The organism is Halopseudomonas sp. T1L2 (assembly GCF_055397385.1).
On the sequence record NZ_AP040865.1, the window covers coordinates 111,459 to 165,933 of the forward strand.

The following is a 54,475-nucleotide window of genomic DNA, read 5'->3' on the forward strand; positions in this document are numbered from 1 at the left end:
CTTCGTAGAGTGCCATGGTCGCCTGCTGTACGGCTTCAGAGCTTTCCATTTTCATCGGGATCAGGGCAACCTGGAACGGCGCCAGGGCGTCCGGCCAGAGGATGCCGCGGTCGTCGTAGTTCTGTTCGATGGCGGCGGCCACCACGCGGGAAACGCCAATGCCGTAGCAACCCATGATCAGGGTCTGGCTCTTGCCCTGCTCGTTGAGCACGGTGCAGTTCATTGCCTGGCTGTACTTCTGGCCCAGCTGGAAGATGTGGCCCACTTCGATGCCGCGCTTGATCACCAGTGTGCCGTTGCCGTCCGGGCTGATATCGCCTTCGACGACATTGCGCAGGTCGGCAACCCGGGTGTACTGGGCGTCACGTTCCCAGTTCACGCCGGTGTAGTGCTTGCCGTCGACGTTGGCGCCGCAGACAAAGTCCGCCAGATGCGCGGCGCTGTGGTCGGCAATGACGGTGATCGGCAGCTTGACCGGACCAATGGAGCCGGGCTTGCAGCCAATGGTAGACACAATTTGCGCTTCGCTGGCGAAGGTCAGCGGCGCGTGGACTTCCGGCAGATGCTCGGCCTTGATCTCGTTCAGCTCGTGATCGCCGCGCAGTACCAGTGCCACCAGTGGCTGGGGTTTGCCTTCCTCTTCGGCGCCCAGCACGATCAGGGTCTTGACCGACTGCTCGGCCGGCACCTTGAGGAATTCGCTGACCGCAGCGATGGTCAGCTGGTCCGGCGTGTCGACCAGTTGCATCGGCTGGCTGGCGGCCGGGCGCTCGCCCTGCGGCAGTTGAGCGGTGGCCTTTTCCATGTTGGCGGCGTAGCTGCCGGTGTCGGAGAAGATGATCGCGTCTTCGCCGGAATCCGCCAGCACGTGGAATTCGTGCGAGCCTTCACCGCCGATAGAGCCGTTGTCGGCAACCACCGGGCGGAACTCCAGGCCCAGGCGGCTGAAGATGTTGCAGTAGGCCTGGTACATGCCGTCGTAGGTCTGCTGCAGCGACTCCTGGGTGAGGTGGAAGGAGTAGGCATCCTTCATCAGGAACTCACGGCCGCGCATCAGGCCAAAGCGCGGACGGATTTCGTCACGGAATTTGGTCTGAATCTGGTACATGTTGATCGGCAGCTGCTTGTAGCTGGTGATCTCGTTGCGCGCCAGGTCGGTGATCACTTCCTCGTGGGTCGGGCCTACGCAGAACTCGCGATCGTGGCGGTCCTTCAGGCGCAGCAGCTCGGGGCCGTATTGCTCCCAGCGTCCGGACTCCTGCCACAGCTCGGCTGGCTGAATCGCCGGCATCAGTACTTCCAGTGCGCCGGCTTTGTCCATTTCATCACGCACCACGGCTTCTACCTTGCGCAGCACGCGCAGCCCCATTGGCAGCCAGGTGTACAGGCCGGAGGCGATTTTGCGGATCATGCCGGCACGCAGCATCAACTGGTGGCTGATGACGGTGGCGTCGGAGGGTGTCTCCTTGAGGGTAGAAATCAGATATTGACTGGTACGCATGGGAAACGGGTGTCCTGATGTGACGGGCAATTTGGGCGGTATTGTACGATTGTGCCGGTAAGCCGTACAGCCCGCGCGGCAGTGCAGTGGATGAGGGGCGCAGAAACAGAAAACCCGGCCGGAGCCGGGTTTTCCTCAGTACCTGGAGGCTTACAGCAGAGTCCAGGTGTAACCAACGATCAGGCGGTTCTCGTCGACGTCGCCGCCGTCGAGGTTGGTATCCTGACGGATGGTGGCGTTGCGCCAGCGCACGTTCAGGCCTTCCAGGAAGCCGTTCTGTACGGTGTAGCGCAGCTCGGTGTTACGTTCCCAGCGGGAGTCGTTGCGTACAGTTGCATCAGCGGTGCTGACGAAATCGGTATCGATGCCGCTGCTGGTGATGTAACGGGTCATGAAGCTCAGGCCCGGGATGCCCATGCCGGCGAAGTCGTAGTCATAGCGAACCTGATACGACTTCTCGTCCTTGGCGTTGAAGTCAAGGTACTGGATGGAGTTGGCCAGATAGATGTCGTAATCGGTGTAGTAGTAGCCAGCATCACCGCGCATCTGCTGGTAGGCAACGCCGAACGCATGGTAGCCGGTGTTCAGGGTAACCGACAGGGACGCTGCCTGGTTGTCTACTTCATCGCCGTCGGTACTGTCTTCGTCGCTGGTGTCATAGTACGCCAGGCTGGTGCTCAGGCTGGTGCCTTCGCTCAGCGGCAGGGTCCAGTCGGCGCCCACGAAGTAGCGATCATAGAAGTCTTCGGCTTCTGCACCGTACAGCGAGACGCTGAGGTTGTCGTTGAAGCTGTAGGTACCGCCAGCGTAGGTCAGGTTCTCGTCTTCACGCAGCGCGCCATCGGTTTCGCTGGAGTCGTTCCTCTCGCTGCGATCAGTCAGGCGACCGGCTTCGACGAACAGACCGTCGATGGAGCTGTTGGTGATGCTGTAGCCCTGGTAGTGGTTCGGCAGCAGACGGGCGTCGTCGTAGTAGGCAACCGGGTTTTCCGGCAGATGGACGCCATAGCGCACAACGGTGTCATCCAGAATGGCGACTTTCACAGCGCCACGGATTTCCGAATATTCATCCTTGGCTGAGCCGTCATCGTCCAGCTCAAGCAGGCCGGTGCCGGAGCGACCGCGACCGCTGTCCAGCTTGATGCCCTGCATGGCAAGAACATCGGCACCGAAGCCGATCGGGCCCTGGGTGAAGCCGGACTGAAAGTTCAGCAGGAAGCCGGTGGCAGTTTCATCGCGCTTGCCGAGGATGTTGCCATCGTCGTCGGTAGCGTTAGTGCGAAAATCGCGGTTGAAGTAAACAGTGCGGTTGCTCAGGGTGGCGGAAGCGCCTTCCACGAAGCCTTCGCCCTCTGCCATTGCCTGGCTTGCAATCAGGCCGTTGCCAGCGGCAACCGCCAGTGCGAGCGTACTCCATTTAACTGCGTTCTTCATTGGTGTGCTCCTTTGATATAAAGAAAACCTTTAGGCTCTAGCGGCCTGGTCTCTTGTTTTCGCTCTATATTTAAGCACCGATGTGCCAAAGGCGAAAGCAAGTGCCTTAAAAAACAGCGTTTTGTCGGGGAATGTTTATAAAATATTGCGCCACAAATGGCGATACCTTGTGTGCATTTTTTTATACGCAGTGTGCGTAAATGCCGGAAAAGCGTTTGATTTATCCCTGTTTGAGACGTTTTTAAAGTTTATTGATTCTGAGGCGGATTCGGATGTTTGAATTGCATGCACAGCTGCAGAAGGACTGTGTGGTTGTCGGAGACTTTACGCTCTGTCGTGTGTTGCTGTTGAACGACAGTCAATATCCCTGGTTTATTCTGGTGCCGCGGCGGGCGCAAATGCGTGAGGTATTTGAACTTGCCGACGATGACCGGGCTCAGTTTCATCGGGAATCCGATCGGTTTGCCGCATTGCTGGCGGATAACTTTGCAGCAGACAAACTGAATATTGCTGCCTTGGGTAATATGGTGCCGCAGCTGCATGTTCATCACATTGTGCGATATCAAACGGATCCGGCATGGCCGGCCCCGGTGTGGGGCAAGTTGCCTGCCAAGCCTTATGAAGCCGCGGCGCTGCAAGCAGTTCTGGATAAGGTGAGGATTGCTCTGCGCGGCGAATGCGGGTTCGTTGAGGAGGAAAAATGACGCAGGATCAATTGGTGGCAAGGGTGGATGAGCTGGAAACGCGACTGGCGTTTCAGGATGACACCATTCAGGCGTTGAACGATGCGCTGGCGGCGCAGCAGTTTGAGCTGGATCGCCTGCGCCGCTCGCTGGAGCTGGTGGCCAAGCGGCAGGCTGATCTGGCGGCGCAGATCCCCGGCGACGCCGGGGAGGAAGCACCGCCGCCCCATTACTGAGGCCAAGTGTTCAGCGCTTGCGCTCGTTGAGGATGGTGACATCCTCGGCCTGCAGGCCCTTGTCGCGATTGGCAACCACGTAGGACACGCGCTGGCCTTCCTGCAGGGCTCGATGACCTTCGCCCTGAATCGAGCGGAAGTGGACAAAGACATCGCCACCGTCATCGCGGGTGATGAAGCCGAAGCCCTTGCTGGTGTTGAACCATTTGACAGTGCCGTTTTCTCGTCCGCTGCCACCGTTGCTGGATGCTTTGGGCTTGGCTGTCTTTTTGGCCGGTCGCGGGGCGCGTTGAATGGCAGCCAGTTCCTGCACCAGTACGATCAGGGTATGCAGGCAGACGCCGGTAATGGCGGCGCTGAGTGCCCAGATGCTCCAGTCGGCAAACAGCGGGTGGATCAGCAACGCGCCGAACGGGATGCACGCGGAGACGATCAGCAGGGCCGAGCCGACAAGGGCAACGCCGCCGGCCATGCCGCGGTCTGCTGTTCGCTGCTGGGCGAATTGCTGCAGGTTGATCAGGCCGGTCAGAATGGCCAGCAGGCCAGGGTAGCTGATCGGTGCTGACGGGGTCAGGAACGGGACGCTGGCGAACAGGCCGGCCAGCAGGGCGGCAGCACCGATGAAAAGGTGCAAATAACGAAGGGTCTTCAAGAGGCTCACCGTAAATAGAGTGCTGTTGGTATTGTGATCATGCTGCTTGGTGCGGCTCATAGCTTGAGCCGCCGGGGCACTCTAACCTGAAAACGCCCGGCCTCCAAACGGAGTCGGGCGTCCGGTTGCCGGGGCTGTCGACCTGATCAGCTTTCCAGCAGGCTGCGCAGCATCCAGGCAGTTTTTTCGTGGGTTTGCATGCGCTGGGTCAGCAGATCGGCCGTGGGTTCGTCATGGGCCTCGTCACATTGCGGAAAAATACTGCGCGCGGTGCGTACGCAGGCTTCGTGACCTTCGACCAGCAGGCGAATCATTTCCTTCGCTTCCGGTACTCCTTCTTCTTCCTTGATGCTGCTCAATTCGACGAACTGGCGATAGGTACCCGGCGCCGGGAAGCCCAGTGTGCGAATGCGCTCGGCAATTTCGTCGACTGCCAGTGCCAGTTCGGTGTAGTGGGTTTCGAACATCAGGTGCAGGGTCTGGAACATCGGGCCTTTGACGTTCCAGTGAAAATTGTGGGTTTTCAGGTACAGGGTGTAGGTGTCTGCCAGCAGGCGTGACAGGCCTTCAGCGATTTGCGCGCGATCATTTTCGGTAATGCCGATATCGATTTTCATTTTGGCTCCTTGCTTGTATTGCTGTTTGTACCGCTGCGGCGCTGCTGGATGTGTCGTCGCTGCGGTATATCTCTTTACTCCGATGTCCACCATCGCCAGAGGTTCCCGGGTGCTGTGAGCATGCCGGGGCGGACTCCCTAGCGGGGCAAGTTTCCGGTATAGTATGGCGTTTTGTTTGGGTGCCTTGCGCGTGTACCGTCGCAACGCATCCTATCGCAACGAATTTGCCGACCACAGGAAGCACCATACCATGATGCGTAGCCACTATTGCGGCCAGCTGAACGAATCGCTGGCGGATCAGGAAGTAACTCTTTGCGGCTGGGTTCACCGTCGCCGTGACCATGGTGGGGTCATCTTCCTTGATATCCGTGATCGCGAAGGCCTGGCCCAGGTGGTGTTTGATCCGGACCGCGCTGAAACCTTTGCCAAGGCTGACCGTGTGCGCAGCGAATATGTGGTCAAGGTAACCGGCAAGGTGCGCCTGCGTCCGGAAGGTGCACGCAACGCCAACATGGCGTCGGGCGCCATCGAGGTACTGGGCTACGAGCTTGAGGTGCTGAACGAGGCCGAGACGCCGCCGTTCCCGCTCAACGAATATACCGACGTGGGCGAGGAAACCCGCCTGCGCTACCGCTTTATCGACCTGCGTCGCCCTGAAATGGCCGAGAAGTTGAAGCTGCGTTCGCGCATCACCTCCAGCATTCGCCGTTACCTGGATGACAATGGTTTCCTCGATGTGGAAACCCCGATTCTGACTCGTGCCACCCCGGAAGGTGCGCGTGACTACCTGGTGCCGAGCCGCACCCATGCGGGCAGCTTCTTCGCCCTGCCGCAGTCGCCGCAGCTGTTCAAGCAGTTGCTGATGGTTGCCGGGTTCGACCGTTACTACCAGATCGCCAAGTGCTTCCGCGACGAAGATCTGCGCGCAGACCGTCAGCCGGAATTTACCCAGATCGACATCGAGACCAGCTTCCTCGACGAAAAAGACATCATGGATATCACCGAGACCATGGTGCGCAACCTGTTCAAGGAAGTGCTGGACGTCGAGTTTGGCGAGCTGCCGCACATGTCACTGGCCGAAGCCATGCGCCGTTTCGGCTCCGACAAGCCCGACCTGCGTATCCCGCTGGAGCTGGTGGATGTTGAAGATCAGCTCAAGGACGTCGAGTTCAAGGTGTTTGCAGGCCCGGCCAATGATCCCAAGTGCCGCGTGACCGCGCTGCGCGTTCCGGGCGGTGCGAGCATGCCGCGCAAGCAGATCGACGACTACACCAAGTTCGTCGGCATCTATGGTGCCAAGGGCCTGGCGTACATCAAGGTCAACGAGCGCGCAGCAGGTGTAGAAGGCTTGCAGTCGCCGATCGTCAAGAATATCCCGCTGGACAACATCAATGTGATTCTGGATCGCGTTGGCGCGGTTGATGGCGACATCGTGTTCTTCGGTGCAGACAAGGCGCGCATCGTATCCGAGGCACTGGGCGCGCTGCGTATCAAGCTCGGTCACGATCTGAATCTGTTCACCTGCGAATGGGCGCCGCTGTGGGTGGTCGACTTCCCGATGTTCGAAGAAAACGACGACGGCAGCCTGACCGCGATGCACCACCCGTTCACCGCGCCCAAGTGCACGCCTGCCGAGCTGGAAGCCAATCCGGCTGCCGCGCTGTCGCGTGCCTACGACATGGTGCTGAACGGTACCGAGCTGGGCGGTGGTTCCATTCGTATCCACGACAAGACCATGCAGCAGACCGTATTCCGTGTGCTGGGCATCAGCGAAGACGAGCAGCAGGAGAAGTTCGGCTTCCTGCTGGATGCGCTGAAGTACGGCGCGCCGCCGCACGGTGGCCTGGCCTTTGGTCTGGATCGTCTGGTCATGCTGATGACCGGCGCGCAGTCGATTCGTGAAGTGATTGCCTTCCCGAAAACCCAGAGTGCTGCCTGTGTCATGACCCAGGCGCCGGGTGAGGTGGATAACAAGTCGCTGCGTGAGCTGCACATTCGTCTGCGTGAACAGCCCAAGGCTGAGTAAGTTCCTTGTCCCCGCAGTGCCGTTGGCTCGGCGGGGATTCTGCTATCTGGAGTTGGTTTTATGGCCGGTCATTCAAAATGGGCCAATATCAAGCACCGCAAGGCGGCTCAGGATGCCAAGCGGGGCAAGATCTTTACCAAGCTGATTCGTGAGCTGACCGTTTCCGCCAAGGTCGGCGGCGGTAACCCGGCTGACAACCCGCGTTTGCGCGCGGCGGTCGACAAGGCGCTGGGCGCCAACATGACCCGTGACACCATCGATCGCGCCATTGCTCGTGGTGCCGGCAGCAACGATGCCGACAACATGGAAGAGCTGACTTACGAGGGTTACGGTGCCGGTGGCGTGGCAGTGCTGGTCGAGGCGATGACGGACAATCGCAACCGCACGGTCAGCGAAGTGCGTCATGCGTTCAGCAAGTGCGGCGGCAATCTGGGTACCGATGGCTCTGTTGCGTATCTGTTTACCCGGCGCGGTCAGTTGACGTTTTCTGCCGAGGCGGATGAAGAGTCGCTGATGGAAGCGGCGCTGGAGTCGGGCGCGGAAGATTTCGTCACCAACGATGACGGCTCCTTTGACGTGTTCACCAGCTTCGAGGAGTTCGGTGCGGTGCGCGATGCCCTTGAGGCGGCGGGCTTTGCCCCGGAGTCGGCGGAGGTCACCATGGTGCCGTCGACCCAGGCCGAGCTGGATCTGGATACGGCGCAGAAGGTGGTCAGGCTGATCGATATGCTGGAAGATCTGGACGATGTGCAGAATGTCTATTCCAATGCATCGATCTCCGATGACATCATGGAACAGCTGGGTTGAGCCGGCGCATACTGATGCAGGTAAGGGAGGCGCGGGCCTCCCTTTTTTCTATGGCCCGCATGCTGACGGATAACACATGGCGCTGATACTGGGGATTGACCCCGGCTCCCGGATAACCGGTTTCGGTATTGTCCGCCACGCGGCTGGCCGTCAGGAGTATGTGACGTCCGGTTGTATCCGGGTGGGCGATGGTGCCTTCCCGGAGCGCCTGCAGAGAATTTTTCACTATCTGTCGGAGCTGATTGGTCAATACCAGCCTGATGTGGTCAGCATCGAGCAGGTGTTCATGGCGCGTAATCCGGATTCTGCCCTCAAGCTGGGTCAGGCGCGGGGGGCGGCTATCGTCGCTGCGGTCAATGCCGGGTTGGCGGTGCACGAGTACAGTGCGCGCCAGGTCAAGCAGGCGGTAGTCGGCACCGGGGCGGCTGACAAGAAGCAGGTGCAGCACATGGTTACCCAATTGCTGGGTCTGGGCGGTACACCGCAGGCCGATGCTGCCGATGCGCTTGCGATTGCCCTCTGTCATGCCCACATGAGCGGTGTGCAGCAGCAGCTGGGCAATGCCGCGCTGGCGATGCGCGCCGGCCGTGTGCGCCGTCGTTGATCTGACTTTCAGGGAGAAACACTGGTGATAGGGCGTTTGAGCGGTATTTTGCTGGAAAAACAGCCGCCACATATTTTGCTGGATGTGCAAGGGGTTGGTTACGAGCTGGATGCGCCGATGAGCACGTTTTATCAATTGCCGGCGCTTGGCGAGAAGGTAACCCTGCATACCCATATGGTTGTGCGTGAGGATGCGCAGTTGCTCTATGCCTTCGCTGACAAGCGCGGGCGAGAGCTGTTCCGCGAGCTGATCCGGCTCAATGGCGTGGGTCCGAAGCTGGCGCTGGCGCTGATGTCGGGCATGGAAGTCGACGAGCTGGTCATGGCTGTGCAGCATCAGGATGTCAGCGCGCTGGTGAGGGTCCCGGGTGTTGGCAAGAAGACCGCTGAACGTCTGCTGATCGAACTGCGTGATCGTTTCAAGGCCTGGGATGCGCTGCCGGGTGCCGTGTCGCTGGCGGCCCCGTCGGGTATGACCGGTGCGCCGGTCAAGCCGAGTGCCGACGCCGTCAGTGCGCTGATTGCCCTGGGCTACAAACCGCAGGAGGCCAGCAAGGCGGTTGCGGCGGTAGACGAAGATGGGCTCAGCAGCGAAGAGTTGATTCGCCGTGCGCTCAGGGGCATGGTGTAGCGCAGATCCGGTGCAGAACTGGTTGCGTTCCCTTTGAATGGATAAGACATGCTGGAAGAAGATCGCCTGATCGCGGCAACGCCCAGGCAGCAGGAAGAAGTCATTGACCGCGCGATTCGGCCGCTCAAGCTGGCGGAATATATCGGCCAGCCGACCGTGCGCGAGCAGATGGAATTGTTCATCAAGGCGGCCAAGGGGCGTGGCGAGGCGCTGGATCATGTGCTGATCTTCGGGCCGCCCGGTCTCGGCAAGACCACGCTGGCCAATATCATCGCCCAGGAGATGGGTGCCAAGATCAAGAGCACCTCCGGACCGGTGCTGGAGCGCGCCGGTGACCTGGCTGCACTGCTGACCAATCTCGAGGCGGGCGATGTGCTCTTCGTTGACGAGATTCATCGCCTGTCTCCGGTCGTCGAAGAGATTCTGTATCCGGCGATGGAAGATTATCAGCTCGACATCATGATCGGCGAAGGCCCGGCTGCCCGTTCGATCAAGCTGGATCTGCCGCCCTTTACCCTGGTCGGGGCCACCACTCGAGCCGGGATGCTGACCAACCCGCTGCGCGACCGCTTCGGCATTGTGCAGCGGCTGGAATTCTATTCGGTTGCCGACCTGGCAACCATCGTGGCGCGTTCTGCCGCCATTCTTGGTTTGCAGATGGATGACGGCGGCGCGCGCGAGATCGCCCGCCGCTCCCGCGGCACCCCCCGAATCGCCAATCGTCTGCTGCGCCGGGTGCGGGACTTTGCCGAAGTGCGCGGTGCCGGTGTCATCAGCCAGGACGTGGCGGATCAGGCTCTGAACCTGCTGGATGTGGACGAGCAGGGTTTTGATCACATGGATCGCCGCCTGCTGCTTACCATGATCGACAAGTTCGATGGCGGGCCGGTTGGGCTGGACAATCTGTCGGCGTCTATCGGCGAGGAGCGACACACCATTGAGGATGTGCTGGAGCCCTACCTGATCCAGCAGGGGTTCATCATGCGCACGCCCCGTGGTCGAGTCGTCACGCGGCACGCCTATCAGCACTTTGGTCTGAGGCTGCCGCCCCGGATGGCCGGGGCGGCAGCCGATCTGTTTGACGATCCGGCGGCGCCGGACGCGTCCTGAAAAAATATTTTGCATTTTGCCAGGAGACCCACTATGCAAAACCCTTGCTTGGCTCTACATTATGCGCGTTGAACGTTCTGGGCCGCCGTTCGAGCTGAAAGCCCGCGTCTACTTTGAAGATACCGATGCCGGTGGCATCGTCTACTACGTCAATTACCTGAAGTTTATGGAGCGTGCGCGGACGGAGCTGGTCCGTACTCTGGGCTTTGATCAAAGCGCTCTGCAGAGAGAAAACGTCATTTTTGTTGTGCACTCGGTCACGGCACGTTATCTCGCGCCCGCACGATTGGATGATGAACTTGTCGTAACTGCGACTGTCTTGGAAACCAAGCGAGCAAGTATTCGCTTCCGCCAGAGCGTGACTCGGGCGGGAGAGTTGTTGTGTGAAGGTGAGGTGCTGGTCGCCTGCGTCAGCGCCGACCGCTATCGCCCGAGAGCGATTCCCGAAGCCATGCGTACGGCATTCGAGAACACCGCCCGGGCCGAGATCAACGGGTAATGAGTCAGAAATTTGATGGACAAGCGAGGAGTAGCTGAGCGTGCAGGCTGACCAAATGTCGATATGGCACCTGGTGTCCGGCGCCAGTGTGCTGGTGCAACTGGTAATGTTGTCGTTGCTGGCGGCATCGGTGATGTCGTGGGTGCTCATTTTCCAGCGCGGCAGCGTCATGCGCGGGGCCAAGAGTGCACTGGATGACTTTGAAGACCGCTTCTGGTCCGGTGTCGATTTGTCCCAGCTGTACCGTCAGGTCACCGGCTCCCCGGATGAGAACTCGGGTCTGGAGCAGATCTTTCGTGCCGGCTTCAAGGAATTTTCACGCATGCGTCAGCAGTCGGGAGTGGATCCCGATGCGGTGATGGACGCAGTGCAGCGCGCCATGCGTGTTGCCATTTCGCGCGAAGAGGAAAAGCTTGAGCAGCATCTGCCGTTCCTCGCGACCGTCGGCTCAACCAGTCCGTATGTGGGCCTGTTTGGTACCGTTTGGGGGATCATGAACTCCTTCCGCGGGCTGGCGACCGTGCAGCAGGCGACACTGGCGACCGTTGCTCCGGGTATCGCCGAAGCGCTGGTGGCGACTGCCATCGGCCTGTTTGCGGCGATCCCCGCGGTGGTTGCGTACAACCGCTTCTCCGCCCGTTCGGAAATGCTGATCGGCCGCTACTACACCTTCGCAGAAGAGTTTTCCAGCATTCTGCACCGTCGCGTTCACGCACGCGAGGAGTAAGCGGAGTCGTTATGGGCATGCACATGCAGGGGCGGCGACAGAAGCGCAAACCCGTCGCGGAAATGAACGTGGTGCCGTACATCGACGTGATGCTGGTGCTGCTGGTCATCTTTATGGTGACCGCGCCGATGCTCAACCAGGGTGTAAAGGTCGATCTGCCGCAGGTATCCAGTGAGGTTCTGCCGTCTGACAGCAATCAGCAGGTGTTGACCCTGTCGGTACTGGCTGATGGTACCTACTACTGGAACCTGGGCGAGAGCGTGGATACCGAGAATCATTCCGACAGCGTCGTATCGCTGGCCGAAATGACCGAAGGTGTCACCAAGATCATGACCGCCAAACCGGACACGCTGGTCTACATTCGGGGTGACAAGAACGCCAACTATGGCGTGGTTGTGACCGCCATGGGGGCCTTGCAGCAGGCAGGCGTCCCCAACGTGGGTCTGATTACCGAGGCGCCGTGAGCACGCGATATCAACATCGGCCTACGGCGTCCGAGCGCTACTCGACGCCGTTTTTGAAGGCCGCAGGGCTGCATTTGGCGGTGGCGATTCTGCTGTTCGCTTCATTCAGCAGTGCGCCTGAGTTCGAGCCGGCCAAGCCGATTGTGCAAGCCACGCTGGTGCAGCTGGATTCAATGAGTCCGGCTGTGACGCAGACTGACCAGAAGATTGCCGGCGAGGCGCAGAAGACAGCTGCGCCGCGTCATGAAGAAGAGGCTATGGAAGCCCAGCGTCAGCAGCAGCAAGCGGCCGAAGCTGCCCGCGCTGCCGCGGCCGAAAAGGCCAGGGAGCAAGCCCAGGCAGCCGCTGCAGCGGCGGAACGTCAGGCGCAGGCAGAGGCCGATCGCAAGGCGGCCGAGGCGGCTGCTGCCGCCGAGCGACGCAAGGTTGAAGAGGCGAAAAAGGCCGCAGAAGCTGAAGCAGCCCGGCGTGCCGAGGCGGAGCGCAAGCGCGCCGAAGAAGAGGCAAGGCGCAAGGCGCAGGAAGAGGCTCGTCGCAAGGCTGAAGCCGAAGCCGAGCGCAAGGCAGCGGAGGCAGCGGAGCAGCGTCGTCGCGAGCAGGAGCGTCAGGCCAATGAGCGCCGTGCCCAGGAAGAGGCCAAGGCCCGCGCCCTGAGCGAGTTGCTGGCAGAAGATACGCAGTACCAGATGGCCCAGGCTGATCGCAGTGGTGATCAGGTTGCGGCCAGCTACGACGATGTTATTCGTCGCTATGTCAGCCAGCAGTGGCGCCGCCCGCCGACCGCGCGTAATGGCATGGTTGTTGAGGTGCAGCTGAGTATGCTGCCGACAGGGCAGATCACCGATGTGGTGGTCACGCGTTCCAGTGGGGACGCCGGTTTTGATCAGTCCGCCGTACAGGCGGTCAGAAATGTGGGACGCATCCCGGAAATGCAGACACTGTCACGTGAAAATCCCGCAGCGTTCGATCGCATGTATCGACAGCGTACGCTGCGCTTCAAACCAGAGGATCTGGCATTCTGATGAAGAGACTGACGCACGTACTGGTAGGCCTGGTCGCCCTGTGTTTTACCCAGCTTCTGCTGGCCCAGGGCGCCATCGAGATTACCCGTGGTACCGACAAGGCCACGCCGATTGCCGTGGTGCCGTTTGGCTGGCAGGGCAGCGCGCCGCTGCCGGAAGATATGGCGGACATTACCGCCAACGATTTGCGCAACTCGGGTATGTTTGCGCCGATTCCGCGCGGCAACATGCTCAGCTATCCAACCCGCGACAGCGAAATCAATGCCCGCGACTGGCGCATGATCGGGGCTGACTACGTGGTGGTGGGGCAGGTGTCTGCCACAGGGGCAGATGCGTTTTCGCTGACCTACAGTTTGTACAATGTGGTGCGTGAGCAGGTCGTGCTGACGCGTTCGATCAGTGGTACTCGCACGCAGCTGCGGGATATCGCTCACCATCTCAGTGATGAGGTGTTCAAGGAGCTGACCGGTATTCAGGGCGCCTTCAATACCAAGGTGCTGTACGTGGCGGCCGAGCGATTCTCGGTCGACAACACCCGTTACACCCTGCAGCGCAGCGATTACGATGGCGCGCGTGCGGTGACCCTGTTGCAATCGCGCGAACCGATTCTGAGCCCGAGCTATTCGCCCGACGGTGAACGGATTGCCTATGTATCGTTCGAGTCGCGTCGCCCGGAGATTTATATCCACTATATTCGTACCGGTCGTCGTGAACGGATCAGCAGCTTTGAAGGCTTGAACGGGGCGCCGTCCTGGTCGCCGGATGGCTCGCGTCTGGCTTTCGTGCTGTCGCGTGACGGCAATCCGGAAATCTATGTGATGGATCTGGCGAGCAAGCAGCTGCGTCGGGTGACCAACCACTTCGCGATCGATACCGAGCCGACCTGGATGGGTAACGATACGCTGGTGTTTACCTCCGATCGCGGCGGGCGCCCGCAGATTTACAAGCAGAATTTGAGTTCGGGTAATACCGAGCGTTTGACCTTCGTTGGCAACTACAACGCCAACGCCAAGCTGTCCGTGGATGGCCGCACCATGGTGATGGTGCACCGTCAGGAGGGCTACCGTAATTTTCAGATTGCCACGCAGGATCTTGAGCGCGGCAACCTGAGAGTTTTAACAGAAACGTCACTGGATGAGTCCCCGACGGTCTCACCCAACGGCGTTATGTTAATTTATGCTACCCGTCAACAGGGGCGGGGTGTACTCATGCTGGTATCAACAAACGGGCGTGCACGGTCGGTGATACCGACTCAGTTCAACGACCTGCGCGTACCATCATGGTCCCCATACCTGCCATAGGGCGCACCAACACTAAACCATATGGGGTTAATAGGAGTTCATGATGCAAGTTATCAAGTTTGGCAAAGCTGCTGCTCTGGTTGTTGCTTTCGGCGTTGTTGTTGGCTGTTCCTCCAAGGGTGGTGACACCTCTGGCGCAGTTGATCCGAACGCTGGCTACGGTGCAGGCAGCAACGGCGCTGGTATGGACAACGGCATGAACAGCGAAGAAGCTGCTCTGCGCGCCATCACCACTTTCTACTTCGAGTACGACAGCTCCGAGCTGAAGCCGGAAGCCATGCGCGCTCTGGACGTTCACGCCAAGGACCTGAAAGCTGCTGGCAACCGCGTTGTTCTGGAAGGCCACACTGACGAGCGCGGTACTCGCGAGTACAACATGGCTCTGGGCGAGCGTCGTGCGGCTTCCGTACAGCGTTACCTGGTTCTGCAGGGCGTGTCTCCGGCTCAGCTGGAACTGGTATCCTACGGCGAAGAAAAGCCTGCAGCGATGGGTTCTACTGAAGAAGCCATGGCTCAGAACCGTCGTGTAGAGCTGCGCAAGTAATAAAAGAGGTCTTATGAAGGGTTATAGAGGCATCGTAATGGCCTTGGCACTGTCGCCGCTGGCGGCAGTTGCCCAGGTCCCGGTAATGGAAGGTAGTTCGAGCAACGCGTCGTCTGCCAGTTACGGGGGTTCCTCTGTGACCCAACAGGCGCCGGCTGGCCTTTCAAGTGAAGGCCAGCTGTTTCAACAGCTGTATCAGCTCCAGCAGGAAGTCACTCTGCTGCGGGGCATGCTCGAAGAGCAGAATTACAAGATCAAGCAGATGGAGCAGGACCAGCTTGATCGTTACCAGGATCTTGATCGCCGTCTGTCCGGCATGACCTCCGCTCCGGCTCCCGCCGCCAGTGGCAGTGCGTCGGCTGACAGTGATGTTGCAGCACCGCCTGCCGAAGCGCCAGCGGCGAGCGCCGCTCCGGCTGATCCCGAGCAGGAAAAACTGCTGTATGACGCGTCGTTTGACCTGGTCAAGGCGCGGGATTTTGATAAGGCTGCACAGGCCTTCAATGCTTTCCTCAGGCGTTATCCGAACAGTCAGTATGCAGGCAATGCACAGTACTGGTTGGGTGAGGTCTATCTGGTTCAGTCTGACCTGGAGTCCGCCGGCAAGGCGTTTGCCCAGGTGATCAGCCGCTATCCGAATCACCGCAAGGAGTCGGATGCGATGTACAAGCTGGGCGACGTCGAGCGTCGGCTTGGCAATAACGACAAGGCGCGTGATCTGTTTCAGCAGGTCATCAGCAAGTACCCCGATTCGTCGGCGGCCCAGTTGGCCGGTCGTGAGCTGAATACGCTCAACTGATGATGCGGTCGCTGGCCCGTCGATATGTCTGTGCAAAAGCGCCCTGTGGGCGCTTTTGCATTTCTGCCCGGAGGTTTCATGAGTAATGCCAATCCTGCGTCAGAAGCGCCTGCCGCTGTTGTGCTGTTGTCCGGCGGCCTGGATTCGGCGACTGTGCTGGCGATGGCCCAGGCGCAGGGTCTGCGCTGCTACACCATGAGTTTTGATTATGGTCAGCGTCACCGCGCCGAGTTGCAGGCGGCCGAGCGGGTGGCGTGTGCCGCTGGTGTGGTCGAGCACAAGGTCATTGGCATGAATCTAGGTGGTATAGGCGGTTCAGCGCTGACCGATGATCGCATCGCGGTGCCCGAAGGGCCGCAGGACGGTATTCCGGTGACCTACGTGCCGGCACGCAACACGCTGTTTCTGTCGCTTGCGCTGGGCTGGGCCGAGGTATTGGGTGCGCGGGAGATTTTTATCGGCGTCAACGCAGTCGATTACTCGGGCTATCCCGATTGCCGGCCGGAGTTTATCGAGGCGTTCGAACGGCTTGCCAATCTGGCCACCCGTGCAGGCGTTGAGGGTAAAGGCTTTCATATTCGTGCACCTTTGCAGCACATGAGCAAGGCAGAGATCGTGCAGGCTGGCGCGGCCCTCGGAGTGGATTACAGTAAGACGGTGTCTTGCTATCAGGCCGATGATCAGGGCAGGGCGTGCGGGCGCTGCGACAGTTGCCGGCTGAGGGCGGAAGGGTTCAGGGCAGCCGGCCTGGCCGACCCGACTCGCTACAGCTGATCTTTTTTCACTGGATGCGAAAAAAGTCTTGAGTTCCTCTGATAAATCAGTAATATAGCGCGCGTCCAGCAGGGGTCGTTAGCTCAGTTGGTAGAGCAGTTGGCTTTTAACCAATTGGTCGTAGGTTCGAATCCTACACGACCCACCACTCTGGATCCTTCCCTAGATGTGATCCCCTTATTGTATTTTCTACCCTGGCTCCGGCCCAGGCGTTCGCCTTCGTGCGATTCGGCGCCGCTGGGCAGTTTCGGCAGCCGTGCTACAATGCCGCCCTCCGTTGTTCTCCTGATGGATACAAACCATGTCCCAGATTCCCGAGCGTCTGCTCGTTCAGGCCCACCTGGATGCCAAGGCGCCTGCTCCGCTTAGCGATGCAGAGAAGGCAGACTACAAGGCCCGTATTGCAGCAGCGCTGAAGGCACAGAACGCCGTTCTGGTTGCCCACTACTACACCGACCCCCTGTTGCAGGAGTTGGCCGAGGAGACCGGTGGCTGCGTCTCCGACTCGCTTGAAATGGCCCGGTTTGGTCGTGATCACCCGGCTACCACGCTGATTGTTGCCGGTGTTCGTTTCATGGGTGAGACGGCCAAGATTCTGAGCCCGGAAAAGCGCGTTCTGATGCCGACGCTGGAGGCGACCTGCTCGCTCGATCTGGGATGTCAGATAGACGAGTTTTCCGCGTTCTGTGATCAGCATCCGGACCGCACCGTGGTGGTCTATGCCAATACGTCGGCTGCGGTAAAGGCGCGTGCTGACTGGGTAGTGACGTCCAGCTGTGCGCTGCCGATCGTCGAGCACCTGATGGACAAGGGTGAAAAGATCCTTTGGGCACCCGATCAGCACTTGGGTAACTACATTCAGCGTGAAACCGGTGCAGACATGCTGCTGTGGCAGGGCTCCTGTATCGTTCACGAGGAGTTCAAGGCCAAGGCGCTGGAGGATCTGCGCAAGGTCTATCCCGACGCAGCCGTGCTGGTGCACCCGGAATCTCCGCAATCGGTTGTCGAGATGGCCGATGTGGTTGGTTCGACCAGTCAGTTGATTCAGGCGACGCGTGATCTGCCCAATCCGACCTTTATCGTTGCGACCGATCGCGGCATCTTCTACAAGATGCAGCAGGCTGCGCCGGACAGGCTGTTGATTGAAGCGCCAACGGCGGGCAACGGCGCAACCTGTCGCAGCTGCGCGCACTGTCCGTGGATGGCGATGAACACTCTGCCGCGGGTGCTCGCCAGCCTGGAGCAGGGTACTGATGAGATTCTGGTTGATCCCGAGCTGATTCCGCGTGCGGTGCGCCCGCTGGATCGTATGCTCGACTTTACCCGCCAGGCCAGTCTGGCCGCCAAGGGTAATGCCTGACTGCTCGCCCGCCGCATTATGCGGCGGGCGTTGCCTTCTCCTAAAGTGATTCGATCAGCTCACGCTGACGCTGTAGCTCGTTCTGCTGCTCCTTGATGCGTGAGCTGACAACAAAGTTGCCCCCCGCTCGTTGCAACGCCAGGTCAAGTTGCTGGCCGGCCTGCTGCAGGTCGCCGGTCTGCTTGAAGTACTCGGCGCGGGCCAGATGCACGCCCAGGATATTGCCGGCCAGGCCGCGTATTTCTGCCGCCAGGTACCATACGTCCGGATCGCTCTCGCGCTGATTGGCGAGTCTATTGATCGCGCGTTCGGCCGCGGCATACTGCTGCTGTTTCATCAGCAGGTCGGCTTCGGAAAAGGCCAGCGGGAAGTTGTCAGGATAACGTTGCTGCAACCGACGGTTGCGCTCCAGTGCCTGCGCCAGTCGGCCCGCATTGGTGTCGATCTCGATCTGGGCGAGGTTGATCGTCAGGTCATCCGGTGTCGCTTCGAGCAGCGGGGCGAGGGTGCTTGTGGCTTCGCCGTGCTCGCCGCCGCGGCTGAGTGCCAGCGCCAGGCCATAGCGCGCCGCTGCATGCTCGCCGCCGTTATCGTCCAGCAGGGCGCGGAAGCGCTTGGCAGAGAGCCCCGGGCTTTGCTCGTACTTCAGCTGAACCCGGGTACGCATCATCTGGAAGTTGAGTGAATCCGTACGGCCGCTGCCCGCCATCTGTTCGGCGCGGTTGCGGGTATCGGCCATGCGCGACTGGCTGACCGGGTGGGTCAGCAGGAACTCGGGCGGTGTGGTGTCGTAGCGGCTGAGCTGGGCGAGACGCTCGAACATGTCCGGCATTGCTCTGGGGTCGTAGCCTGCCTTTTCCAGATTGAGAATGCCGATGCGGTCGGCTTCCTGTTCATTCTGGCGCGAGAAGCGGCGCTGTTCCTGGATGGCGGCGGCCTGGGTGGTCGCCAGAGCGGCAAAACCAGCGTCCCCGCCGCCGGCGGCGGCCAGCACAATGCTGGCGAGCATGGCGGTCATGAAGGGCACTTGCATGCGCTGTTGCTGCTCGAGGCCGCGGGCGAAGTGGCGCTGTGACAGGTGGGCCAGTTCGTGGGCCAGAACCGAGGCAAACTCGGCTTCGCTGCGGGCATGCAGGAACAGGCCGCCGTTGACGCCAACCACACCGCCGGGCGCGGCAAAGGCGTTCAGTTGCGGACTGTCAATCAGTACAAAGGCCAGGCGGCGGTCGCTCAGTTGGCTGGTTTCCGCCAGACCACGGGTCAGATCTTCGACAAAGCTTTTCAGTTGCGGATCATCCAGCGTCGGAACTGCGCCCCTGAGCATGGTCAGCCAGGTCCGGCCGAGCTGGTATTCCTGCTGGCGGGACATGATGGACGAACTGGTGTCGCCAAGCGACGGCAGGTTGAACTCGTCGCCGGCGGGCAGGGCAATGCCGGGCAGCGTCATTGACACTGCAAGCATCATGGCCCGGACGAGCGGTCGGCTGGACATCCTTTTTTGCATCATTTTTGGTGCGTACCCGTGCTGGCAGTTGTCGGAGTGAGAGCCGTCAAGGCTATACTGTGGCCCACTCGCTGTGGAGTCCCTGCATGTCTGTTGAAAACACCCGTCTACCCATCGACGTCGAGCTGGACGCCCGCGGTCTGTCTTGTCCGCTGCCCTTGCTCAAGGCAAAGCAATCGTTGAACGGCATGGTAGCAGGCCAGACGCTGCATGTGGTTGCCACTGATGCGGGGTCTCAGCGGGATATTCAACGCTTCGCGGAGCTGTCCGGACATGCATTGCTTGAGTCCCGGGTATTGGACGGCGAATTTCACTATTGGTTGCGTAAAGCAGATTAGGTTCCGATGCTAAAAGTTTTTCGAGGCTGGGTTCAGCGCTATTTCTCCGACGAAGAGGCGGTCGTGCTGGCGGTTGTGCTGGCGCTGGGGTTTGCCATTGTTATCAGTTTCGGTGACAAGCTGGCGCCGTTGCTGACCGGTGTGGTGCTCGCCTATCTGCTGCAGGGGCTGGTATCGCGGCTGCAGCGCTGGCTGCCGCACGGCCTGGCAGTCTGGATTGTGTTTCTGCTGTTTCTCGGTGCGTTGGCGGCGCTGTTCGGCGTGCTGGTGCCACTGGTCTGGAAGCAGATGCTGAATCTGTTCAACGAGCTGCCGGGAATGATCGCCTCGTGGCGTGATCAGCTTCTGCATCTGCCCGAGGAGTATCCGTCGTTCATTTCCGCCGCGCAGATTGAGCGCCTGATGGCCTCGATCAATGGCGAGGTGGGCTCGTTTGGTCAGTGGGCGCTGTCGCAGTCACTGGCGAGCCTGCCGGTCATCGTTACGGTGCTGGTTTATCTGGTGCTGGTACCTATCCTGGTGTTCTTCTTCCTCAAGGACAGCCAGACCATAACCGATTGGGCCGTGAGTCATCTGCCGCGCGAGCGCCGCCTGATGCGCGTCGTCTGGACCGAGATGAATCAGCAGATTGCCAACTACATTCGCGGCAAGGCAGTCGAGATTCTGATCGTCGGGGCTGTGACCTATATCTCGTTTGCGATCCTCGGCGTCAACTACGCGGCGTTGCTGGCGGTGCTGGTGGGCCTGTCGGTGCTGGTGCCGTATATCGGCGCTACGGTTGTAACCATCCCGGTTGCCGTGATTGGTCTGTTCCAGTGGGGGCTCGGTAACGAGTTCATGATGCTGATGATCGTTTACGGCGTGATTCAGGCACTGGACGGCAACGTACTGGTGCCCATTCTGTTCTCCGAAGCGGTCAACCTGCATCCGGTGGCAATTATCGCTGCTGTGCTGATCTTCGGCGGTTTGTGGGGGTTCTGGGGGGTATTCTTTGCGATCCCGCTGGCAACCCTGTTCAAGGCCGTGCTCTACGCCTGGCCACGCGGCATTGAAGCCGCCCATGACATCAAGTCAGAAGAGCTGCCTCGGACCGAGCAGGCCTGAGGCAGCGAACGAGTACCTGGCGATCAGCCGAGGGTGCGGACGGCGGCCAGCACCTCGGCCACGTGGCCGGGTACCTTCACCTTGCGCCATTCCTGACGCAACACGCCCTTGGCGTCGATCAGGAAGGTGCTGCGCTCGATTCCCTCGTATTCCTTGCCGTACAGCTTCTTCAGCTTGATTACGTCGAACAGGCGGCATAGCGCCTCGTCCGGGTCGCTGATCAGCTCGAATGGGAACTCATGCTTGGCCTTGAAGTTGGCATGGGTGCGCAGGCTGTCCTTGGATACCCCGTAAATGACGGTGTTGGCCGCTGCAAACTCGGCATGGGCGTCACGAAAGTCCTGGCCCTCGGTGGTGCAGCCGGGGGTGTTGTCCTTGGGGTAGAAATAGATCACAACGTTCTTGCCGGCCAGGCTTGCCGGTGTCACGGTCTGCTCGCCAGTGGCCTGGGCGCTGAAATCCGGTACGGGCTTGTTCAGTTCAACGTGCATGAAAACCTCGTCAGCTAGTCAGTGAAGCGGACGCCAGGGTTCGATCACGGCATCCAGGTTGAGTTCGTCACAGAAGTCCAGAAACTGCTCCCGCAGCCAGCTTAGCTGGGTCTGCACCGGAATGGCGATGGTCAGCGTCAGGTTCAGCATCGCGGTGCCGGTGTGCTGGGCAAGATAGGTGAAGCTGTGCAGCTCCTCGATGTCGATGTTCAGGTGCTGAAAGAAACGGCAAAGTTCACCGACCAGTTCGGGCCGCTGGGCCGCCGTCACAAATACGTTGTACGGCAGTGCCTGGGGGCGCTCGTCGATGCTGTGGCTGCGGCTCATGGACAACTGGAAGTGCTCACGCTTGGCCAGCGCCGGTAGCAGCGACTCCAGGCGTGCCAGCGCATCCCAATTGCCGCTGAGCTGAAGCAGCAGAACGGCGCAGGAGCCATGGCGACTCATCCGGCTGCTGACGATCTGGCAGCGGTGCTCGGTGCACAGGCGAGTCAGCAGGCTGGCAAGCGATGTGGTTTCCTGGCCCATGACATGAACGACCAGATATTGCTCGCGGTGACTCGGGGTGCTGGACATTGGGTTCCTCGGGCTGAAAAAAGGGCATCGCCCGTCTGGCGGGCGCAAAGCAAGGGCCTATTGTCACAGCCTGTCGGGAGCGGTTCAACTGCCGCCGCCGATTGGGTTGATGCCCTGTGTCCAGAGGGCTGTCGATCCGTCGCAAGCCTGCGTATTTAATCAGCGCTTCCCTTGTACTGGCCGCAGCGCGAAAGTACCATTGCCGTTTATTGTTTCAAGTGGAGAGTTGCATGATCTCGGGTAGTCTGGTGGCGCTGGTAACACCCATGGATTCCGGCGGGGGCCTCGATTGGCAGGCACTGGAGCGTCTCATCGACTTCCACCTGGAGAAGGGCACCGATGGCATCGTTGCAGTCGGTACCTCCGGCGAGTCTGCAACCCTCGATATGGCCGAGCACAAGGAAGCCATTCGTCGGGTGGTACAGCAGGTGGCCGGCCGCATTCCCGTGATCGCCGGTACCGGTGCCAACTCTACGCGCGAAGCCGTCGAGCTGACCGAAGCCGCACGCAGTGTGGGCGCTGATGCCGCATTGCTGGTGACGCCCTACTACAACAAGCCGACCCAGGAAGGCCTGTACCTGCATCACAAGCATATCGCCGAAACCGTGGCTATCCCGCAGATTCTCTACAATGTGCCCAGCCGAACGGCCTGTGACATGTTGCCGGAAACCGTCGAGCGCCTGTCTGCCATCAGTAATATCGTGGGCATCAAGGAAGCGACCGGTGACCTGCAGCGCGCCCGTGAGGTGATTGAGCGGGTCGATGGTCGTATGGCGGTCTACTCGGGCGACGACGCAACTGCCGTAGAGCTCATTCTGATGGGCGGCAAGGGCAACATTTCGGTTACTGCCAACGTCGCACCGCAACAGATGCATGAATTATGCGCTGCTGCCCTGCGCGGCGACGAGCAGACTGCCCGTCGTCTCAATGAAGCCTTGATGCCGTTGCACAAGGCACTGTTTATCGAATCCAATCCGATTCCGGTCAAGTGGGCGTTGATGGAAATGGGCCTGATCGCCGATGGCATTCGTTTGCCTCTGACGCCGCTCAGTGCTCGCTGCCATGACGCCGTGCACGGCGCTCTGCGCCAATGCGGGATGCTGTAATCTAACCGGGAAGACCTGTTGACCAAGGAAACGTTTATGAAGCCTGTGCTGAGTGCACTGACTCTGGGGGTATTGGCCAGCCTGAGTGGCTGTGGGTATCTGATGGGCGATAACGGATTTTTCCGTGATCGTGGCAGTGACTATCAGCAGGCCGAGGTCGCACCGCGGATGACTATCCCGGCAGATCTGCAAACGCGCTCCATTGGCGATCTGCTGCCGGTGCCGGGCCAGGTGACGGCTGCACCGGCCGGAGAGGACGGTTTTGAAACGCCGCGCCCACGCCCGATGTCGGCCAGCGCAGACAGCTCGGTGTTTGCATTGCAGCAGCAGGGCAGCTCACGCTGGCTGGTGGCTCAGCTGCCGGCCAACGAAGTCTGGCCGCTGCTGGCACGCTTCTGGTCCGATTACAGGGTGCCCATGGCCGAGCAGGACGCTGCGCTCAGCGAGTTCTCCACCGAGTGGGTCAACTTCGGCGAGGCTGCCGGTAATCCGTTGGTGCGCCGCCTGATGCCGCTGCTTGAGGAAGGCCGTCGTGTCGAAGGTGAGGAGCAACGCTTCCGTGTTCGCCTGGAGCCGGGCGTCAACGCCGGCACCAGCGAGATCAAGGTGATCCACCAGAACCGGGATATTGGCGACAGTGACAGCCAGTGGCCGGCGCGTTCCGATAACCCCAACTTCGAGCGTGGTCTGCTGGCCGAGCTGGAAACCTATCTCAACCAGAGCGTGAGCGCTGGCGGCAGTGCTCTGGTCTCGAGCATCATCAACAGTGGTCCGGTTGAGAACAGCCTCGAGCAGGACGGCGCGGGCAACAGCGTCCTGTACATCAGCGCCGATTTTAACCGCGCCTGGGCTGACGTTGGCGAGGCTCTGGCTCGCGCCGATGTCCTTGTGACCGACTACAATCGCAGCTCCGGTGTCTACTATGTCGACCTGGATCGGACCCGCTCCGAGAAGGAAGAGCCGGGCTTCTTCGCCCGCTGGTTTGGTGGTGACGATGAAGCCGAGCAACAGGTAGCTGACGAGAATCAGCTGCAGGTGCGCCTGACTCCATCCTCCAACCGGATTGAAGTCAGTGTCGATGCCGGCATTGAAAAAGCGGCAGATTCGGCACGCGCGCGTGACCTGCTGGAGCGTATTCAGCGCGGCTTGAACGAGGGGTCCAACGGCGGTGCGCTATTGCTCCCTCGGTAGTGGCAGTCGTGGTAACGGCACCCTGATTGAACAGGGTGCCACTCGGGTGCTGGTGGATTGCGGTTTCAGCCTGCGCGCCACCGAGCAGCGCCTGGCCGAGGCCGGTCTGAGGGGCGACCAACTGAGCGCCATTGTTGTCACCCACGAGCACAGCGATCATATTCAGGGCGTCGGCAAGCTGGCACGCCGCTATGGCTTGCCGGTATACCTTACCCCGGGTACCGGCTTTGAGCTGCGCGAAGAGGGCCTGGATCTGCGCTGGGTCGATCTGCACGGGCGCTTCGAGATTGGCGATCTGGAGATTACCCCGGTGGCCGTGCCCCACGATGCGCGTGAACCCTGTCAGTACATCTTCGACGACGGCCGGCGGCGCTTCGGCGTGCTGACCGATACTGGCACCATCACCCCCTGGATCGTTGAACATTACGCCGATCTGGATGCGCTTTTTCTCGAAGCCAACTATGATCCGCACATGCTGTCGGTCGGCCCCTATCCGGCCTTCCTGAAAGCGCGTGTAGGCGGTGATCTGGGCCACCTGAGCAATCAGCAGGCGGCCGGCTTTGTGCGCATTGCCGGCGGCCGCGAGCGATTGCAGCATATTGCCGTGGCCCATATCAGCGAAAAGAACAATCGGCCCGAGCTCGCTCTGGCCGCCATGCAGGAAGCCCTGACCGGTTGGTCCGGCAACCTGCTTATGGCACATCAGAATCAAGGGCTGCCCTGGCAGACCATCGAGTAACACCCATCACCATGTTGCGGACAGCGGGAGCCGATAATGGAAAAACGTAACGAACTCTATCGTGGTAAAGCCAAGTCGGTGTACACCACCGATGACCCGGATCGCCTGGTCCTGTTGTTCCGCAACGACACCTCCGCCTTTGATGGGAAGAAGATCGAACAGCTCGATCGCAAGGGCATGGTCAACAACCGCTTCAACGCGTTCATCATGCAGAAGCTGGAAGAAGCGGGTATTCCGACCCAGTTTGACGCACTGCTGTCTGACAACGAGTGCCTGGTCAAGAAGCTCGACATGATCCCGGTCGAGTGCGTCGTGCGTAACTTCGCCGCCGGCAGCCTGGTGAAGCGCCTGGGTGTGGAAGAGGGCATGGCGCTGACGCCGCCGACCTTCGAACTGTTCCTGAAAGACGACGCCAAGGGCGATCCTTTCATCAACCAGTCGCACGTTGTCACCTTCGGCTGGGCGACCGCCGAACAGTTGGCGCGCATGCAGGAACTGACCCTGAAGATCAACGACATCCTCAAGGGCTTGTTTGACGCTGCCGGCCTGCTTCTGGTCGACTTCAAACTGGAATTCGGCCTGTTCAAGGGTGAAATCGTCCTGGGCGATGAGTTCAGCCCGGACGGCTGTCGCCTGTGGGACAAGGAAACCCGCAAGAAGATGGACAAGGATCGCTTCCGCCAGGGCCTTGGCGGCGTGATCGAAGCCTACGAAGAAGTTGCCCATCGCCTGGGCGTACCGCTGCCGTAAGGCTTCCGTCCTGACCGCGAATGCTGGTAAGATGCGCGCCGACTTGGAGAGTTGCCAGAGTGGTCGAATGGGACGGATTCGAAATCCGTTGTACGGGCAACCGTACCCAGGGTTCGAATCCCTGACTCTCCGCCATTGTTGTGCTTCAAGGCCCCGTTTTACGGGGCTTTGTCGTTTTCAGGGTCTTCTGGCCCATACTCTGGCCCATACTCTGGCTGCTCCTGCTCCTGCTCCTGCTCCTGCTCCTGCTCCTGCTCCTGCTCCTGCTCCTGCTCCTGCTCCTGCTCCTGCTCGTCAGGCTGAGGCAAGTCATCGAGTGGCTCGGATGGGTCGAAAGTCGCGGGCGCAATGCCCGAACTGAATGCCAGTAGTTTCGTCTCCTCTTCGATCGCTCGCTTTGCCTTCTTGACGATTTTCTTTGCTGCCTTGCTAACCAGGGCATCTTCCGTTTCCACGTCACTAGGTGGCGATGATTTCTGGCGTAGGCTAAGTCTCGCTACCTCGTAGGCAAGCTGCTCAATCTGTTTCATCGCTTCTTTGTAGCGCTCTTGCCAGGTGAGACTGATTGTTTCGGCATTAGCGAGATCAGTTTTGTGGCGTTGGCCGAGCAGGGCGATGGTCCTCCGATGCTCAGCTTGAAGGCGAGCGTGCTCACCCATCATATCTTCAACGACCTCCCCCTTTCGCCACCCAGCTCCTTTTGCGAGCTGATCCAGGCGTCTTCCCAGTTCGGTGGATAGGGCGAACGTATAGGCTTTCCGGCCGTTGCTGGCAGTGCGGTACTTGCGCTGCCTGAGAGCGTTCCTCAGGCGGCTGATATATGCCGGCCCTGCCCGTGTGCTTTCCATGGCGTGAATGCCGGCAATGATGTTTTGGTACCTGTTGCGTTCTCGATCAGTTTGCTCGTGTTCGAACCTTCTGCGCAGCTCTGTTGATGCTGTCTTTTCGATGTATTGAAGCACCCACTTCAGCTCGGTCTCTTGACTGTGCAGCCAGTCAAGTTTGGTTGGTATTTCTCCCATTACTGGTCTCTCCCCACGGCGAATTAGTTGACAGTCTTTATTTAAACATAAGTTCGTTACGCGTTATGTTACTGTCACAGAGTGTGGAATTATACAGTATGTAAAAATCAGCTACTTGCCAGTGCGCGCCCAACCTTCAATACTGAACTGATGAGAAAATCTATTTCGCCGAGCCTTTCACCGAAGGCCATATTCATGTTCGAGTTCTTTGCTCTGAGTGAGCAGGGACAGCCGCTAGCTGACGACCAGCTCACGATCCAGGGGCTCACGAAGCGTCTGCGAATGCAGGCGCGTGATGTTCGGTCAGGGGTGCGTGAGTTGGTCGTTCACGACCTTGTGGAGGTTTTGAAGGTCAGACTGCCGGAAGGAAAAGGCATTAGCTCAGTGCACAGGTTATCGCCGCAGGTGCTAGCTGATTTGCAATCAGGCTCGATCCCGCTCGGGAATCACGTTGAGCGTCGGATGGTGTTGTTTTCAGGAGCCGAGTTTCTGGTCGAGGTGACTGGCTTGCCTGCCCAAAGGGAGCGAGCATCGTCGCCAGATTCCGACAAGAGGGTGTCCCCGATCACTCCAAAGGGTCGGTTGAGTTTCCTCAATCGAGTTCTTCTCGGCGTCTTGCTGGCTCATGCCGACGAGTTTGGTTATGTGTCTGGTCTTGATAGCAAAGATCTCCAGGCCCTTACGGGGTTTGATGCTAATAGCCTAAAGCACCGCATCCAGCGTCTAGTGGCTCTTGGACTCATTCGTTGCGTGTTGCCGGGATGTAGCAGTTCCATTTTCCAGACCTCAAAGCGATCCAGCAGCTACTACCTGAACCTGAATCATCCCGGCTACGCGGGGATTGCGCATAACGCGGTCTTTATTTCTTTCTGGCCAGGTGATCCGCCACGAGGTCCGTTTGATTTGCTGGAACAGGATGTCAGGCGTGTGCGTAAACGCTCCCACGCGCTCCTGAAGCGCCCTGAGCTGGCTTTTAAAAACTACGCTACGCCTGAGGGTGTTCTTCGCTATTTGGTCAGGGCAGGGCCCAGTGCGATGTCTGCCTTGCGCGAGATTTTTTATCGGGGCGCGGCCCAATTGCTGATGTCAAGTGGGTTCGAAGTGGTTACCCATGATGTGGAGACCACTTCATATCTGAGCGGGCTTCTCAAGTCTGAGCTTCAGCATGTGCCCAGTACTGGGGATGTTCGGGATAGTGTCGAATGGCTCGGGGTTCTTGCCCATTTTTCAGGCGTCATTATTAAGATAGCGAACGATTCGCGTGACCGCTTGATGCTGCTGGAAACTGCGTCCTTCAAGGGATTGAGCCTGTGCTTCCTGCCTGTCAAGAAAAACGTCTTCAATGAAGTGATCACGGTATTGTTGAGCAAGGCACCAGGTGGGTGTACAGACTGTACGATGGTTAGTGCATACAAAAAGGGCGAATGTGATGTACTCCCCTTAGCTCAAGAGCAAGAATTTGACTGTGAGATACGGCTCCGCGCCGGCTTGTTGTCCCCGCCCTCCAAGCGAGTGACTGGCTACAAAACGTAATAAATTACCTAGCGCGCCCATCCTCTGAGCCATTCAGAGGGTGCATCATGAAAATCATCAGACTTCCGACGGTCCTGGCTGTGACAGGGTTGTCGCGCGCGACTATCTACCGCCTCATGACCAAGAAGCAATTTCCGAGGGCAATCGAACTAGGGCCGCGAAGCTGCGGCTGGATCGAGGCAGAAGTGGGTGAGTGGATATCTCAGCGAATCGAAGCACGAAATCAGAAGTATGACCTGACCTAACCGGAGTACCACGGCGCAAGGTCGTGGTGCTCCTATGCCGTTTTGATGGTCTCACCTTCACATCAGCTAACCTGTCTGTACTCGTCCAGCGTCTTTTGCCAATCCTCGCCGTGATGTTTCTCCCGGAAGTCCTTGTCACGCAGGGCATCAGCCGGCAGCTTGAATCGGGATATATTTATATACTCTATAGATTCTGACTATTTAATTGCTAATACTAATCAATCCGATACCAATACAGCACCCTATACAGGACAGAGACACCCAAGAGATCAACTCGCTACTACAGAGGGATCAGGTTAAAAAATACACAAGTGACCAGTGGTATGTACCTAACCGAGGAGACATACCATGCATCACCCATTCAACGACTACACACCTGCAATCTCCCAAGCAGAAGTCAGCTTCAAGATCGATCAGCTCGTAGACGATGCTCTACGCAGAGGTGAATCGGCCTACATCCCACAATCACGTCCAGACAGGCCATACCGCAAGACGATGCTAGGGGCGGATCTGGACTACCTCAGTCAGATGCTGGCTCTGTTCGATGGTCGTGTGGATTACGACTACAGCGAGAACCTGGAGCTGTTCTACGATGCTTGCCATGACATTCGACTGGAGTGTGTCGATCGTTCCTATATCTGTCCTGATCCTGAGTCTAACGGTGGCTTTCTGTCAGAACCTGAGACCATGAACCTGCTCATCGAGCGCATTCGTGAGCTGAGTAAGCAGGAGTGGTATCAGCGCAGAGCCAGAGACCGTCGGTATCAAGCCAAACGCCAGGCTGAAGACACCAGTGAGTTCGCTCAGAGAGCGATGGAGCGGTATTCCAAGACGCTCGTGCTGAGGCTGAACCTCTACTACAAGAAGTCAGCCAGACAGCGGCTCACTGTCGAGCAGGTGTTCGATGACATGAACAAGCTGGTCAGAGCGCGCAGGACCAATCCCATCTTTGAGCATCTTGTGGCTTTCATCATCCGGGTAGAGCAGGGCGAGGATCAGGGCTTTCATCTGCATGTCGCGTTCTTCTTCAACGGCTCATGCGTCAGGCGTCATTTCCGCATTGCTGAGCTAATCGGTGAACTGTGGGGAGAGATCACTCATGGTGGCGGGCATTGGCACGACAGTGGTGCTGAGTGGATGAAACAGGGTGGCAAGGATGAGGGCAGAGGCACTGGCATGTTTCAGCGTAGCGACGTGGATGGACGCCATGCTGTAGCGAGCCTGATGACCTACCTAGTCAAGGACAAGGGACAGCACCTGCGGATCAGGCCGGCAGGTGTCAGGACCTACAGGACGGGGTGTATCCGCTAGTTGCCAGCCCGTACCGTCCATAGTTGATCAAGCCTGGTGGTGAATGCAGGGCTCAGGAGCTGGCGTTGCATTTGCCATTCTGACTTGGTAGGACGTAATGTTTTCTTCGTCGGTGTGGGCGACCTGAATTGGACTGCGCCGCGGCTGACGACCAAGTCGAGTGTCAACCATTTTCGTCACTTGTGACTACCGCTTATAGGCAGCCGACGATGCATCTCCTGCCGGATTTGCAATGCTGAATGATAGATCTGGAGTAAGCTGGCTACCCCCTCTTGGGTCTGATGGCAGTCTTCTATGGTGCCACATCAAGGGTTGGTTCACTGTGGCAGTCTAGAATATGATCGGTTTATTGCCTGCGCTAAGACTGCAGGAGGGGCTTTCGGCCGCTAATACTAAGTGCTCTGCGCCAGTGGGGCCATTACCGATGGAGCGGGTCGGTCTCGCCAGACCCCTGATAGATAAGGATTGCTGAATGCATGACTTGATTAATGAGCCAGATGCGCCACGACTCATTTTTGGTCTTCGCGACACTGGCTACAACGTTAAAACAGCAGCCGCTGACATTATCGACAACTCAATCGCGGCTCAGGCAGATCAGATCAATGTTGAGATCGTTTTGCGTGAAGATGGCCGAAAGCTCGTTTACTTCGGCGACAATGGTGAAGGGATGGACGCGGGCGGCGTTCATCGTGCCATGAGGTATGGTGCACCAGAGCGCGATAACCCTGAAAGTCTTGGCAAGTTTGGGCTGGGGCTCAAGACAGCCTCCAGCTCGGTGTGCCTGAAGTACACCGTGATTTCAAGAAAGAGTCCTGATGAGGAATTGGCAAAACTGACTTGGGACTTGGAGCATGTAGCTGACAAAAAGCAGTGGGAGATGCTCAGAGAGCCAGTTACGCTGGACGAGCAAGAGGCATTTGAAGAGCTTTGCGGCGACCGCGGGACTCTCGTGATCTGGGAAAAGTGTGACAGGATCCTAACCAAGGATTACGAGCCGGGTGGCGCGAAAGAGAAGGCCGCGATCAACAGGCTGGCGGATGCCTTGAGTAAACATATCTCTCTCGTTTATCACCGTTTTCTCGATAAGAACGATGACCGCGAACGTGATATCGAAATCTATATCAACCAGATGCTCGTTGAACCGTGGAATCCTTTCTACCCCCAACGATCTGAACAAGTACTTCACCCCAGTAAGCAAACTCTAGTCGTTGAGCTGCCCGATGGTACAGAACAAACGGCCAGCATAAAGGCTTGGATCTTGCCCCATCGTAACGACATGTCCAAAGATGAGGAGCGTACATATGCTCGTATCTCAAACCGGGCGCAGGGTTTCTATGTCTATCGTGAGGGGCGCCTGATTCAGGACGGTACGTGGATGGAGGTGTTTGGTGCTCCTGAGCCTCACACGTCATTGTTAAGGATCGAATTTGATTTCGGTCATGAGCTTGATGACGCTTTCCGGATAGACGTAAAGAAGTCGCGGATTCTTTTCCATCCAGATTTGGAAGACGGTTTGCGTGAGCTCCTTCAGCCTGTGTATCGCGAGGCCGGTAACAGATACCGCCGGCAGAACCGAGAAGCGGCGAACTCCCACAAAATCGACCATACCAGCGCCAACAAAAACATTGCGGAGACTGGCAACGCTAGTAAGCCTCAGGTGGATTCTGTTGACCCAACCAAGCAGTCAGTTGTTGTATCGAACAACTTGGGGCCAAAAATCACGCTGAAGCTTGCAGTTCAAAGCAACGTTAGCCCAGACACGGTGTACGTCGAGGCTGTAGATGACATCACTTCTGGTGAGCTCTGGCAGCCTGCGTTCAGGAGCTCGGGTGATAGCGGGCATGTACCGGCAGTGCTGTTGAACAAGCATCACGATTTCTACCAGAAAATCTACAAGCGAGCTGCGGCCAATGGGTTCGCGGTCGAGGGGATGGATTTGTTGTTGTGGGCATTCGCTGTTGCGGAGCAGAACAACACCAATGAGGAAATGGAGCCTATTTTCGAGGATATCCGGAGTGAAATTTCCAGAAATCTTCATAAGCTCCTTCGGAATGTTCCGGATCCTGACCCGGAAGAGATGGCGGGAGACGAATAAGCTGACATGATTGCAGGTAAGAAGGATCTTATCCTGAGGGAGCTTGAGCTGGGTACCGGTGCTGCGATTGGTGCTTCAGTCGATCATAGCGGTCTTCGGTCCGGTCTAAGGATATGGTTCGGAGATCTTGATGAAAAGCATGGGCCGGTTGCCGAGTTGCGGCCCTACGGTTTGAGAGGTCATGTCGTCACACTCTCGTTTGGGAGTTTTTCGGGGCAGGTGATCGAGCAAATACGTAATGCTTCATCCGAAGATATTCAGCTTGCTAGGGCCTTGGTAGCCTCTATCCGGCCGGATATAGAGGTTGACGTGAGTGGGCAGTCGCTTGCTTCCTGGTCTGTGACTAATGGTGCGTTTCAGATGACAGCGAAAGTGAGAGATATTGAGCTTTCACTGGAGGATGCGGCTGTCGTTGCAACCTGTCATGAGGTGATCGTCCCTATGATGGCCGCCATGGCTGAGCTAATTGGTTACGATCTTGTTGATGAAGCCCCAGAGCATGAAGAGCCCGCCTTCGAGGGGGCAATACTGCAATCTGTGGTTCTTAAGCGAGAGCGAAATCCCCGCAACAGGCTGCTTGCAATACGCATCCACGGAGAAAAGTGTTTAGCCTGTGGTCTTGAGCCGTTAAAGCTATATGGTGAGGCTGGCTCGATCATAGAGGTACACCACTTAGAGCCAGTCTCAGTGCTCACCGAGCCGCGACCATATGACCCGCGGACTGACTTGGTTCCCCTTTGTCCTAATTGTCACCGTGCTGTTCATACGAGGCGTCCTTTTCCGTTCAGTATCCATGAAATTGAGAGCTTGATGGGTAAGCAAAGTGATTGACCTTTCTGCTCTTCCCGAAGCCTTCGATGATTTGCGCAAGAGCTTGCCCGATGGTCTGCTCCTTTCAGAGCGCGTTGTCGATCCTGTCGTAGTGATTGATAAGGTCGGCCGGGAGATTGTCGCGCGATTGTCAGGGTGTCGCTTGGTTCGGGGTGTGAAGCAGATTTATGCTGCACCAAGCAACCGGCACGCTTGGGTACTTGATTCAAACATAATCAGGCCATTGCCCAGAGACTCTCTGTCCGTCTTTGAGGCAGCGTTGAACGGATCTGACCCGGATAGTCTGTCTTTTAGTGAGGCTGTTCGGCTTATTAGAGCAAAGGGTTTGGATTTGACTGTCGAACCCAGCGCGAGCTTTTTGCAGGCGGGCCGCGCGTTGTCGGAAAAGTTGGAGGGAGAGCTTGATGTTCCCGGTTTGACGGCAACCCTTTATCCCTATCAAGCGCGTGGTGTGCATTGGATGAGGGAAACGATTGCCCATACAGGTGGTTTGATTCTGGCGGATGAAATGGGCTTGGGTAAAACCCTGCAGATTATCGCTCTTTTACTTTTGGAACCCCCGCAGGAGTCGGCGCCAGCTCTGATCATCTGTCCGACGAGCTTGATTGCAAACTGGGTGAGAGAATTTACTCGATTTGCTCCGAGCTTAACTGTTCTAGTTCATCGTGGTTCCGAGCGGGCCGGCATTTATCGCGAGCTTCAGAAAACCCATGTTGTCATCGCCACCTATGACACGATGGTGAATGACATCGCAATCTTCTCCTGCCTTGAATGGTCATGGGTGATTTGTGATGAGGCTCAGGCAATCAAGAACCCTGATTCCAACCGCCGCAAAGCTATTGAAACGATTCCTCGTCGACGCTCTATCCCGATGACTGGCACTCCAGTTGAGAACAGTCTTCTGGATCTTTGGTCGCTGATGGATTTTGCAATTCCGGGTTTGCTTGGTTCCCGAAGTGAGTTTGAACAGGCCTACCCTGATTCGGTTGACTCTGCCCAAGCCGTAGGGGCTATCACTGACCCAGTGATTCTCAAGCGCCGTGTGGTGGATGTGGCTGGGGATCTTCCTGAACGGATAGATATTGACCTGCCGCTTGAGCTTGATGGGTTGCTGGTGGAGCATTATCTGCAGGTTAGACAAGAGACGTTTGAAAAGTACCCCGTTGCTGGAGCGCTTGTTGCTACGTTGCAGCTTCAGTTGGTCTGCGCTCATCCGTGGCTAAGATGTTTGCATGCAGACGACCAGGATGTTTCTGATGTAACTGTTGAGCGTACTGCAGCTTTTCCTCTAGTTACGCCCAAAATGGAGAGGGTCGTTGAGCTCTTGAAAGAGGCTTTTTTGAACGACAGGAAGGTAATTGTTTTTGCGCTTTTCAACAAAGTTGGCGATTTGATAAAAGAGGCGTTTTCGGGCGGGAGGAATGTCTATTGGGGCGCTATCAACGGAGCGACTCCCCAAGAGGCGCGACAGCCGATCATTGACGAGTTCTCCGCGCACACTGGCCCAGGATGCTTGGTTCTTAATCCCAAAGCAGCTGGGGCGGGTTTGAATATTACCGCTGCTACGGTGGTCATACATTTCACGCCCCTATGGAATCCTGCACTGGAGGCCCAAGCAAGCGCAAGAGCGCATCGACGGGGACAGACTGAGCCCGTTACTGTGTATCGTCTTTATTACAAGGACACTGTTGAAGAAGTGATGATTGACCGTTCCACATGGAAGAGTGAGCTAGCCAGCGAAAGCATTCCGGTTTCATCCAGGGATGCAGACGATATTAAGCGAGCTCTGGAAATCGCACCGGAGAAGAAATGATCAAGCAGGCGTTCAGCAAGATATTGAGTGCAAATGACGTAGGGGCGACTGGAGGGCATCAGGGAGGGATCCTTATTCCCAAGTCGGAGGGGGAGCTTCTGTCTTTTTTACCCAGCTTGGACCCCTCGGTTAAAAATCCAGATGCATGGATTGAATGTATTGACGAGGATGGGGTGCTGCGGAAATTCAGATTCGTCTACTACAACAACAAGCTGCACGACCCCAGCGGCACAAGGAATGAGTACCGCATTACATACATGACTGCGTATTTTCGAGATGCAGGTGCGCGTGAAGGGGATGTGTTTGAGATTTCTAGAGCGTCGCCTGACGCGCCTTACTCAATCAAGGTGGTGCCATCTCAGGGCTCTCATGCGGAGCCAGAGTGCAATCAACAGGTTCGAATCAAGATCAAGTCAGCGTGGAGGCGAATCCACTGATCTCCTTTCATGCTCCCCAAGCATGTGTCGAAAATGATTTGAGCCGATATCAATAGGTCTCTGAGTCGTCATCGTCTTCTGGATATGGGGGGTGTCCCAACGCTTCCATATAGATCGGGTAGACGACGGCGTCTAGCTTGTCGCCCAAGGAGTGAGACAGGCGGTCAACTATTGCATTTGCTTCTGTGGCTTCAAGGTGTGTGAACAGCGGTTCGTTCGACTCACGATGCACGATTTCAGTGGCGTCGTCATTTGGGTCGAAGAGTAGCTCTGCATCTCGCATCGCCAGAAACCATTCTTGAGCATCTTGCTCTGTTGTTCCTTTGAGCTCCGGAATACGTGACTTTGGCACTTTTTTTCCTCTTATTTGAGATCTGATCAACATGATACTAGGTTGCCAAGTCTCTTCCCATTGGCCAAAATATGCAAAATGCGAAAAACGTTCCCAGGGGAAGGCTGAAGTATGGCAATCAACGAAACTCTCTCGAGCTTTACGGTTTTGCGCGAAAAGGCTGGTATGAGCATCGAGGACGTGATGGAGCTGACTGGAAAGTCGAAAAGCACTGTCTATCGTTGGGAGAAGGGGCAGATTCCAGCCGAAAAGCTTGCCCTCAAAGTGATCAACGAGCGTATCGCTAGAGCGAGTCGCGCGCACTCGGACAGGGTGCCAGGGGCATTCCGATTTATAGATTTGTTCGCTGGTATCGGGGGCATGCGTAAGGCTTTTGAGGGCGTTGGTGGACGGTGTGTGTTTACTAGCGAGTGGAATAAATACGCCCGCATGACCTACCAAGCGAACTTCGACTGCGATCATGACGTTGCTGGTGATATCACGAAAATTGCGGCCGAGGACATCCCTGAGCATGATGTATTGGTTGCAGGCTTCCCCTGCCAGCCATTCTCAATTGCAGGCGTTTCCAAAAAGAATTCCCTTGGACGCGCGCATGGCTTTGAAGACAAAACTCAGGGCACCCTGTTCTTTGATGTCGCGCGAATCATCGCGCATCACCGTCCTGCTGCATTTCTCTTGGAAAACGTCAAAAACCTGAGGGGGCATGACAAGGGTAGAACGTTCCAGACCATAATGGAGACACTTCAGGATGAGCTGGGGTACAACGTTCACTATCGAATTGTTGATGCCCGGCATTGGGTCCCTCAGCACCGAGAGCGGATTTTTATCGTTGGGTTTCGCGACGATGTGCCGTTCAATTTTGGTGAGCTGGTCTTTCCGGAGAAGGCTCCTGTCCTTGGAGATATCCTTCATCCGCAAAATGGTGACGAAGAGCCAGAGCCTCCTTTTACCGAGGGCGAACAAGCTCTCGTCGCTGACAAGTACACGTTGACCGAGAGGCTTTGGGAGTACCTTCAAGCCTATGCTGACAAGCATCGCGCAGCAGGGAACGGCTTCGGATTTGGTCTGAATGGCAAAGACGACGTAACTAGAACGCTTTCGGCACGTTACTACAAGGACGGCTCCGAGGTTTTGGTATACCAACATGGCAACAGGCCGCGTCGTTTGACTCCTCGAGAGTGTGCGAGGCTGATGGGTTTTGATATGCCGGGCGAGCCCCTTTTTGAGATACCAGTTTCGGATACTCAGGCATACAAGCAGTTTGGTAATGCAGTGGTGGTGCCCAAGGTAAAAGCTATTGCGCAGTTAATGCGTCCTCACGTGTTGGACATTGTTGAGTGTGCCAAGCAGCATGATCCGAATTTCGCTATCGCCGACTTGTTTGAGGTAGAGCAGGCGATCGCATGACGGATAGCGTCAGCGCTGAGAAGCGGAGCGAGATGATGTCCAAGGTTCGCTCGAAAAATACTCGGCCTGAGTTGCAGGTGCGACGATATCTGCATTCCAAGGGGATTAGGTTTCGATTGCACGATCCAAAGCTGCCGGGAAAACCCGACATCGTTATGCCTAGATGGCGCACCGTTATCTTTGTTCATGGTTGCTTTTGGCATTGGCATGGTTGTCGTTATTTCAGGCTTCCCAAGAGCCGTACACCGTTTTGGGAGGAGAAACTGGCGGGGAACAAGCAGCGCGATAGCCAAAATCGCATTAGGCTTGAGGAGATGGGTTGGCGAGTGATTGTCGTATACGAGTGCGCTCTGAGGGACTCGCCCAAGGATACTCTTGATAATCTCGTACAGGAGCTTCGCCGCAAGGCTATCGCTGCTCCGTGTATCTGATTACTGGATTTCGCCAATCTGTTGCCTTGTTCGGTAGGTCTATTTCTCGGCTTTCTGACCTCCCGATGGAGCGCAAAAAAGAAATAACACCCCCAGCCAGGCCCGCAGGCCGCTGGGGTGTTTTTGCTCAGTAGATCCGATTACACCACAGACCCGCTTCCACGTTGGCTTGAACGAACTCATCGCTTACAACGCCGGTACGGTTCATGCGTTCCAGGTAAGGAACGTCGAATTTCAGCAAGACCTGTTCGAAAACGCAGTTGCAGAACTTACGATCCGCGCCGCTTTGCGCGCAGCCTGACAAGAACTGTCCGCGCATTTTTTCTTCAGGGCTAGAACAGCCCGCTGCCAGTACGCTCAGCGCCAATACCGCCAATAGTTTATTTTTCACATCCTTGCTCCTTATATGCGGGACAGGACCTGGGACATGCCCAGCATCACGCCAATACCCATGCCGATCAGCTGAGGACCCGCGATCCAAAACAGCTTGGTGAACACTAGGCTGAAGAATCCGCCGGTGGTGAATACGGCAGACGGCCGCGCAAAGCGGCAGATGGCATCACCCAGCAGGGCGCCGCCCCAGCCGAGCAAGGTACCCACCAATACCGCGAAGGCTTTGGCGAAAAAGCCAGCACGCAGCACCATGCCAGAGTTGTTGAACGTTACAGCGAAGATGGCGAAGGCAAAGGCTGCCAGCGCCCAGCCGAGCACTTTGACTGGGACCGGCAAGGTGTCGTCGATGTAATCGTCCTCGTCGTTCTGGGGATCTCGTCGGTCGAGGTTGTTCTGTTCCATACAGCGGGCTCCTTTTGAGCGTTATTGGAATAGGTGCACCTGATCACCAGGCTGACTGAGGGCTTAAAAACCAAATAACCGGGCATCACTCCGGCGCTGGGTCGTCGGGCTCATCCATCAGCAAGAATCCGCAGTTCAGGCACAGGCTGTCGAAGGTGCCCAGCCAGTGCTTTGCCACGTTGTCGGCCAGAGCCTCGCCTTGAGCCGTGCCCTCTGCCAGCAAGGGTGCCGGCTCTGCCACTAATGCCACCAGCTTTCCTAGTTGCTCCCACGGTGCGTGGTTGGTCGGCGCGTCCTGCTGGCGCTCAACATGAGTACGCAGCAGCACATCCAGCACCCCGGCCATCACGACCAGGGTGCGCAGGTTCTGCCGATGAATCAGTGTGGCGCTGTTGCAGATGGTGCAGATGTTGCAGGTCTTCATCATTGCTGGATCTCCTTTACGGCTGCGTTCAGATCAATCCACGCTCGGCAAAGCTCACCGCTGTGGCTCCGCCAATCACCAGGTGATCGAGCAGGCGCACATCGATGGTTTGCAGTGCCGTGTGCAGGCGGGTGGTCAGGGTGCGGTCAGCTTGGCTGGGTTCTGGTACACCGCTCGGATGGTTGTGAGCGAGGATCACGGCAGCCGCGTTGGCATTGAGCACGGCTTTGATTACTTCGCGGGGATAGACGCTGGCACTGTCGATGGTGCCGTAGAACAGCCGCTCAAAACGCAGTACCCCGTGCTGACTGTCTAGGAGGATGACGCCGAACACTTCGCGCTCCTCATTGGCCAACTGGGAGATGAGGTAATCACGAACCAGGTTCGGACTGGTTAGGTAGTTACTGCGATAAAAGCGGGCTTCCAGAATGGACTGGGCCCAGCTCAGGACTTCGGTTTCGGACAGCTCAATGCCCGCTGTCGGCACCAGCGCCGACGACGTTTTTTGCTTGCTCATGGTGATCTCCGGATACAGGAAAACCCACCCGCTCAGGCGCTGGCGGGTGGATTGGCTTGTTGCAGGTTGTGGGTGCGTTCGAGAATCAGGTCGTGCAGGGTCGGCTTGCCGTTGCGGCTCCGGCGACTGCTGTACTGCGGCGTGGGCTTTTGCGTGGCGGTTGGTGGCGCTGACTCAACCACCGATTGCTCTGGATAGAACTCCTCCAGTACCAGATGCGAGTCCTCTTCGCTGTCTTCAAAGGCGCCATTGATGAGGCCCATCCGTGCAGCGGTATCCAGTGCTTGTTGATCAAAGCCCGCATCGCGCCGTGATTGATCCAGCTGGCGCGCCTGCGAGAGGGCTTCTTCCAGGCTCAGGCCACTACGCAGGGTCAGATCCACGTAGTAGATCGGTGCACCGTGACTCTGGCGGGTCGACTTGCCACGCAGGCGCAGTTCCAGCGGCAGACACGCCAGCCGATCTCCGGACAAGGCCTGCAGATAGCTCAACCGGGCCGATAGGGTGCGGATGCTGTTGTAGCCAGTGGTGCGAAACACAAAGCTCCCCAGCGGATCGTCATCACCAATGGCAACGTTCAACCGGCCATAGGGTTTGCAGTTGCCTCCAGGGGCCAGCGGACAGCCATCCGGTGAGGGGCAGGGCAGTGATTGAATACCCTCTGCGGTTGAGCGCTTGCACGACTCCCCGTTACCGACACACAGCGGTCGACCACTGGTGCGGTCAAATAGGCTGTACTCGGCACGGAAGTTCAGCTCAGGATCGTTGAACAGCAAGCGCACTGGAATGCTGCGGATCTTGCCGCCTTGTTCCTTGCGCAGCAGCTCATCGAGTGGATGGGGCAGCCAGCCATCGCGGGTCTGCACCTGAGAGGTGATGGTGAACTGGTCGTCTTTCTCCGGCAGGCGCTTGCCGTTCTTCTCGACCACCTTACCGATGGAGATACGCCCGAGCACGGGCGGGGTGATTGCCAGGCCTTTGATCATGGGAATGCTCCTGTAAGAAACAAAAAGGCCGACGCCATAACGGCAGTCGGCCTGAAGGAAGTGATGAGATGTAAAACCAATCAACTAACCAGAAAACGTCTGCTTCCAGGCTTGCTGATCTGGTACTGGGTCTTGAGGGCAGGGTGGTCCTTGAACAGCGCATCCAGGTCGATACCGGTGCCGTCCTTGGACTTCTTCCAACTGATGCTGCCGCTGGCGAAGATCGCTTTACTGGCTTCGCCCATGGCCTGCTGCAGCGACTGCTTGAGCTCGGCTTCGCGCTTGCCCAGATCAGTCAGGGAGGACCGCACCTGCTTGAGCTCATCGAACGCCTCCGACAGGGCTGTATCAGCGGAAAGATCCAGCTGCTCACCATTGTCAGCGGGGTAGAGCAGACGCAGCGCCGCTTCTGCTGAGTCAGAGCCATCCGCTGGTGGCGGGGTGTCGGTCTCGACGTGGTGCCAGAACTGCCGCTCCAGCGCTATCAACTGCTCAATCAACGCCTCGTCACGCTCAATGCGATACACCTCCAGTTGCTGACCGCCGAGCAAAACGGCTACATCCGCCGCTTGCTTACCAGTGACAGCCAACTGATGCATGACTTGGACTTCAACGTACTTGGGCACGCCGTCACGCCAGAGACGGGCACCGTTCAGACCGGCGGTTTTGCATTCGAGGATCTGGACCTCGTTGCTGCCAACCACCTCTCGGTCGATGTTAGCCAGCATCCAGGGCACGTCAGGGTGCTGCAGTACGGCATTGACCTTGCGGACCTTGTTGCCGGTGCGGCGCTGGTACTGCGATGCCACCACCGGCTCTAGCACCACGCCCCAGAACACCGGGGTGGTGTCGTCGTCCGGGTTGGGTTTGGCCAGGCCTACGTCACGGTTGGTTTTCTCCAGCCAGAGTTCCAGCTGGGATTTGTAAGGGTTGAGACCGATAGCGGCTGCTGCATCCGAACTGCCGATACCGCGTTTGCGCACGTCCAGCCAGTCGTTGCGAGAGAGGTCTTTGGTGCTGACCAGGCGCAGGACGCCACGGCCTGCTTTGTTGGCGCTGGTGGTCGGTGTGGTTTGATGCGTGTTCATAAGCAAACTCCAGACGCACAAAAGCCCGACCAGCAAACACTGATCGGGCTCAGGCGATTAGGTAGATGAGGGAATAGAAGAGAGCAACAGGCAAACGAAGCGAGAAGCTCAGGCGATCAGCTCCAGGGCATGATCCAGGGCTTTCTGCTTCAGGGTGGCACCTTGACCAAACCAAGCAGAATCGAGGCGGTGATCAATGCTGCGTGCACGTTTCTCGTGATCGACGTACTCGGTCACGGCATTAAGCAGGCCCCACGCGGTGTCTTGTGCCGACGCCAGTTGAGAGCCGCGTCCTTTGCCAGCGTACAGATCCTGCACTTTCTGCAGGGCGCGGTGCTGGGTGAGCTCCCGGCGATCCTCCACGTCCTGCTCGGTGTCGCAAATCACCCGCAGGAAGTAGCCAAGCGCTTCACCGGTGTTCACCTTGCGCTGGGACAGATGCTTCATGCGGTACATGAAGTCATCCCACTGAGCGACCGAGATGCCCAGCTGGCGTTTGACCGCCTTGGCGTTGAACTCGGTGTTGTGCGGCACCTTGATTGACTCGGCAGCGCCGTCCACCGCAATGGCCAGGGTGTTGTTGCAGACCACCCTTACCGTCGTCGGTGTGGCGACGGTCGACAGGGTGCCGTCGCAGGACGTGGCCAGCAGCAAGTAGCCGTTGACCAGGTCGTTACCTTTGAGTGAGGAGGCTTGGCCTGTACGCGCCAGTGCCCAGAACTTGCGACCACCCTTGAGCACACCTGCGGTCTCCAACTCAAAGCCCGCGTACTCGGTCAGATCCCGGTAGAACTCCAGCACGTCGAACGGCTGAACTACCTTGTAGCGCTGCGAGACCACCGACAGCGGGGCCTTGGTGTCCGAACGGTAGAGCACTTTCTGCTCCGGGAAGGTGTGGATGCTGCCAAGGTGCGCAGCCGAGTCCGATAGAAAGCGAACCGGGGACTCTTCGATATGCCAGTTCATACCGGCTTCATGCTGCCAGACCTCCAGCGGCTGCTTGCGGGACAGCTTGCTACCCAGGCCATGCCAGGGTGTGGTGCCAACGTAGGCCATGTTTTCAACTTGGTGTGCCATGGATACCTCCAAAACGGCATAGACCGCCCGAGCTAGATAGCCCAGGCGGTCAAAGAGAATGAGAAAGGACAAAGCGAAACAGGGAAAGACAAAGAAAGCGGGAAGGGCGGAGATCAGAAGTGCGCGTTGCAGTCGAGGCAGCGGAAACGGCAGAGCAACTGCTCATCGAGCACCTGGCCCAAGCGCAGTCCAGCAATACAACCGGCAAAGGCACCGGTGATAGCGCCAAGCACTGCACCCGCACCAATGCCAGCAGGGCCGCCAGATGCACCGACTTGCATGCCGATACGCAAACCGGCTGCAGCACCGGATGCAGAGCTGGCTGCAGCACCACTGAACGCACCCGCCACGGTGCCTACTGTGCCACCGAGACGCTTGCCGTAATGGCAGTACACCACGCGCTGCGAGCGACAGCGCGGACAGGATTTGGACATAGAGAATTCCTCACGAGACAGGCCAGTTGAGCGGACTGGCTGGGGTAGGCTCGTGGGAGTTATGTAGGGTTGAAAAAAATTTGAATGGAAAAGCCTGTGCAAGGGACTGCAATGGTGACGGGGCCTGGATGAGGATGTTACGCAACTCCGCACCTGCTATCGCTCAAACGTCAGTGCCGCATGCAACAACCCTCGATCACGTGCGGGATTGTTGTATGTGGGGGATAGACAGCGCTTTGCGCCCTAGAATAGTCTTGAAGCGCAAAAGGGACAGCTCAACGTGCCCAACGCTCAGCCGAGCGGACTTTGCACTCCGGCAAAGGCATTACCAAGGACATGGGTATAAATCTGCGTAGTACGCACATCGGCATGGCCAAGCAGGGTCCGCACCGTGCGAATATCACTGCCGCGGCGCAGCGCATAGGCCAGGCTGACGTCGCACTGGAAAAAATGCATCTTGCTCGTGCCAAGCAAGTTGGATGCGGGCTTTGCGATCCCCGCAATTGCTCACTTTCCCCGCTCGCCAGTCGGCAAGCTGGCGGTACATCCATTTGCGTCTGCAAATGTCATTGCGTTGCCGCCGCCACGTATATCCGTTGTGAAGTGCTCTTCTGGCGCCAATGTTTCAGCTTGGATTAACCGCCCGTGCGGCCAAGTCTTCTGCGAGCTTCATGGGTTTCTGCGCTCCGAGTGAAGCATCAACTGCACCAGTGTCAGGTCCAGCCAGCGGCCGAATTTGCAGCCCACCTGACGCATCTGGCCGACGTGGGTGAAGCCGAGCTGCTGGTGCATATGGATCGAGGCGCGATTCTCGCTTTCGATCGCGCCGACCATCACATGTCGGCCGGCGCTACGGGCGCGCTGGATCAGTTCGCGCATCAGGCTGCGGCCGACGCCGCCGCCGCGCTGGCCATCACGTACATACACCGAATGCTCGACGGTATGACGGTAGCCTTCGTGAGGCCGCCAGGGGCCGTACCTGGCATAGCCGACCACCTGGCCATCATCGTCCAGCGCCACGAGGACCGGGTTGCCCTGTTCCTGGCGTTCGGCAAGCCAGGCACGGCGGTTCGCCAGGTCGACCGGCGAGTCGTTCCAGATCGCCGTGCTGTTCTGCACGGCTTCGTTGTAGATATGCAGGATGCCTTCGAGATCGGCATCCTGGGCGTCACGTATCAGCACATCGAAATCCTTCTGGGTGGTCGGGGGCGCATGGCGCAGAAGACATTGACCTGCTTCCCGGGGCCAAGGTGCCTCGCCTTTTTGGCCTGCGGTTGCACGGCTCAGATTCGAACGCATGCAATTGTCGAACCGAACCAGTCACACGGGCCGCTGAGCCAATTCGTAACGGCAGGCGATGACTTCGGTCAATGTCGGCGCAACTTTTGCCGGGCTGATCGGGTCCTATTCAGCGTCCTTAGCGTCGTTCGCATTCCGCATGCGGAGGGCTATGGTCAGGCTATCGCATTGCATTTCGAGAGGTTACCGCATGAATTTTGCCTATAGCCCACGCGTGGAAGCGCTGCGCATGCAGCTGCGCGCCTTCATGGACGATCACATCGTGCCGCGCATCGGCCTGTGGCACCAGGAGGTGGGGCAGGGGCACTTTCCGGTGCCCTTCATGGCGGACCTGAAGGCCCTCGCCCGCTCGGAGGGGCTGTGGAACCTGTTCCTGCCCTCCCTGCAGGCGGATGAGCCCGGCACGGGCTTGAGCAACCTCGAATACGCGCCGCTGGCGGAGATCATGGGACGCGTGCATTGGGCCTCCGAGGTGTTCAACTGCAACGCGCCGGATACCGGCAACATGGAGCTGCTGCACCTGTTCGCCACGCCAGAGCAACGCGAGCGTTGGCTCAAGCCGTTGCTCGAAGGCGAGATTCGCTCGGCGTTCGCCATGACCGAGCCGGACGTGCCGTCCTCGGATGCCACCAACATCCAGACGCTGATCCGCCGCGACGGCGACGAGTACGTGATCAACGGGCGCAAGTGGTTCATCACCAACGCCTCGCACCCCGACTGCCGGCTGCTGATCGTGATGGGCAAGACCGATCCGCAAGCCGACACGCACCATCAGCAGAGCATGATCCTTGTGCCCTTCGATACGCCTGGTGTCGAGCTGGTGCGCAACATCCCGGTGATGAACCACATCGCTCCCGAGGGCCACAGCGAGCTGGTGCTGCGCAACGTGCGGGTTCCGCTTGGCAACCTGTTGGGCCGGGAGGGCGAGGGCTTCATGATGGCGCAGGCGCGCCTCGGGCCGGGGCGCATCCACCATTGCATGCGTTCGATCGGCATGGCGGAGCTGGCGCTGGAATTGATGATCGAGCGCTGCCAGGAGCGCAAGGCGTTCGGCCGCTACCTGCAGCAGTATTCCAACATCGCAGACCGGATCGCCGAATCGCGTATCGAGATCGAGCAGGCACGCCTGCTGGTACTGAAGACCGCCTGGATGATCGACGAAGTGGGAGCGAAGGCAGCCCGCAAGGAGATCGCCATGATCAAGGCTTTGGTGCCGCGCATGCATACACGGGTGGTCGACCGGGCCATGCAGGCGTACGGCGCCATGGGTCTGACACCGGATACGCCATTGGCCGACATGTGGACCGGCGGCCGCGCGCTGCGTTATGCCGATGGTCCCGACGAGGTCCATCTGCGCAGCATCGCGCGCATGGAGATCAAGGCCAGCGAAGCGAATCGAGGTGCAACCGCGGCCTACCTGACGCCGCCTGGACGGAAGTGAACGACGGTGATGCGGGCGGCTCCCCAGGCGGCGCCGCTTCGGCCGTTAGACAGTGCAGAGGGTATCGTCTAGGCTGAGTCTCACGTGACTAAGCGGCACGGCATTGACTTGGCGCAATGAAACAGCTCCCAAGGACGTGAGGTTGATCTGCGTCAAGGATGGCTTGTGGCGCCATCGCTAACATGGCGACTACATCCAGCAGTGAGAGTAAGGGAAATCCATGAAACCCCTAGGTTTTGCAGTCGTCGGCACCTCGCGCCGCTGGGTAGCTGGCTTTACGATCCTCCTGGCTTTGATGTTCTGTGTATCCGTGGCACAGGCAAAAGAGTACGAAGCAGAGCAGCAACGCATCGAGTTGCTTTTCCCGAAAGTCACCGAAATTTCCGAGCCCGAGGGCGAGTACCAGGTGCGCACCCTTGCGGACGGGGTGGGCACGATCTACGGGTACGCCTTCCAGAGCATCAATGTCACGGACATGCCGGCCTACTCCGGCAAGCCGATCAACATGCAGATCCTGCTCGACCCCAAGGGCGTCATCGTCGATGCCTACATGCTCGAGCACCACGAACCCATCGTGCTCATCGGTATTCCCGAGCAGAAGGTTCACGACTTCAACGCCAACTACAGCGGCATCCACGTCGACCAGCGCGTGGTAGTCGGTCGTTCCAGCGACAAGAGCGCGGTCACGGTCGACGCCGTTACCGGCGCCACCGTGACCGTGATGGTGATCAACGAGATCGTCATGCGTGCGGCCCACACCGTGGCGGTGGATCTGGGGCTGGTCGAGGCGGGGGCCACCGCGCGACCCAAGCCGGCGCTGGTGCGCGAGGACGTCTTCCAGCCGACCAGCTGGACCGAGCTGGTGGGAAATGGCGCCATCCGCCGCATGCACCTGACCCGTGGCCAGGTCGACGATGCCTTCAAGGGCACTGAGGCCGAGGGTGTCGACGTTGCCGCGGCGGAACAGCGCGACGAAACCTTCATCGATCTCTACGCCACGCACTTGAACCCGCCGACCATCGGCCGCAACCTGCTGGGCGAGCGCCAGTACGCCGATCTGATGGCGAACCTCAAGCCGGGCGAGCATGCCTTTGCGGTGCTGGCCAACGGCGAATACTCATTCAAGGGCTCGGGTTACGTGCGTGGCGGCATCTTCGATCGGGTTCAGCTGCGCCAGTTCGGCGACACCATCAGCTTCCGCGACCTGGACTTCATCCGTCTGTCCGACGTGTATGCCGAAGGCATGCCGGAATTTTTCGAGATGGCGATCTTCACCGCCCGCGAGCAGTATCGCTTCGATCCGGGCTCGCCCTGGAACCTCGAGCTGCTGGTGCGTCGCCAGGTCGGCCCGGTGGAGAGCATCTTCACCAGCTTCGAGATGCCCTACGTGATGCCCGAGGAGTACATCGAGCGGGTGCCGCTGACCGCCGAAGAACTGGCCGCCATCGAGGAAGCCAACCGGCCGCTGTGGGTCAACATCTGGTACCAGAAGAGCTTCCAGGTGGCGGTGATCCTGGTCGCGCTGGCGCTGCTGACGGTCATTCTCTTCCTGCAGGACAAGCTCACCCAGCATCCCAACTTCCTCAAGCGGCTGCGCCATGGCTACCTGGTCTTCACCGTGGTGTTCATCGGCTGGTATGCGCTGGGACAACTGTCGGTGGTCAACGTGCTGACCTTCGTCCATGCGCTGGTGCAGGACTTCCGCTGGGAGCTGTTCCTGACCGATCCGGTGATCTTCATTCTCTGGGTGTTCACCGCCGCGAGCATCCTGCTCTGGGGGCGTGGCGTGTTCTGCGGCTGGCTGTGCCCCTTCGGTGCGCTGCAGGAACTGATCAACGAGGCTGCGCGCAAGCTGAAGATTCCCCAGTACGACCTGCCTTTCGGCGTGCACGAGCGGCTCTGGGCCATCAAGTACATCGTCCTGCTGGTGCTGTTCGGCATCTCGCTGGAATCGATGATGTTGGCCGAGAAGGCCGCCGAGATCGAGCCGTTCAAGACTGCCATCACCCTCAAGTTCGACCGCCAGTGGTGGTTTGTGCTCTACGCGGTGGTGCTGCTGGTGGTCAACATATTTACCCGCAAGGTCTACTGCCGCTACGTCTGCCCGCTGGGCGCGGGGCTGGCGATCACCGGTCGCTTCCGCCTGTTCGACTGGCTCAAGCGGCGCAAGGAGTGCGGCAATCCCTGCCAGATCTGCGCCAACGAATGTGAAGTGCAGGCGATCCATCCGGATGGGCATATCAACCACAACGAATGCCATTACTGCCTGGATTGCCAGATGACCTATCACAACGAGAACAAGTGCCCGCCGCTTATTCAGAAGAACAAGCGCAAGAAGCGCGACAAGAAAGCGCCGGTCGGGGCCGAGCTGATCCCTGTAGTGCAAGTGGTGGAACCCTGAGTGATCGCCACCGGGCGAAACGCTCAAAACTGGTCGGTTGACCGTGTTGAAGATGTTCAATTAGGAGCAAAACCCATGAGCGACAATGATTCCAAGAACACTCCGCAAACGCTGGAGAAGAACGGCCTGAGTCGCCGCGGCTTCCTCGGCGCCAGTGCCCTGACCGGTGCCGCGGTGGCGGCCACTGCCCTGGGTGGTGCCGTCATGAGCCGCGAAAGCTGGGCGGCAGCCGTCAAGGACGCACAATCCAAGATTAACGTCGGCCCGGGCGAGCTGGACGAGTACTACGGCTTCTGGTCCGGCGGTCACCAGGGCGAAGTCCGCGTGCTGGGCGTACCGTCCATGCGCGAGCTGATGCGTATTCCGGTGTTCAACGTCGACTCCGCCACCGGCTGGGGTCTGACCAACGAAAGCCGCGCGATCATGGGCGACAGCGCCAAGTTCCTGAACGGCGACTGCCACCACCCGCACATCTCCATGACCGACGGCAAGTACGACGGCAAGTACCTGTTCATCAACGACAAGGCCAACAGCCGCGTCGCGCGTATCCGCCTCGACATCATGAAGTGCGACAAGATGATCACCGTGCCGAACGTGCAGGCGATCCACGGTCTGCGTCTGCAGAAGGTGCCGCACACCAAGTACGTCTTCGCCAACGCCGAGTTCATCATCCCGCACCCGAACGATGGCAAGGTCTTCGACCTGCAGGACGAGAACAGCTACACCATGTACAACGCCATCGATGCGGAAAGCATGGAGGTGGCCTTCCAGGTGATCGTCGACGGCAACCTCGATAACACCGACGCCGACTACACCGGCCGCTTCGCCGCTGCTACCTGCTACAACTCGGAGAAGGCCTTCGACCTGGGCGGGATGATGCGCAACGAGCGTGACTGGGTGGTGGTATTCGACATCCACGCGATCGAAAATGCCGTCAAGGCCGGCAAGTTCATCACCCTGGGCGACTCCATGGTACCGGTGGTCGATGGGCGCAAGAAGGATGGCAAGAACAGCGAGTTCACCCGCTACGTGCCGGTGCCGAAGAACCCCCATGGCCTGAACACTTCTTCCGATGGCAAGTACTTCATCGCCAACGGCAAGCTGTCGCCGACCTGCTCGATGATCGCCATCGACATGCTGCCCGACCTGTTCGCCGGCAATCTGACGGACGAGCGTGACGTGGTGGTCGGTGAGCCGGAACTGGGTCTCGGCCCGCTGCACACCACCTTCGACGGTCGCGGCAACGCCTACACCACGCTGTTCATCGACAGCCAGGTGGTCAAGTGGAACATGGAAGAGGCCCGTCGCGCCTACAAGGGCGAGAAGGTCAACTACATCAAGCAGAAGCTCGACGTGCACTACCAGCCGGGCCACCTGCACGCCTCGCTGTGCGAAACCAGCGAAGCCGACGGCAAGTGGCTGGTGGCGCTGTCCAAGTTCTCCAAGGACCGCTTCCTGCCTACCGGCCCGCTGCACCCGGAAAACGATCAGTTGATCGATATCTCCGGCGACGAGATGAAGCTGGTGCACGACGGCCCGACTTTCGCCGAGCCGCACGACTGCATCATGGCCCGCCGCGATCAGATCAAGACCAAGAAGATCTGGGACCGCAACGATCCGTTCTTCGCGCCGACCGTGAAGATGGCCGAGAAGGACGGTATCAACTTGACTACCGACAACAAGGTCATCCGCGACGGCAACAAGGTCCGTGTCTACATGACCTCCATGGCGCCGGCCTACGGCATCACCGACTTCACCGTGAAGCAGGGGGACGAAGTGACTGTCGTGGTGACCAACATCGACCAGATCGAAGACGTGTCCCACGGCTTCGTGGTGGTCAACCATGGCGTGAGCATGGAGATCAGCCCGCAGCAGACCTCGTCCATTACCTTCGTGGCGGACAAGCCCGGCCTGCACTGGTACTACTGCAGCTGGTTCTGCCACGCGCTGCACATGGAGATGGTCGGCCGCATGATCGTCGAACCGGCCTGAGGCCAGGTGTTGGTCGTGGGAGCGGTGGATGATGCCATCGCGCAGCGTGGCGCCGAGTCGCTCCCATGATCATTTCCAACCCGGCGAACTGGCTTCGCCGGGTTCCCGAACCCGCCTGACGCTGAAGAGAAGGTAATTGACGTGCTCAGATTTCAGGCTATGCGTGCGTGCTACACCCTGGCGCTTACCGCGCTCATGATTCCCGCGGGAGCCGCCCTGGCGGAACCGCAACCGCTCACCTCGCTGCCGCTGCAAGCGCAGGGCGAGAACCGCTGGACACTGCCCGCCGGCGAATACACCGGACAATTCATCATCGATCAACCGCTGGCGCTGCACTGCGCGCAGGGTGCGGTGATCAAGGCGCCGGGGCAAGGCAACGTCCTGACCGTGCGCGCAGCGAACGTGACCATCGAGGGGTGCGCGCTGCGTGACTGGGGGCGCGACCTCACGGCGATGAACGCGGCGATCTTCCTCGAACCGACCGCCACCGGCGCGCAGATTCGCAACAACGACCTGCAAGGGCCGGGCTTCGGCATCTGGGCCGATCGCAACCGTGACCTGCTGGTCGAAGGCAACCGTATCGAGGGCGACCTCGGCCTGCGTTCCCAGGATCGCGGCAACGGCATCCACCTGTTCTCCGTGCGCGGTGCTCGAGTCATCGACAACCATGTCTGGAACACCCGCGACGGCATCTACATCGACAACTCCAACGGCAACAGCATCGAGCGCAACCTGTTCGAGGACCTGCGCTACGGCGTGCACTACATGTTCTCCCACGAGAACCGCGTGATCGCCAACATCACCCGCCGCACCCGCACCGGTTACGCGCTGATGCAGAGCCGCAAACTGACCGTGATCGGCAACCGCTCCGAGCACGATCAGAACTACGGCATCCTGATGAACTACATCACCTACTCGACCCTCAAGGACAATTTCGTCACCGATGTCGAGCGTGGCGATACCGGTGGCGACAGCATGATCAGCGGCGGTGAAGGCAAGGCGCTGTTCATCTACAACTCGCTGTTCAACACCATCGAGAACAACCACTTCCAGCGCAGCGATCTGGGTATCCATCTGACCGCCGGCTCGGAAGACAACCGTATTTCCAGCAACGCCTTCGTCGGCAACGCGCAGCAGGTCAAGTACGTCGCCATACGGACCCAGGAGTGGTCGGTCGACGGGCGCGGCAACTACTGGAGCGACTACCTGGGCTGGGACCGCAACGAAGACGGCCTGGGCGACATCGCCTACGAGCCCAACGACAACGTCGATCGCCTGCTGTGGATGTATCCGCAGGTGCGTCTGCTGATGAACAGCCCGAGCATCGAAGTGCTGCGCTGGGTGCAGCGCGCGTTTCCGGTGATCAAGTCACCGGGCGTACAGGACAGCCATCCGTTGATGAAGCCACCTACCCGAGGCGTGACAGAGGAACCGATGAACACAACGCAGAGGCCCCACTCATGAATGCCGTCGAGATCCAGGGCGTCAGCCAGCGTTACGGCGACATGACAGTGTTGCATGATTTGAACCTGAACCTCGGCGAAGGCGAGGTACTGGGGCTGTTCGGCCATAACGGCGCCGGCAAGACCACCAGCATGAAACTGATTCTCGGCCTGTTGCAGGCCAGCGAAGGGCGCGTCCAGGTGCTGGGTCGTGATCCACGCACCACCGACGTGCGCCGTCACCTGGGCTATCTGCCGGAGAACGTCACCTTCTATCCGCAACTGACGGGGCGCGAGACCCTACGTCATTTCGCGCGCCTGAAGAGCACGCCGCTGGGCCAGGTGGACGATCTGCTCGAGCAGGTCGGCCTCGCCCACGCCGCCGATCGCCGCGTGAAGACCTACTCCAAGGGCATGCGCCAGCGGCTCGGCCTGGCCCAGGCGGTGCTCGGCGAGCCGCGCCTGCTGCTGCTCGACGAACCCACCGTGGGGCTGGACCCCATCGCTACCCAGGAGCTCTACCTGCTGATCGATCGGCTGCGCCAGACAGGCACCAGCGTGATCCTCTGTTCCCACGTGCTGCCCGGCGTGGAGGCGCATATCAACCGTGCGGCTATTCTCGCCAAGGGGCGCCTGCAGGCCATCGGCAGCCTCAAGCAGCTGCGCAGCGAGGCCGGCCTGCCGGTGCGTATCCGCGCCAGTGGCATCAGTCAGAGCGAGGCCTGGCTGGAGCGCTGGGCCAATGCGGGGCACTCGGCGCAGCGTCTCGGCGAGGATGGTGTCGAGGTGATCGCCATCAACGGCCACAAGCTGCCGTTGCTGCGTGAGCTGCTCGGGGAAAGCGAACCCGACGATGTGGAAATCCACCAGCCTTCGCTGGAGGATCTGTACCGCTATTACATGGAGCGCGCCGGCGATGTGCAGGCCGCGGAGGGCAGGGTATGAACCAGGTCTGGAACATCGCCCGCAAGGAACTCAGCGATGGCCTGCGCAACCGCTGGTTGCTGGCCATCAGCCTGTTGTTCGCGGTGCTGGCCGTGGGCATTGCCTGGCTCGGCGCGGCCGCCTCGGGGCAGGTGGGGTTCACCTCGATCCCGGCGACCATCGCCAGCCTGGCCAGCCTGGCCACCTTCCTGATGCCGCTGATCGCGCTGCTGCTGGCCTATGATGCCATCGTCGGCGAGGACGAAGGCGGCACGCTGATGCTGCTGCTGACCTACCCGCTGGGGCGCGGCGAGATCCTGCTCGGCAAGTTCGTCGGCCACGGGCTGATCCTTGCCCTGGCGGTGTTGATCGGCTTCGGCGGCGCCGCTCTGGCCATTGCCCTGCTGGTCGAGGATATCGAGCTGGGCCTGCTGCTCTGGGCCTTCGGTCGCTTCATGGTTTCCTCCACGCTGCTGGGCTGGGTGTTCCTTGCCCTGGCTTACGTGCTCAGCGGCAAGGTCAACGAGAAATCCAGCGCCGCCGGCCTGGCGCTGGGGATCTGGTTCCTGTTCGTGCTGGTGTTCGACCTGGTGTTGCTGGCGCTGCTGGTGCTCAGCGAAGGCAAGTTCAGCCCCGAGTTGCTGCCCTGGCTGCTGCTGCTCAACCCCACCGACATCTACCGGCTGATCAATCTGTCCGGCTTCGAAGGCGGCGGCGCCATGGGCGTGCTGTCGCTGGGCGGCGACCTACCCGTGCCGAACGCCGTGCTCTGGCTCTGCCTGTTGGCCTGGGCAGGCGCATCGCTGCTGCTGGCCTATGGCATCTTCCGTCGGCGCCTGGCCTGACTTTCTGGAGGGAAACGAATGATGAACAATCTGTACCGTACCGGCGGCCAGGCGCTGCTCGCGATGCTCCTGGCATTCGGGCTGGCCGCCTGTGGCGACAAGCAAGAAGTCCAGCAATCGCTCGACCCGGTGGCTTTCCATGAAAGTGACGAATGCCACGTCTGCGGCATGATCATCGCCGACTTCCCCGGCCCGAAAGGCCAGGCGGTGGATAAGGCCGGCGTGAAGAAGTTCTGCTCCACCGCCGAGATGCTCGGCTGGTACCTTCAGCCGGAAAACAAGCTTCTCGATGCCAAGCTCTATGTGCATGACATGGGCAAGAGCGAATGGGCGCACCCCAGCGACGAGCACCTGATCGACGCCCGCACGGCCTGGTACGTCGCCGGTACGCCGCTCAAGGGCGCCATGGGTGTCTCCCTGGCCAGTTTCGCCGACGAGCAGCAGGCGCAGCAGCTCGCTGCCGAACATGGCGGACGGGTGCTGCGCTTCGAAGAGATCGACCATGCGGTGCTGCAGCAGGGCGCGGACATGCAGCACCACGACATGCATGAGCACATGTCCGAAACCGAACACAACGATCACGCGGGTCATTGACCGCATTCGACGCAATCGAGGTAAGCAAAATGATGGGTATCAGCATCTGGCAGCTTCTGATCATTCTTCTGATCGTGGTCATGCTGTTCGGCACCAAGCGCCTGCGTGGCCTGGGCTCGGATCTGGGCAGCGCGATCGCGGGCTTTCGCAAGTCGGTGAGCGAGGATGAAAGCACGGCCCAGGTGGAGCCGGTCAAGCCGGAACACAAGTAAGGGCTTCTGCTCCGGGTTCACCGAAGGGCGAACCCGGCCTGCCGGGGGCACGCTTCTTCCAGTTCTCTTCCGCCAGGAAGAGAAGGCTTCGTATCACCCAGGCCACAGCCCATCGCGTGCGGGTGCGTCACGCTGAGTATCGTTTCACTCATGCCATTCTGCGATGCGGTTCTGCGGACTGCCGGTGACCGGCTTCTTTCGTTCGTTGCTAGGGTCTGTTGCCAGCTCTCGCTGTCCATCACCAGCACACGATGCTGGCCGATGGCGGGCACGAAGGTCTGGTTGCCGGCCACGGTCCAGCCTTCCAGGTGCGGCATCTTGTAGACCGGCAGTTTCTGCTGGCCACGGCCGTAGCCGTCGAGGATGCGTTCGACGCCGCGCTCGGGGTGCCAGAGGTCGAGCTTGGCCATGCCGTCCTCGCCGAACAGGCCTGCGATGTAGTAACGACCCTCCGGCGTGAGCAGCGCATCGTAGGGCTGGTTGCCGATGTTCTCGAAACGGCTGATCTGCGGCGTGCGGCTCTGGCTGAAGTCCAGCAGCCAGGTTTCGCCGGTATCGAACAGGCTATAGATGAAGCGTTGGCCCGGTACGTCGGTGACGCCCACCACGCGGGAATTGCGGCTGCCGTCGGCCAGCGGCGTGGCGGGAATGTCGGCGATCTGCTCCAGGGTCTGGGAGTCGAAGACCTTGACGCCTCCCGGCTCGTAGTTGCCCACGGCGATCAGACGGCCGTCCTGGCTGATGGCGCCGCCGATGCTGCTGCCGCCCTGGATCACGCGCTTGTCGATGCGCTGGCGCAGCAGGTCGACTTTGGTCAGCCCGCCGTCGCGGCCGAAGACATAGGCGAAGCGCTGGTCACGGGAAAACACCACCGAAGCGTGGGACAGGTCGCCCAGCCCCTCGATGCGCGCCAGGCTGCTCATGCCGCTGCTCTCGAT

General features: G+C 59.1%; 59 protein-coding genes, 2 tRNA genes and 1 pseudogene (2 of these 62 only partly in view). 41 read left to right on the plus strand and 21 right to left on the minus strand.

The genetic code is table 11. From position 1 onward, the window contains the following. On the minus strand, window positions 1-1,501 hold the 5' portion of the coding sequence (locus ACZ5WQ_RS00550) for a proline--tRNA ligase (RefSeq protein ID WP_464382893.1). 233 nt of this gene lie to the left of the window's left edge; only the first 1,501 of its 1,734 coding nucleotides appear in the window; its start codon is at window positions 1,499-1,501; its stop codon lies beyond the left edge, outside the window. A 150-nt stretch (window positions 1,502-1,651) separates the two neighbouring features. Beyond that, complete coding sequence (locus ACZ5WQ_RS00555; RefSeq protein ID WP_464382894.1) at window positions 1,652-2,935, minus strand: OprD family porin; 1,284 nt, start codon at window positions 2,933-2,935, stop codon at window positions 1,652-1,654. 272 nt (window positions 2,936-3,207) lie between these two features. On the opposite strand from ACZ5WQ_RS00555, the gene ACZ5WQ_RS00560 reads away from it, so the two are divergent. Next, window positions 3,208-3,639, plus strand: coding sequence for an HIT domain-containing protein (locus tag ACZ5WQ_RS00560; RefSeq protein ID WP_335600074.1), 432 nt, complete (start codon window positions 3,208-3,210; stop codon window positions 3,637-3,639). Then, complete coding sequence (locus ACZ5WQ_RS00565; RefSeq protein ID WP_088275553.1) at window positions 3,636-3,854, plus strand: SlyX family protein; 219 nt, start codon at window positions 3,636-3,638, stop codon at window positions 3,852-3,854. The genes ACZ5WQ_RS00560 and ACZ5WQ_RS00565 overlap by 4 nt, the downstream gene beginning before the upstream one ends. A gap of 10 nt (window positions 3,855-3,864) precedes the next feature. Here ACZ5WQ_RS00565 and ACZ5WQ_RS00570 read toward each other — a convergent pair whose 3' ends face one another. Then, window positions 3,865-4,506, minus strand: coding sequence for a cold-shock protein (locus ACZ5WQ_RS00570; protein WP_464382895.1), 642 nt, complete (start codon window positions 4,504-4,506; stop codon window positions 3,865-3,867). Window positions 4,507-4,652: 146 nt separating this feature from the next. Continuing rightward, window positions 4,653-5,123 carry a Dps family protein gene (locus ACZ5WQ_RS00575; RefSeq protein WP_464382896.1) on the minus strand — a complete coding sequence of 157 codons (471 nt, stop codon included), beginning with the start codon at window positions 5,121-5,123 and terminating at the stop codon, window positions 4,653-4,655. Window positions 5,124-5,373: 250 nt separating this feature from the next. Here ACZ5WQ_RS00575 and aspS point away from each other — a divergent pair, with 250 nt between their 5' ends. From aspS to nadA, 15 genes are all read left to right on the plus strand, one after another. Then, on the plus strand, window positions 5,374-7,149 hold the full coding sequence (gene aspS, locus ACZ5WQ_RS00580) for an aspartate--tRNA ligase (protein ID WP_228246393.1): 1,776 nt from the start codon (window positions 5,374-5,376) through the stop codon (window positions 7,147-7,149). Window positions 7,150-7,209: 60 nt separating this feature from the next. Next, a complete protein-coding gene (locus tag ACZ5WQ_RS00585) occupies window positions 7,210-7,956 on the plus strand; it encodes a YebC/PmpR family DNA-binding transcriptional regulator (protein WP_464382897.1) in 747 nt (248 codons plus the stop codon). Between the two features lie 76 nt (window positions 7,957-8,032). Continuing rightward, window positions 8,033-8,560, plus strand: coding sequence for a crossover junction endodeoxyribonuclease RuvC (ruvC, locus tag ACZ5WQ_RS00590; RefSeq protein WP_088275544.1), 528 nt, complete (start codon window positions 8,033-8,035; stop codon window positions 8,558-8,560). Between the two features lie 24 nt (window positions 8,561-8,584). Beyond that, on the plus strand, window positions 8,585-9,190 hold the full coding sequence (ruvA, locus tag ACZ5WQ_RS00595) for a Holliday junction branch migration protein RuvA (protein ID WP_464382898.1): 606 nt from the start codon (window positions 8,585-8,587) through the stop codon (window positions 9,188-9,190). Between the two features lie 48 nt (window positions 9,191-9,238). Then, a complete protein-coding gene (gene ruvB / locus ACZ5WQ_RS00600; RefSeq protein ID WP_088275540.1) occupies window positions 9,239-10,300 on the plus strand; it encodes a Holliday junction branch migration DNA helicase RuvB in 1,062 nt (353 codons plus the stop codon). Window positions 10,301-10,361: 61 nt separating this feature from the next. Beyond that, window positions 10,362-10,799: a tol-pal system-associated acyl-CoA thioesterase gene (gene ybgC / locus ACZ5WQ_RS00605; protein ID WP_464382899.1), complete on the plus strand. Its 438-nt coding sequence runs from the start codon at window positions 10,362-10,364 to the stop codon at window positions 10,797-10,799. A 55-nt stretch (window positions 10,800-10,854) separates the two neighbouring features. Continuing rightward, a complete protein-coding gene (gene tolQ, locus ACZ5WQ_RS00610; RefSeq protein ID WP_233049252.1) occupies window positions 10,855-11,526 on the plus strand; it encodes a protein TolQ in 672 nt (223 codons plus the stop codon). 23 nt (window positions 11,527-11,549) lie between these two features. Continuing rightward, window positions 11,550-11,990, plus strand: coding sequence for a protein TolR (gene tolR, locus ACZ5WQ_RS00615; RefSeq protein WP_088275732.1), 441 nt, complete (start codon window positions 11,550-11,552; stop codon window positions 11,988-11,990). After that, the gene (gene tolA, locus ACZ5WQ_RS00620) at window positions 11,987-13,012 is read left to right on the plus strand and encodes a cell envelope integrity protein TolA (protein ID WP_464382900.1); all 1,026 of its coding nucleotides are present in this window, start codon (window positions 11,987-11,989) and stop codon (window positions 13,010-13,012) included. Before tolR ends, tolA begins: the two co-directional genes overlap by 4 nt. Beyond that, window positions 13,012-14,313, plus strand: a complete 1,302-nt coding sequence (tolB, locus tag ACZ5WQ_RS00625; RefSeq protein WP_233049254.1) for a Tol-Pal system beta propeller repeat protein TolB — start codon at window positions 13,012-13,014, stop codon at window positions 14,311-14,313. The genes tolA and tolB overlap by 1 nt, the downstream gene beginning before the upstream one ends. Window positions 14,314-14,356: 43 nt before the next feature. Then, the gene (gene pal / locus ACZ5WQ_RS00630) at window positions 14,357-14,857 is read left to right on the plus strand and encodes a peptidoglycan-associated lipoprotein Pal (protein WP_228246385.1); all 501 of its coding nucleotides are present in this window, start codon (window positions 14,357-14,359) and stop codon (window positions 14,855-14,857) included. A gap of 13 nt (window positions 14,858-14,870) precedes the next feature. Further along, window positions 14,871-15,656, plus strand: a complete 786-nt coding sequence (gene ybgF / locus ACZ5WQ_RS00635; protein WP_233049255.1) for a tol-pal system protein YbgF — start codon at window positions 14,871-14,873, stop codon at window positions 15,654-15,656. A gap of 78 nt (window positions 15,657-15,734) precedes the next feature. Beyond that, on the plus strand, window positions 15,735-16,430 hold the full coding sequence (queC, locus tag ACZ5WQ_RS00640; protein ID WP_338212913.1) for a 7-cyano-7-deazaguanine synthase QueC: 696 nt from the start codon (window positions 15,735-15,737) through the stop codon (window positions 16,428-16,430). Between the two features lie 72 nt (window positions 16,431-16,502). Next, a tRNA-Lys gene (locus tag ACZ5WQ_RS00645) sits at window positions 16,503-16,578 on the plus strand. Between the two features lie 153 nt (window positions 16,579-16,731). Next, on the plus strand, window positions 16,732-17,790 hold the full coding sequence (gene nadA, locus ACZ5WQ_RS00650; protein ID WP_088275524.1) for a quinolinate synthase NadA: 1,059 nt from the start codon (window positions 16,732-16,734) through the stop codon (window positions 17,788-17,790). Window positions 17,791-17,830: 40 nt separating this feature from the next. Here the strand turns inward: nadA and ACZ5WQ_RS00655 are convergent, their stop codons facing one another. Then, a complete protein-coding gene (locus ACZ5WQ_RS00655) occupies window positions 17,831-19,252 on the minus strand; it encodes a M48 family metalloprotease (RefSeq protein WP_464383675.1) in 1,422 nt (473 codons plus the stop codon). A 128-nt stretch (window positions 19,253-19,380) separates the two neighbouring features. On the opposite strand from ACZ5WQ_RS00655, the gene ACZ5WQ_RS00660 reads away from it, so the two are divergent. After that, complete coding sequence (locus ACZ5WQ_RS00660) at window positions 19,381-19,632, plus strand: sulfurtransferase TusA family protein (RefSeq protein ID WP_285677958.1); 252 nt, start codon at window positions 19,381-19,383, stop codon at window positions 19,630-19,632. 6 nt (window positions 19,633-19,638) lie between these two features. Continuing rightward, window positions 19,639-20,736: an AI-2E family transporter gene (locus ACZ5WQ_RS00665; protein ID WP_088275518.1), complete on the plus strand. Its 1,098-nt coding sequence runs from the start codon at window positions 19,639-19,641 to the stop codon at window positions 20,734-20,736. 23 nt (window positions 20,737-20,759) lie between these two features. Here ACZ5WQ_RS00665 and ACZ5WQ_RS00670 read toward each other — a convergent pair whose 3' ends face one another. Both ACZ5WQ_RS00670 and ACZ5WQ_RS00675 read right to left on the minus strand, forming a co-directional pair. After that, the gene (locus ACZ5WQ_RS00670) at window positions 20,760-21,227 is read right to left on the minus strand and encodes a peroxiredoxin (RefSeq protein ID WP_088275516.1); all 468 of its coding nucleotides are present in this window, start codon (window positions 21,225-21,227) and stop codon (window positions 20,760-20,762) included. Between the two features lie 18 nt (window positions 21,228-21,245). Next, window positions 21,246-21,803: a glycine cleavage system transcriptional repressor gene (locus ACZ5WQ_RS00675; protein ID WP_088275514.1), complete on the minus strand. Its 558-nt coding sequence runs from the start codon at window positions 21,801-21,803 to the stop codon at window positions 21,246-21,248. Between the two features lie 230 nt (window positions 21,804-22,033). Between ACZ5WQ_RS00675 and dapA the strand changes: the two genes are divergently transcribed. The 5 genes from dapA (at window position 22,034) to ACZ5WQ_RS00700 (ending at window position 25,724) form a co-directional block, all read left to right on the plus strand. Further along, a complete protein-coding gene (gene dapA, locus ACZ5WQ_RS00680; protein ID WP_088275512.1) occupies window positions 22,034-22,909 on the plus strand; it encodes a 4-hydroxy-tetrahydrodipicolinate synthase in 876 nt (291 codons plus the stop codon). Between the two features lie 36 nt (window positions 22,910-22,945). Beyond that, window positions 22,946-24,100: an outer membrane protein assembly factor BamC gene (bamC, locus tag ACZ5WQ_RS00685; protein WP_464382901.1), complete on the plus strand. Its 1,155-nt coding sequence runs from the start codon at window positions 22,946-22,948 to the stop codon at window positions 24,098-24,100. Continuing rightward, window positions 24,078-24,839, plus strand: a complete 762-nt coding sequence (locus tag ACZ5WQ_RS00690; protein ID WP_228246379.1) for an MBL fold metallo-hydrolase — start codon at window positions 24,078-24,080, stop codon at window positions 24,837-24,839. Before bamC ends, ACZ5WQ_RS00690 begins: the two co-directional genes overlap by 23 nt. Before the next feature lie 36 nt (window positions 24,840-24,875). Beyond that, window positions 24,876-25,589: a phosphoribosylaminoimidazolesuccinocarboxamide synthase gene (purC, locus tag ACZ5WQ_RS00695; RefSeq protein WP_088275506.1), complete on the plus strand. Its 714-nt coding sequence runs from the start codon at window positions 24,876-24,878 to the stop codon at window positions 25,587-25,589. A gap of 45 nt (window positions 25,590-25,634) precedes the next feature. Next, window positions 25,635-25,724, plus strand: a tRNA-Ser gene (locus tag ACZ5WQ_RS00700). A gap of 23 nt (window positions 25,725-25,747) precedes the next feature. On the opposite strand, the gene ACZ5WQ_RS00705 is transcribed toward ACZ5WQ_RS00700, so the two are convergent. Then, window positions 25,748-26,611, minus strand: coding sequence for a hypothetical protein (locus tag ACZ5WQ_RS00705; RefSeq protein ID WP_464382902.1), 864 nt, complete (start codon window positions 26,609-26,611; stop codon window positions 25,748-25,750). 195 nt (window positions 26,612-26,806) lie between these two features. On the opposite strand from ACZ5WQ_RS00705, the gene ACZ5WQ_RS00710 reads away from it, so the two are divergent. The 3 genes from ACZ5WQ_RS00710 (at window position 26,807) to ACZ5WQ_RS00720 (ending at window position 29,700) form a co-directional block, all read left to right on the plus strand. After that, complete coding sequence (locus ACZ5WQ_RS00710) at window positions 26,807-28,144, plus strand: hypothetical protein (protein ID WP_464382903.1); 1,338 nt, start codon at window positions 26,807-26,809, stop codon at window positions 28,142-28,144. Between the two features lie 47 nt (window positions 28,145-28,191). Continuing rightward, window positions 28,192-28,389: an AlpA family transcriptional regulator gene (locus ACZ5WQ_RS00715; protein WP_464382904.1), complete on the plus strand. Its 198-nt coding sequence runs from the start codon at window positions 28,192-28,194 to the stop codon at window positions 28,387-28,389. Between the two features lie 348 nt (window positions 28,390-28,737). Next, window positions 28,738-29,700 (plus strand): YagK/YfjJ domain-containing protein, encoded by a 963-nt coding sequence (locus ACZ5WQ_RS00720; protein WP_464382905.1) that lies wholly within the window; start codon window positions 28,738-28,740, stop codon window positions 29,698-29,700. Here ACZ5WQ_RS00720 and ACZ5WQ_RS00725 read toward each other — a convergent pair. Beyond that, on the minus strand, window positions 29,697-29,771 hold the full coding sequence (locus ACZ5WQ_RS00725) for a DUF4113 domain-containing protein (protein WP_464383676.1): 75 nt from the start codon (window positions 29,769-29,771) through the stop codon (window positions 29,697-29,699). The two genes, ACZ5WQ_RS00720 and ACZ5WQ_RS00725, sit on opposite strands and share 4 nt — an antisense overlap. Before the next feature lie 401 nt (window positions 29,772-30,172). Here ACZ5WQ_RS00725 and ACZ5WQ_RS00730 point away from each other — a divergent pair, with 401 nt between their 5' ends. Genes ACZ5WQ_RS00730 through ACZ5WQ_RS00745 form a run of 4 tightly spaced genes read left to right on the plus strand, consistent with a single transcriptional unit; the run spans window position 30,173 to window position 34,876 of the window. Then, a complete protein-coding gene (locus ACZ5WQ_RS00730) occupies window positions 30,173-31,795 on the plus strand; it encodes an ATP-binding protein (RefSeq protein WP_269687533.1) in 1,623 nt (540 codons plus the stop codon). Window positions 31,796-31,801: 6 nt separating this feature from the next. Beyond that, on the plus strand, window positions 31,802-32,626 hold the full coding sequence (locus ACZ5WQ_RS00735; RefSeq protein ID WP_464382906.1) for an HNH endonuclease: 825 nt from the start codon (window positions 31,802-31,804) through the stop codon (window positions 32,624-32,626). Next, window positions 32,619-34,439: a DEAD/DEAH box helicase gene (locus tag ACZ5WQ_RS00740; protein ID WP_464382907.1), complete on the plus strand. Its 1,821-nt coding sequence runs from the start codon at window positions 32,619-32,621 to the stop codon at window positions 34,437-34,439. The genes ACZ5WQ_RS00735 and ACZ5WQ_RS00740 overlap by 8 nt, the downstream gene beginning before the upstream one ends. Further along, window positions 34,436-34,876 carry an EcoRII N-terminal effector-binding domain-containing protein gene (locus tag ACZ5WQ_RS00745; RefSeq protein ID WP_464382908.1) on the plus strand — a complete coding sequence of 147 codons (441 nt, stop codon included), beginning with the start codon at window positions 34,436-34,438 and terminating at the stop codon, window positions 34,874-34,876. The genes ACZ5WQ_RS00740 and ACZ5WQ_RS00745 overlap by 4 nt, the downstream gene beginning before the upstream one ends. Before the next feature lie 49 nt (window positions 34,877-34,925). Here the strand turns inward: ACZ5WQ_RS00745 and ACZ5WQ_RS00750 are convergent, their stop codons facing one another. Continuing rightward, window positions 34,926-35,228, minus strand: coding sequence for a hypothetical protein (locus ACZ5WQ_RS00750; protein ID WP_464382909.1), 303 nt, complete (start codon window positions 35,226-35,228; stop codon window positions 34,926-34,928). 111 nt (window positions 35,229-35,339) lie between these two features. On the opposite strand from ACZ5WQ_RS00750, the gene dcm reads away from it, so the two are divergent. Both dcm and ACZ5WQ_RS00760 read left to right on the plus strand, forming a co-directional pair. Further along, window positions 35,340-36,635 carry a DNA (cytosine-5-)-methyltransferase gene (dcm, locus tag ACZ5WQ_RS00755; protein WP_464382910.1) on the plus strand — a complete coding sequence of 432 codons (1,296 nt, stop codon included), beginning with the start codon at window positions 35,340-35,342 and terminating at the stop codon, window positions 36,633-36,635. Between the two features lie 35 nt (window positions 36,636-36,670). Then, window positions 36,671-37,066 carry a very short patch repair endonuclease gene (locus ACZ5WQ_RS00760; RefSeq protein ID WP_269688717.1) on the plus strand — a complete coding sequence of 132 codons (396 nt, stop codon included), beginning with the start codon at window positions 36,671-36,673 and terminating at the stop codon, window positions 37,064-37,066. A 127-nt stretch (window positions 37,067-37,193) separates the two neighbouring features. Here ACZ5WQ_RS00760 and ACZ5WQ_RS00765 read toward each other — a convergent pair whose 3' ends face one another. The 10 genes from ACZ5WQ_RS00765 to ACZ5WQ_RS00810 all read right to left on the minus strand — a co-directional run bounded on the left by ACZ5WQ_RS00765 (window position 37,194) and on the right by ACZ5WQ_RS00810 (window position 43,569). After that, window positions 37,194-37,457: a hypothetical protein gene (locus tag ACZ5WQ_RS00765; protein ID WP_464382911.1), complete on the minus strand. Its 264-nt coding sequence runs from the start codon at window positions 37,455-37,457 to the stop codon at window positions 37,194-37,196. 11 nt (window positions 37,458-37,468) lie between these two features. Further along, window positions 37,469-37,861 carry a hypothetical protein gene (locus ACZ5WQ_RS00770; protein ID WP_335601002.1) on the minus strand — a complete coding sequence of 131 codons (393 nt, stop codon included), beginning with the start codon at window positions 37,859-37,861 and terminating at the stop codon, window positions 37,469-37,471. An 85-nt stretch (window positions 37,862-37,946) separates the two neighbouring features. Beyond that, window positions 37,947-38,288 (minus strand): hypothetical protein, encoded by a 342-nt coding sequence (locus ACZ5WQ_RS00775; RefSeq protein ID WP_464382912.1) that lies wholly within the window; start codon window positions 38,286-38,288, stop codon window positions 37,947-37,949. Window positions 38,289-38,313: 25 nt separating this feature from the next. Then, window positions 38,314-38,802: a RadC family protein gene (gene radC, locus ACZ5WQ_RS00780; RefSeq protein ID WP_464382913.1), complete on the minus strand. Its 489-nt coding sequence runs from the start codon at window positions 38,800-38,802 to the stop codon at window positions 38,314-38,316. Between the two features lie 32 nt (window positions 38,803-38,834). Then, entirely contained in the window at window positions 38,835-39,788 is a 954-nt protein-coding gene (locus ACZ5WQ_RS00785; protein WP_464382914.1) for a recombination directionality factor, read from the minus strand. A gap of 80 nt (window positions 39,789-39,868) precedes the next feature. After that, window positions 39,869-40,876: a YqaJ viral recombinase family nuclease gene (locus ACZ5WQ_RS00790; RefSeq protein ID WP_464382915.1), complete on the minus strand. Its 1,008-nt coding sequence runs from the start codon at window positions 40,874-40,876 to the stop codon at window positions 39,869-39,871. A 108-nt stretch (window positions 40,877-40,984) separates the two neighbouring features. Then, window positions 40,985-41,953, minus strand: a complete 969-nt coding sequence (locus ACZ5WQ_RS00795; protein ID WP_464382916.1) for a DUF932 domain-containing protein — start codon at window positions 41,951-41,953, stop codon at window positions 40,985-40,987. Between the two features lie 113 nt (window positions 41,954-42,066). Beyond that, window positions 42,067-42,387, minus strand: coding sequence for a hypothetical protein (locus tag ACZ5WQ_RS00800; RefSeq protein ID WP_464382917.1), 321 nt, complete (start codon window positions 42,385-42,387; stop codon window positions 42,067-42,069). 291 nt (window positions 42,388-42,678) lie between these two features. Next, window positions 42,679-42,843: a tyrosine-type recombinase/integrase gene (locus tag ACZ5WQ_RS00805; protein ID WP_464382918.1), complete on the minus strand. Its 165-nt coding sequence runs from the start codon at window positions 42,841-42,843 to the stop codon at window positions 42,679-42,681. A gap of 213 nt (window positions 42,844-43,056) precedes the next feature. Further along, window positions 43,057-43,569 carry an N-acetyltransferase family protein gene (locus ACZ5WQ_RS00810; RefSeq protein ID WP_464382919.1) on the minus strand — a complete coding sequence of 171 codons (513 nt, stop codon included), beginning with the start codon at window positions 43,567-43,569 and terminating at the stop codon, window positions 43,057-43,059. Between the two features lie 307 nt (window positions 43,570-43,876). Here ACZ5WQ_RS00810 and ACZ5WQ_RS00815 point away from each other — a divergent pair, with 307 nt between their 5' ends. The 8 genes from ACZ5WQ_RS00815 (at window position 43,877) to tatA (ending at window position 53,537) form a co-directional block, all read left to right on the plus strand. Continuing rightward, the gene (locus tag ACZ5WQ_RS00815; RefSeq protein WP_464382920.1) at window positions 43,877-45,127 is read left to right on the plus strand and encodes an acyl-CoA dehydrogenase family protein; all 1,251 of its coding nucleotides are present in this window, start codon (window positions 43,877-43,879) and stop codon (window positions 45,125-45,127) included. A 220-nt stretch (window positions 45,128-45,347) separates the two neighbouring features. Then, the gene (gene nosR, locus ACZ5WQ_RS00820; RefSeq protein ID WP_464382921.1) at window positions 45,348-47,528 is read left to right on the plus strand and encodes a transcriptional regulator NosR; all 2,181 of its coding nucleotides are present in this window, start codon (window positions 45,348-45,350) and stop codon (window positions 47,526-47,528) included. Between the two features lie 75 nt (window positions 47,529-47,603). Beyond that, window positions 47,604-49,520: a TAT-dependent nitrous-oxide reductase gene (gene nosZ / locus ACZ5WQ_RS00825; protein WP_464382922.1), complete on the plus strand. Its 1,917-nt coding sequence runs from the start codon at window positions 47,604-47,606 to the stop codon at window positions 49,518-49,520. A gap of 159 nt (window positions 49,521-49,679) precedes the next feature. After that, window positions 49,680-50,984, plus strand: a complete 1,305-nt coding sequence (locus ACZ5WQ_RS00830) for a nitrous oxide reductase family maturation protein NosD (protein ID WP_464383677.1) — start codon at window positions 49,680-49,682, stop codon at window positions 50,982-50,984. Beyond that, complete coding sequence (locus ACZ5WQ_RS00835) at window positions 50,981-51,907, plus strand: ABC transporter ATP-binding protein (protein ID WP_464382923.1); 927 nt, start codon at window positions 50,981-50,983, stop codon at window positions 51,905-51,907. Before ACZ5WQ_RS00830 ends, ACZ5WQ_RS00835 begins: the two co-directional genes overlap by 4 nt. Then, entirely contained in the window at window positions 51,904-52,731 is an 828-nt protein-coding gene (locus ACZ5WQ_RS00840) for an ABC transporter permease (protein ID WP_047306344.1), read from the plus strand. The genes ACZ5WQ_RS00835 and ACZ5WQ_RS00840 overlap by 4 nt, the downstream gene beginning before the upstream one ends. A gap of 21 nt (window positions 52,732-52,752) precedes the next feature. Continuing rightward, a complete protein-coding gene (locus ACZ5WQ_RS00845) occupies window positions 52,753-53,325 on the plus strand; it encodes a nitrous oxide reductase accessory protein NosL (RefSeq protein WP_058077829.1) in 573 nt (190 codons plus the stop codon). A gap of 29 nt (window positions 53,326-53,354) precedes the next feature. Further along, entirely contained in the window at window positions 53,355-53,537 is a 183-nt protein-coding gene (gene tatA / locus ACZ5WQ_RS00850; protein ID WP_464382924.1) for a twin-arginine translocase TatA/TatE family subunit, read from the plus strand. A gap of 212 nt (window positions 53,538-53,749) precedes the next feature. Here the strand turns inward: tatA and ACZ5WQ_RS00855 are convergent. Further along, window positions 53,750-54,475: pseudogene (locus ACZ5WQ_RS00855) on the minus strand (cytochrome D1 domain-containing protein) (its annotated part continues 123 nt past the right edge of the window); the annotation flags it as partial.

Excerpts from the sequence above, each read along its gene's own strand:
- aspS (WP_228246393.1), top strand. The coding sequence starts at position 5,374 with ATGATGCGTAGCCACTATTGCGGCCAGCTGAACGAATCGCTGGCGGAT.
- ACZ5WQ_RS00585 (WP_464382897.1), top strand. The coding sequence starts at position 7,210 with ATGGCCGGTCATTCAAAATGGGCCAATATCAAGCACCGCAAGGCGGCT.
- ACZ5WQ_RS00660 (WP_285677958.1), top strand. The coding sequence starts at position 19,381 with ATGTCTGTTGAAAACACCCGTCTACCCATCGACGTCGAGCTGGACGCC.
- ACZ5WQ_RS00730 (WP_269687533.1), top strand. The coding sequence starts at position 30,173 with ATGCATGACTTGATTAATGAGCCAGATGCGCCACGACTCATTTTTGGT.
- ACZ5WQ_RS00815 (WP_464382920.1), top strand. The coding sequence starts at position 43,877 with ATGAATTTTGCCTATAGCCCACGCGTGGAAGCGCTGCGCATGCAGCTG.
- ACZ5WQ_RS00715 (WP_464382904.1), top strand. The coding sequence starts at position 28,192 with ATGAAAATCATCAGACTTCCGACGGTCCTGGCTGTGACAGGGTTGTCG.
- ACZ5WQ_RS00745 (WP_464382908.1), top strand. The coding sequence starts at position 34,436 with ATGATCAAGCAGGCGTTCAGCAAGATATTGAGTGCAAATGACGTAGGG.
- ACZ5WQ_RS00555 (WP_464382894.1), bottom strand. The coding sequence starts at position 2,935 with ATGAAGAACGCAGTTAAATGGAGTACGCTCGCACTGGCGGTTGCCGCT.
- ACZ5WQ_RS00770 (WP_335601002.1), bottom strand. The coding sequence starts at position 37,861 with ATGGAACAGAACAACCTCGACCGACGAGATCCCCAGAACGACGAGGAC.
- ACZ5WQ_RS00665 (WP_088275518.1), top strand. The coding sequence starts at position 19,639 with ATGCTAAAAGTTTTTCGAGGCTGGGTTCAGCGCTATTTCTCCGACGAA.
- tolB (WP_233049254.1), top strand. The coding sequence starts at position 13,012 with ATGAAGAGACTGACGCACGTACTGGTAGGCCTGGTCGCCCTGTGTTTT.
- ACZ5WQ_RS00760 (WP_269688717.1), top strand. The coding sequence starts at position 36,671 with ATGTCCAAGGTTCGCTCGAAAAATACTCGGCCTGAGTTGCAGGTGCGA.
- ACZ5WQ_RS00790 (WP_464382915.1), bottom strand. The coding sequence starts at position 40,876 with ATGAACACGCATCAAACCACACCGACCACCAGCGCCAACAAAGCAGGC.
- tolQ (WP_233049252.1), top strand. The coding sequence starts at position 10,855 with ATGTCGATATGGCACCTGGTGTCCGGCGCCAGTGTGCTGGTGCAACTG.
- dapA (WP_088275512.1), top strand. The coding sequence starts at position 22,034 with ATGATCTCGGGTAGTCTGGTGGCGCTGGTAACACCCATGGATTCCGGC.
- ACZ5WQ_RS00710 (WP_464382903.1), top strand. The coding sequence starts at position 26,807 with ATGTTCGAGTTCTTTGCTCTGAGTGAGCAGGGACAGCCGCTAGCTGAC.
- ACZ5WQ_RS00840 (WP_047306344.1), top strand. The coding sequence starts at position 51,904 with ATGAACCAGGTCTGGAACATCGCCCGCAAGGAACTCAGCGATGGCCTG.
- ACZ5WQ_RS00785 (WP_464382914.1), bottom strand. The coding sequence starts at position 39,788 with ATGATCAAAGGCCTGGCAATCACCCCGCCCGTGCTCGGGCGTATCTCC.
- ACZ5WQ_RS00575 (WP_464382896.1), bottom strand. The coding sequence starts at position 5,123 with ATGAAAATCGATATCGGCATTACCGAAAATGATCGCGCGCAAATCGCT.
- ACZ5WQ_RS00800 (WP_464382917.1), bottom strand. The coding sequence starts at position 42,387 with ATGTCCAAATCCTGTCCGCGCTGTCGCTCGCAGCGCGTGGTGTACTGC.
- tolR (WP_088275732.1), top strand. The coding sequence starts at position 11,550 with ATGCAGGGGCGGCGACAGAAGCGCAAACCCGTCGCGGAAATGAACGTG.
- ACZ5WQ_RS00805 (WP_464382918.1), bottom strand. The coding sequence starts at position 42,843 with ATGCATTTTTTCCAGTGCGACGTCAGCCTGGCCTATGCGCTGCGCCGC.
- ACZ5WQ_RS00565 (WP_088275553.1), top strand. The coding sequence starts at position 3,636 with ATGACGCAGGATCAATTGGTGGCAAGGGTGGATGAGCTGGAAACGCGA.
- ybgC (WP_464382899.1), top strand. The coding sequence starts at position 10,362 with ATGCGCGTTGAACGTTCTGGGCCGCCGTTCGAGCTGAAAGCCCGCGTC.
- pal (WP_228246385.1), top strand. The coding sequence starts at position 14,357 with ATGCAAGTTATCAAGTTTGGCAAAGCTGCTGCTCTGGTTGTTGCTTTC.
- nosR (WP_464382921.1), top strand. The coding sequence starts at position 45,348 with ATGAAACCCCTAGGTTTTGCAGTCGTCGGCACCTCGCGCCGCTGGGTA.
- ACZ5WQ_RS00775 (WP_464382912.1), bottom strand. The coding sequence starts at position 38,288 with ATGATGAAGACCTGCAACATCTGCACCATCTGCAACAGCGCCACACTG.
- nosZ (WP_464382922.1), top strand. The coding sequence starts at position 47,604 with ATGAGCGACAATGATTCCAAGAACACTCCGCAAACGCTGGAGAAGAAC.
- purC (WP_088275506.1), top strand. The coding sequence starts at position 24,876 with ATGGAAAAACGTAACGAACTCTATCGTGGTAAAGCCAAGTCGGTGTAC.
- ACZ5WQ_RS00560 (WP_335600074.1), top strand. The coding sequence starts at position 3,208 with ATGTTTGAATTGCATGCACAGCTGCAGAAGGACTGTGTGGTTGTCGGA.
- ACZ5WQ_RS00705 (WP_464382902.1), bottom strand. The coding sequence starts at position 26,611 with ATGGGAGAAATACCAACCAAACTTGACTGGCTGCACAGTCAAGAGACC.
- ACZ5WQ_RS00655 (WP_464383675.1), bottom strand. The coding sequence starts at position 19,252 with ATGCTTGCAGTGTCAATGACGCTGCCCGGCATTGCCCTGCCCGCCGGC.
- bamC (WP_464382901.1), top strand. The coding sequence starts at position 22,946 with ATGAAGCCTGTGCTGAGTGCACTGACTCTGGGGGTATTGGCCAGCCTG.
- queC (WP_338212913.1), top strand. The coding sequence starts at position 15,735 with ATGAGTAATGCCAATCCTGCGTCAGAAGCGCCTGCCGCTGTTGTGCTG.
- ACZ5WQ_RS00720 (WP_464382905.1), top strand. The coding sequence starts at position 28,738 with ATGCATCACCCATTCAACGACTACACACCTGCAATCTCCCAAGCAGAA.
- ACZ5WQ_RS00670 (WP_088275516.1), bottom strand. The coding sequence starts at position 21,227 with ATGCACGTTGAACTGAACAAGCCCGTACCGGATTTCAGCGCCCAGGCC.
- ACZ5WQ_RS00735 (WP_464382906.1), top strand. The coding sequence starts at position 31,802 with ATGATTGCAGGTAAGAAGGATCTTATCCTGAGGGAGCTTGAGCTGGGT.
- ruvC (WP_088275544.1), top strand. The coding sequence starts at position 8,033 with ATGGCGCTGATACTGGGGATTGACCCCGGCTCCCGGATAACCGGTTTC.
- ruvB (WP_088275540.1), top strand. The coding sequence starts at position 9,239 with ATGCTGGAAGAAGATCGCCTGATCGCGGCAACGCCCAGGCAGCAGGAA.
- ACZ5WQ_RS00835 (WP_464382923.1), top strand. The coding sequence starts at position 50,981 with ATGAATGCCGTCGAGATCCAGGGCGTCAGCCAGCGTTACGGCGACATG.
- nadA (WP_088275524.1), top strand. The coding sequence starts at position 16,732 with ATGTCCCAGATTCCCGAGCGTCTGCTCGTTCAGGCCCACCTGGATGCC.
- tatA (WP_464382924.1), top strand. The coding sequence starts at position 53,355 with ATGATGGGTATCAGCATCTGGCAGCTTCTGATCATTCTTCTGATCGTG.
- ACZ5WQ_RS00795 (WP_464382916.1), bottom strand. The coding sequence starts at position 41,953 with ATGGCACACCAAGTTGAAAACATGGCCTACGTTGGCACCACACCCTGG.
- ACZ5WQ_RS00830 (WP_464383677.1), top strand. The coding sequence starts at position 49,680 with ATGCGTGCGTGCTACACCCTGGCGCTTACCGCGCTCATGATTCCCGCG.
- ybgF (WP_233049255.1), top strand. The coding sequence starts at position 14,871 with ATGAAGGGTTATAGAGGCATCGTAATGGCCTTGGCACTGTCGCCGCTG.
- ACZ5WQ_RS00845 (WP_058077829.1), top strand. The coding sequence starts at position 52,753 with ATGAACAATCTGTACCGTACCGGCGGCCAGGCGCTGCTCGCGATGCTC.
- ACZ5WQ_RS00675 (WP_088275514.1), bottom strand. The coding sequence starts at position 21,803 with ATGTCCAGCACCCCGAGTCACCGCGAGCAATATCTGGTCGTTCATGTC.
- radC (WP_464382913.1), bottom strand. The coding sequence starts at position 38,802 with ATGAGCAAGCAAAAAACGTCGTCGGCGCTGGTGCCGACAGCGGGCATT.
- dcm (WP_464382910.1), top strand. The coding sequence starts at position 35,340 with ATGGCAATCAACGAAACTCTCTCGAGCTTTACGGTTTTGCGCGAAAAG.